Source organism: Candidatus Chryseopegocella kryptomonas, from assembly GCF_001536065.1.
In the GTDB taxonomy this organism is placed as follows: domain Bacteria; phylum Bacteroidota; class Ignavibacteria; order Kryptoniales; family Kryptoniaceae; genus Kryptonium; species Kryptonium kryptomonas.
On the sequence record NZ_CZVW01000002.1, the window covers coordinates 115343 to 168556 of the forward strand.

51 protein-coding genes (1 of these 51 running past the window's edge) are annotated in these 53214 nt (G+C 36.8%); 28 read left to right on the forward strand and 23 right to left on the reverse strand.

Features of this window, described 5'->3' with window-relative positions:
• The 5 genes in view from AWW83_RS01240 to mutL are tightly spaced (at most 57 nt apart) and all read left to right on the forward strand, a layout consistent with a single transcriptional unit that may run on beyond the window.
• On the forward strand, positions 1-1612 hold the 3' portion of the coding sequence (locus AWW83_RS01240; protein ID WP_092347205.1) for a S41 family peptidase. Its footprint begins 44 nt before the window's first position; the window shows 1612 of its 1656 coding nt (coding positions 45-1656); the start codon falls outside the window, past its left edge; its stop codon occupies positions 1610-1612.
• Positions 1609-2430 (forward strand): sulfite exporter TauE/SafE family protein, encoded by an 822-nt coding sequence (locus AWW83_RS01245; protein ID WP_092347208.1) that lies wholly within the window; start codon positions 1609-1611, stop codon positions 2428-2430. Before AWW83_RS01240 ends, AWW83_RS01245 begins: the two co-directional genes overlap by 4 nt.
• Before the next feature lie 14 nt (positions 2431-2444).
• Entirely contained in the window at positions 2445-3461 is a 1017-nt protein-coding gene (locus tag AWW83_RS01250) for a dipeptide epimerase (protein WP_092347211.1), read from the forward strand.
• 4 nt (positions 3462-3465) lie between these two features.
• Positions 3466-3684: a hypothetical protein gene (locus tag AWW83_RS01255; protein ID WP_092347214.1), complete on the forward strand. Its 219-nt coding sequence runs from the start codon at positions 3466-3468 to the stop codon at positions 3682-3684.
• 57 nt (positions 3685-3741) lie between these two features.
• Positions 3742-5565: a DNA mismatch repair endonuclease MutL gene (gene mutL, locus AWW83_RS01260; protein ID WP_092347217.1), complete on the forward strand. Its 1824-nt coding sequence runs from the start codon at positions 3742-3744 to the stop codon at positions 5563-5565.
• A 4-nt stretch (positions 5566-5569) separates the two neighbouring features.
• Here mutL and AWW83_RS01265 read toward each other — a convergent pair whose 3' ends face one another.
• The 12 genes from AWW83_RS01265 to dnaN form a co-directional block, all read right to left on the reverse strand.
• Entirely contained in the window at positions 5570-6382 is an 813-nt protein-coding gene (locus AWW83_RS01265) for a class I SAM-dependent methyltransferase (RefSeq protein ID WP_092347220.1), read from the reverse strand.
• Positions 6379-7557, reverse strand: a complete 1179-nt coding sequence (locus AWW83_RS01270; RefSeq protein WP_092347223.1) for a sensor histidine kinase — start codon at positions 7555-7557, stop codon at positions 6379-6381. The genes AWW83_RS01265 and AWW83_RS01270 overlap by 4 nt, the downstream gene beginning before the upstream one ends.
• 12 nt (positions 7558-7569) lie before the next feature.
• Positions 7570-8859, reverse strand: a complete 1290-nt coding sequence (locus AWW83_RS01275; RefSeq protein ID WP_092347225.1) for an adenylosuccinate synthase — start codon at positions 8857-8859, stop codon at positions 7570-7572.
• Positions 8860-8870: 11 nt separating this feature from the next.
• Positions 8871-9227: an STAS domain-containing protein gene (locus AWW83_RS01280; RefSeq protein WP_092347228.1), complete on the reverse strand. Its 357-nt coding sequence runs from the start codon at positions 9225-9227 to the stop codon at positions 8871-8873.
• A 56-nt stretch (positions 9228-9283) separates the two neighbouring features.
• Positions 9284-10237, reverse strand: a complete 954-nt coding sequence (secF, locus tag AWW83_RS01285) for a protein translocase subunit SecF (RefSeq protein ID WP_092347231.1) — start codon at positions 10235-10237, stop codon at positions 9284-9286.
• A 29-nt stretch (positions 10238-10266) separates the two neighbouring features.
• A complete protein-coding gene (gene secD, locus AWW83_RS01290; protein WP_092347234.1) occupies positions 10267-12132 on the reverse strand; it encodes a protein translocase subunit SecD in 1866 nt (621 codons plus the stop codon).
• Positions 12133-12208: 76 nt separating this feature from the next.
• Positions 12209-14644 carry a DNA gyrase subunit A gene (gene gyrA / locus AWW83_RS01295; RefSeq protein WP_092347237.1) on the reverse strand — a complete coding sequence of 812 codons (2436 nt, stop codon included), beginning with the start codon at positions 14642-14644 and terminating at the stop codon, positions 12209-12211.
• Positions 14645-14676: 32 nt separating this feature from the next.
• Positions 14677-16737 carry a DNA topoisomerase (ATP-hydrolyzing) subunit B gene (gene gyrB / locus AWW83_RS01300; protein ID WP_092347240.1) on the reverse strand — a complete coding sequence of 687 codons (2061 nt, stop codon included), beginning with the start codon at positions 16735-16737 and terminating at the stop codon, positions 14677-14679.
• Between the two features lie 13 nt (positions 16738-16750).
• Positions 16751-17068: a DciA family protein gene (locus tag AWW83_RS01305; RefSeq protein WP_092347243.1), complete on the reverse strand. Its 318-nt coding sequence runs from the start codon at positions 17066-17068 to the stop codon at positions 16751-16753.
• Positions 17061-18191 (reverse strand): DNA replication/repair protein RecF, encoded by a 1131-nt coding sequence (gene recF / locus AWW83_RS01310; RefSeq protein ID WP_092347246.1) that lies wholly within the window; start codon positions 18189-18191, stop codon positions 17061-17063. Before recF ends, AWW83_RS01305 begins: the two co-directional genes overlap by 8 nt.
• 5 nt (positions 18192-18196) lie before the next feature.
• Positions 18197-18613, reverse strand: a complete 417-nt coding sequence (locus tag AWW83_RS01315; protein WP_159421067.1) for a DNA polymerase III subunit beta — start codon at positions 18611-18613, stop codon at positions 18197-18199.
• Positions 18614-18673: 60 nt separating this feature from the next.
• Complete coding sequence (gene dnaN / locus AWW83_RS01320; protein ID WP_092347252.1) at positions 18674-19333, reverse strand: DNA polymerase III subunit beta; 660 nt, start codon at positions 19331-19333, stop codon at positions 18674-18676.
• 443 nt (positions 19334-19776) lie between these two features.
• Here dnaN and AWW83_RS01325 point away from each other — a divergent pair, with 443 nt between their 5' ends.
• Positions 19777-20484 (forward strand): transglycosylase SLT domain-containing protein, encoded by a 708-nt coding sequence (locus AWW83_RS01325; protein WP_159421068.1) that lies wholly within the window; start codon positions 19777-19779, stop codon positions 20482-20484.
• 41 nt (positions 20485-20525) lie between these two features.
• Here AWW83_RS01325 and AWW83_RS01330 read toward each other — a convergent pair whose 3' ends face one another.
• Positions 20526-20783, reverse strand: a complete 258-nt coding sequence (locus tag AWW83_RS01330) for a hypothetical protein (RefSeq protein ID WP_092347258.1) — start codon at positions 20781-20783, stop codon at positions 20526-20528.
• Between the two features lie 171 nt (positions 20784-20954).
• Between AWW83_RS01330 and mtaB the strand changes: the two genes are divergently transcribed.
• From mtaB to AWW83_RS01345, 3 genes are read left to right on the forward strand one after another with little or no spacing between them, the layout of a single operon-like run.
• Positions 20955-22289: a tRNA (N(6)-L-threonylcarbamoyladenosine(37)-C(2))-methylthiotransferase MtaB gene (mtaB, locus tag AWW83_RS01335; protein ID WP_092347261.1), complete on the forward strand. Its 1335-nt coding sequence runs from the start codon at positions 20955-20957 to the stop codon at positions 22287-22289.
• On the forward strand, positions 22286-22642 hold the full coding sequence (locus AWW83_RS01340) for a hypothetical protein (protein ID WP_092347264.1): 357 nt from the start codon (positions 22286-22288) through the stop codon (positions 22640-22642). The genes mtaB and AWW83_RS01340 overlap by 4 nt, the downstream gene beginning before the upstream one ends.
• Positions 22643-22695: 53 nt before the next feature.
• Positions 22696-23073: a Spy/CpxP family protein refolding chaperone gene (locus AWW83_RS01345; protein ID WP_092347267.1), complete on the forward strand. Its 378-nt coding sequence runs from the start codon at positions 22696-22698 to the stop codon at positions 23071-23073.
• Here the strand turns inward: AWW83_RS01345 and AWW83_RS01350 are convergent.
• The 3 genes from AWW83_RS01350 to AWW83_RS01360 form a co-directional block, all read right to left on the reverse strand.
• A complete protein-coding gene (locus AWW83_RS01350; protein WP_092347270.1) occupies positions 23065-23886 on the reverse strand; it encodes a TIGR02757 family protein in 822 nt (273 codons plus the stop codon). The genes AWW83_RS01345 and AWW83_RS01350 overlap by 9 nt on opposite strands.
• Positions 23883-25430 carry an FAD-dependent thymidylate synthase gene (locus AWW83_RS01355; protein WP_092347273.1) on the reverse strand — a complete coding sequence of 516 codons (1548 nt, stop codon included), beginning with the start codon at positions 25428-25430 and terminating at the stop codon, positions 23883-23885. The genes AWW83_RS01350 and AWW83_RS01355 overlap by 4 nt, the downstream gene beginning before the upstream one ends.
• Before the next feature lie 80 nt (positions 25431-25510).
• Positions 25511-26191: a methyltransferase family protein gene (locus AWW83_RS01360; RefSeq protein WP_092347276.1), complete on the reverse strand. Its 681-nt coding sequence runs from the start codon at positions 26189-26191 to the stop codon at positions 25511-25513.
• Positions 26192-26303: 112 nt separating this feature from the next.
• On the opposite strand from AWW83_RS01360, the gene AWW83_RS09850 reads away from it, so the two are divergent.
• From AWW83_RS09850 to AWW83_RS01375, 4 genes are read left to right on the forward strand one after another with little or no spacing between them, the layout of a single operon-like run.
• Complete coding sequence (locus AWW83_RS09850) at positions 26304-26450, forward strand: hypothetical protein (protein ID WP_159421069.1); 147 nt, start codon at positions 26304-26306, stop codon at positions 26448-26450.
• Between the two features lie 13 nt (positions 26451-26463).
• The gene (locus tag AWW83_RS01365; RefSeq protein ID WP_092347279.1) at positions 26464-27216 is read left to right on the forward strand and encodes a type II restriction endonuclease; all 753 of its coding nucleotides are present in this window, start codon (positions 26464-26466) and stop codon (positions 27214-27216) included.
• Positions 27213-28463, forward strand: coding sequence for a DNA methyltransferase (locus AWW83_RS01370; RefSeq protein WP_092347281.1), 1251 nt, complete (start codon positions 27213-27215; stop codon positions 28461-28463). Before AWW83_RS01365 ends, AWW83_RS01370 begins: the two co-directional genes overlap by 4 nt.
• A gap of 14 nt (positions 28464-28477) precedes the next feature.
• Complete coding sequence (locus tag AWW83_RS01375; RefSeq protein WP_092347284.1) at positions 28478-29959, forward strand: pyridoxal phosphate-dependent decarboxylase family protein; 1482 nt, start codon at positions 28478-28480, stop codon at positions 29957-29959.
• A gap of 4 nt (positions 29960-29963) precedes the next feature.
• Here the strand turns inward: AWW83_RS01375 and AWW83_RS01380 are convergent, their stop codons facing one another.
• The 6 genes from AWW83_RS01380 to AWW83_RS01405 are packed head-to-tail and all read right to left on the reverse strand — an operon-like array spanning position 29964 to position 34950.
• The gene (locus AWW83_RS01380; RefSeq protein ID WP_092347287.1) at positions 29964-30749 is read right to left on the reverse strand and encodes a dienelactone hydrolase family protein; all 786 of its coding nucleotides are present in this window, start codon (positions 30747-30749) and stop codon (positions 29964-29966) included.
• Positions 30750-30762: 13 nt separating this feature from the next.
• Complete coding sequence (locus AWW83_RS01385; RefSeq protein ID WP_092347290.1) at positions 30763-32385, reverse strand: cyclic nucleotide-binding domain-containing protein; 1623 nt, start codon at positions 32383-32385, stop codon at positions 30763-30765.
• Between the two features lie 2 nt (positions 32386-32387).
• Positions 32388-32918, reverse strand: coding sequence for a nickel-dependent lactate racemase family protein (locus tag AWW83_RS01390; RefSeq protein ID WP_092347293.1), 531 nt, complete (start codon positions 32916-32918; stop codon positions 32388-32390).
• A complete protein-coding gene (locus tag AWW83_RS01395) occupies positions 32860-33627 on the reverse strand; it encodes a lactate racemase domain-containing protein (protein WP_092347310.1) in 768 nt (255 codons plus the stop codon). Before AWW83_RS01395 ends, AWW83_RS01390 begins: the two co-directional genes overlap by 59 nt.
• Positions 33628-33632: 5 nt before the next feature.
• A complete protein-coding gene (gene larB, locus AWW83_RS01400) occupies positions 33633-34385 on the reverse strand; it encodes a nickel pincer cofactor biosynthesis protein LarB (RefSeq protein WP_092347313.1) in 753 nt (250 codons plus the stop codon).
• Positions 34369-34950, reverse strand: coding sequence for a DUF5683 domain-containing protein (locus tag AWW83_RS01405; RefSeq protein WP_092347316.1), 582 nt, complete (start codon positions 34948-34950; stop codon positions 34369-34371). Before AWW83_RS01405 ends, larB begins: the two co-directional genes overlap by 17 nt.
• Before the next feature lie 154 nt (positions 34951-35104).
• Here AWW83_RS01405 and AWW83_RS01410 point away from each other — a divergent pair, with 154 nt between their 5' ends.
• From AWW83_RS01410 to tadA, 9 genes are all read left to right on the forward strand, one after another.
• Entirely contained in the window at positions 35105-35557 is a 453-nt protein-coding gene (locus AWW83_RS01410) for a hypothetical protein (protein ID WP_092347318.1), read from the forward strand.
• A 151-nt stretch (positions 35558-35708) separates the two neighbouring features.
• Positions 35709-36833: a 4Fe-4S dicluster domain-containing protein gene (locus AWW83_RS01415; RefSeq protein ID WP_092347321.1), complete on the forward strand. Its 1125-nt coding sequence runs from the start codon at positions 35709-35711 to the stop codon at positions 36831-36833.
• A 21-nt stretch (positions 36834-36854) separates the two neighbouring features.
• Complete coding sequence (locus AWW83_RS01420) at positions 36855-37319, forward strand: cyclic nucleotide-binding domain-containing protein (RefSeq protein ID WP_200753982.1); 465 nt, start codon at positions 36855-36857, stop codon at positions 37317-37319.
• Positions 37306-38166 carry an FAD/NAD(P)-binding protein gene (locus AWW83_RS01425; RefSeq protein WP_092347324.1) on the forward strand — a complete coding sequence of 287 codons (861 nt, stop codon included), beginning with the start codon at positions 37306-37308 and terminating at the stop codon, positions 38164-38166. The genes AWW83_RS01420 and AWW83_RS01425 overlap by 14 nt, the downstream gene beginning before the upstream one ends.
• 1 nt (position 38167) lies before the next feature.
• The gene (locus AWW83_RS01430; RefSeq protein ID WP_092347327.1) at positions 38168-38944 is read left to right on the forward strand and encodes an NADH-quinone oxidoreductase subunit B family protein; all 777 of its coding nucleotides are present in this window, start codon (positions 38168-38170) and stop codon (positions 38942-38944) included.
• The gene (locus tag AWW83_RS01435; RefSeq protein ID WP_092347330.1) at positions 38934-40223 is read left to right on the forward strand and encodes a Ni/Fe hydrogenase subunit alpha; all 1290 of its coding nucleotides are present in this window, start codon (positions 38934-38936) and stop codon (positions 40221-40223) included. The genes AWW83_RS01430 and AWW83_RS01435 overlap by 11 nt, the downstream gene beginning before the upstream one ends.
• On the forward strand, positions 40210-40689 hold the full coding sequence (locus AWW83_RS01440) for a hydrogenase maturation protease (RefSeq protein ID WP_092347332.1): 480 nt from the start codon (positions 40210-40212) through the stop codon (positions 40687-40689). Before AWW83_RS01435 ends, AWW83_RS01440 begins: the two co-directional genes overlap by 14 nt.
• A 52-nt stretch (positions 40690-40741) precedes the next feature.
• Positions 40742-41812: a cyclic dehypoxanthinyl futalosine synthase gene (mqnC, locus tag AWW83_RS01445; RefSeq protein WP_092347335.1), complete on the forward strand. Its 1071-nt coding sequence runs from the start codon at positions 40742-40744 to the stop codon at positions 41810-41812.
• A complete protein-coding gene (tadA, locus tag AWW83_RS01450; RefSeq protein WP_092347338.1) occupies positions 41812-42267 on the forward strand; it encodes a tRNA adenosine(34) deaminase TadA in 456 nt (151 codons plus the stop codon). The genes mqnC and tadA overlap by 1 nt, the downstream gene beginning before the upstream one ends.
• A gap of 36 nt (positions 42268-42303) precedes the next feature.
• On the opposite strand, the gene AWW83_RS01455 is transcribed toward tadA, so the two are convergent.
• Complete coding sequence (locus AWW83_RS01455) at positions 42304-43773, reverse strand: T9SS type A sorting domain-containing protein (RefSeq protein ID WP_092347341.1); 1470 nt, start codon at positions 43771-43773, stop codon at positions 42304-42306.
• Between the two features lie 178 nt (positions 43774-43951).
• On the opposite strand from AWW83_RS01455, the gene AWW83_RS01460 reads away from it, so the two are divergent.
• The 6 genes from AWW83_RS01460 to AWW83_RS01485 all read left to right on the forward strand — a co-directional run.
• The gene (locus AWW83_RS01460; protein ID WP_092347344.1) at positions 43952-45865 is read left to right on the forward strand and encodes a tetratricopeptide repeat protein; all 1914 of its coding nucleotides are present in this window, start codon (positions 43952-43954) and stop codon (positions 45863-45865) included.
• A gap of 2 nt (positions 45866-45867) precedes the next feature.
• The gene (surE, locus tag AWW83_RS01465) at positions 45868-46659 is read left to right on the forward strand and encodes a 5'/3'-nucleotidase SurE (protein WP_092347347.1); all 792 of its coding nucleotides are present in this window, start codon (positions 45868-45870) and stop codon (positions 46657-46659) included.
• A gap of 37 nt (positions 46660-46696) precedes the next feature.
• Positions 46697-47890 (forward strand): pyridoxal-phosphate-dependent aminotransferase family protein, encoded by a 1194-nt coding sequence (locus tag AWW83_RS01470; protein ID WP_092347350.1) that lies wholly within the window; start codon positions 46697-46699, stop codon positions 47888-47890.
• A gap of 22 nt (positions 47891-47912) precedes the next feature.
• On the forward strand, positions 47913-49496 hold the full coding sequence (serA, locus tag AWW83_RS01475; RefSeq protein ID WP_092347353.1) for a phosphoglycerate dehydrogenase: 1584 nt from the start codon (positions 47913-47915) through the stop codon (positions 49494-49496).
• 226 nt (positions 49497-49722) lie between these two features.
• Complete coding sequence (locus AWW83_RS01480; protein ID WP_092347356.1) at positions 49723-52578, forward strand: TonB-dependent receptor; 2856 nt, start codon at positions 49723-49725, stop codon at positions 52576-52578.
• A gap of 81 nt (positions 52579-52659) precedes the next feature.
• Positions 52660-53214 (forward strand): hypothetical protein (locus AWW83_RS01485; RefSeq protein ID WP_143713856.1); only part of this gene is annotated, 555 nt, incomplete at its 3' end.

The window sequence follows — 53214 nt, forward strand, 5'->3', positions numbered from 1 at the left end:
TCTTGCGTTTTTTAGAATTGAATTTTTCCAGAGTCGTGGCGATGATCTGTTTTTCAAGATGAACAAAAGTTTTGAGATTCTGGGGAAAATTTATAAAGAGGTGATCTTGAATTATGTTGATGAGGTTGACCCTGAAAAATTTATGAGAGCAGGGATAAAGGGAATGTTAAGCGAGCTTGACCCATACACTGTTTTCATAGATGAAAAGCACAGCGAAGAGGTTGACGCATTAACTACTGGAAAATATGGAGGAATTGGGGTTTCAATCTCAAAATTTGACACAGCGATATTTGTTATTAAAGTTTCAAAGAGTTATCCTGCTGATAAAGCCGGAATAAAAGTCGGAGATGTTATAGTTCAAATTGACAGTGTGCAGGTGAAAGATAAATCACTTGATGAGGTAAGAACTTTGATGGTTGGGAAACCGGGAACGACGATCAAACTTAAAATTTTAAGGGAAGGGGTTGGACATCCACTTGTTTTTGAACTTAACAGGGAAGAAGTTGAAGTCAAAAATATAACTTATTACGATTTCATTGAGGATGGGATTGCTTATGTGAAACTTGAGAGATTTTCAAGAAATGCGGGTGAAGAACTTAGAAAAGCGATAAAAAATCTTCAATCAAAAGGTCAGATAAATGGCTTCATACTTGATTTGCGGGATAATCCGGGTGGATTACTTGATGCAGCTGTTGATGTAGTTGAAAAATTCATTCCCGAGGGAAGTTTGGTTGTTTCAACAAAAGGACGAAAACCGGATGCTGTGAGAAATTATTATTCAACGGAAAAACCATTACTTCCAGATGTTCCACTTTGTGTAATTGTGAATAATTCAAGCGCAAGTGCAAGTGAAATTGTTGCTGGCGCAATTCAAGACCTTGATCGTGGGATTATACTCGGGACGAGAACTTTTGGAAAAGGACTTGTCCAAACGATAAGTTATCTTTCATACAACACTTTTCTTAAAATGACGACTGCAAAGTATTACACACCGAGCGGTCGCTGTATACAGGAGATTGATTATTTCCACAAGCCAGATGGTGTATTTATCTCAAAGCCGGATTCTGAGAAAAAAGTTTTTAAAACAAAACTTGGGCGAACGGTTTATGCGGAAGGTGGAATAACTCCGGACACAGTTGTTGAGAGTGAAAAAAGAAGCGATTTCGTTGAAGCGCTCGTAAGAAACAGAATGTTTTTTAAATTTGCAAATCTTTTCTCTGCGAAAAATCAAACTCTGTCAGATGATTTTAAAATCACGGATCAGATTTTTAGCGAGTTCAAAGAATTTGTTATGAAAAATAATTTTGTTTTCAAGGATAGTTTTGAGATAAATCTTGAAAAAGCAATTGAATACGCAAAGAAGCAAAAGTATAGCAACGGCTTTGTTTATGATGTTGAATTAACACTTAACAGAATCAAAAATCAAAAGATTGACTACTTCAAACTTTATCGTGATGAAATTGAGAAGGAACTTATGCGTGAGATTCTTTCAAGATACAAATATGAGGATGAAGTTATAGCGTGGGCGATAAAATACGATGAACAGGTCAAAAGTGCTGTCTCAATTTTGAAGGAGAAAAAAATTTATAACTCACTTCTTGGATTGAAATGATAATCTGGAAAATTTTACTTTTATTCGTCTCTGGACTTTTTGCTGGTTTTTTAGCAGGTTTTTTTGGAATCGGTGGGGGAATAATCCTTGTGTTAATTTTGATGTATTATTACGATGGAATTGGAATCTCACCAGATTTGATACCAAAAATTGCAGTTGCAACAAGTTTATTCACAATTGTTTTCACATCAATATCAAGCACATTGAAACAGTATGAGAACAAAAATGTTGAATGGAAACTTACAATTACGATGGGAACTGCTTCGGTTATATCGGCTCTTTTCGGGAGCAAAATTGCTTCTTCTGTGTCTGGAAGTTTTATAAAGATATTTATAGTCGTTGTTATAATTCTTGCGGGTTTGAGAATGCTTTTTCTTGGAAATTCGGAAATAGATGTTGATGACTTAACAGATTACAAAAGCAATGTGAATCCAGTTTCTGCATTTTTCTGGGGATTTATCGCTGGGATAATCTCAATTTTTGCAGGCGTTGGCGGTGGAATTTTGCTCGTTCCAGTGATGAATAACTTAATGAAAATTCCGATAAAAAGGGCAATTGGGACATCAAGCTCAATAATTGTCTTGACTTCGTTGTTTGGGACACTTGGCTATATAATCAACGGTCTTGGAAAACCTGAACTTAGCGAGCTTGGAACAATCGGATTTGTTGATTATACCGCTGGAATTCCAATTTTACTTGGTTCAGTGATAACAAGCAGATTTGGTGCACACGCATCTTATAGAACAAAATCCAAAATTTTGAAAAAACTTTTTGCTTTGCTCTTGATAACCGTTGCGATTGTGACATTTTTTAAATAAAATTCCACAAAGTTATGCTACTTAAATACCGCACATTTGAGCTGAAATTGAAACATCCATTTAAAATAACACGTGGAGTTAGAACATCAAATTGGGTTGTTTTGATTGAAATTGAACACGATGGAATCGTTGGCTATGGTGAAGCTTCGCCTTCACCAAGATATGGTGAAAGCATTGAGACGGTGCAAAATTTTTTAAAAAGCGTTGACCTTTCAAAGTTTGATGATCCGTTTCAAATTGAAGATATCTTGAATTATGTTGATTCAATTCAGCCAGGGAATACATCCGCAAAAGCAGGGATTGACATCGCATTGCACGATCTCATTGGAAAAATTTTGAATGTTCCACTTTACAAAATTTTTGGGTTGAATAAAGAGAAAACGCCTGTGACTTCATTTACAATTGGAATTGATGAGCCAGAAGTTATTGAAAGAAAAGTTGAAGAAGCCGAAGAATATCCGATTTTAAAAGTTAAGCTTGGTCTTGAAAATGATGAAGAAATCATTAAAACGATACGAAAGATGACGGATAAAAAAATTCGTGTTGATGCGAACGAAGGGTGGAAGACAAAAGAGATTGCGCTTGAGAAGATAAAGTGGCTTCAAGATCAAGGGGTTGAATTTGTTGAACAGCCGATGCCAGCTGATGACCTTGACTCTGTCGCATGGGTTAGAGATAAAGTTGATATTCCGATAATTGCTGATGAGAACTGTGTTCGTCTTTGGGATGTTCCAAATTTAGGAAAGGCGTATGATGGAATTAACATAAAACTTATGAAATGCACTGGGATAAGAGAGGCGATAAAGATGATAAACACAGCAAGGGCGATGAATATGAAAGTTATGCTTGGCTGTATGATTGAATCGTCAGTTGGAATTACAGCGGGAGCTCAGATTTCACCGCTTGTTGATTACGCTGACCTTGATGGAAATCTTTTGATAACAAATGATCCTTTTGAAGGTGTTAAAGTTAAAAATGGAAAATTAATTCTCCCGGATGAACCGGGGCTTGGAGTAAAAAAATTATTTTAATGCCATGTTTTTCAAAAAATCACAACATCTTCGCTTTGAATACATCCCGCGCTATTATGACCCGAGCAAGGATGAAGAATTGAAAAGAAGAGAAAGGATCAGGCATAGGTTGAAAATTGAAAGAGTCGGGATTTCGGAGAGAAAGAAAAGGTCTTTGATTTTGTGGTTGATTGCTATTGCAATTGTTTTTTATCTTTATCTTGTGCTAGCTGGTGTTTTGTAATTTTGGAGTTTTTAAGGTCGTGATGAAATTTGAGTGAAAAATTTAAAATTTCTGAAAATGGGAAGGATAAAAATTTTACCCGAGGAGATAGCAAGCAAAATTGCAGCTGGGGAAGTAATTCAACGACCTGAATCCGTCGTTAAAGAGTTAGTTGAAAATTCAATTGATGCGGGCGCAAAAAACATAACAGTAATTTTGAAAGATGCTGGGAAAACATTAATTCAGGTGATTGACGATGGATGTGGGATGAGCGAAGATGACGCTGTTATTGCATTTGAAAGACACGCAACGAGCAAAATTCAAACGTATGAAGACCTTGAAAATATAAAGACGCTTGGTTTCAGAGGAGAAGCACTTGCATCAATCGCAGCAGTTTCACAAGTTGAGATGAAGACGAGAACGGCAGATGAAGAACTTGCAACACTTGTTAAGATTGAGGGTGGCAAATTAATTGAAGTTTCAAAAACTTCACATCCGCCCGGGACATCAATTTCTGTCAAAAATCTTTTCTTCAACACTCCAGCAAGGCGAAATTTTCTCAAAAGCAATCACACGGAATTCAAACATGCTTATGAAGCATTTATTAGATTTGCGCTTGCATATCCGGAGATATCGTTTGAATTTATAAGCGATGACGAGCAAATAGCAAAATTTGAAGCTTGTGATTTTGAAACAAGGATAAAACAAGTTTTCGGAGAAAAATTTTTTGAAACTCTCATACCTGTAAAGGAAAAAACTGAATATATAAGCATATACGGATACACAAGCAAGCCAGAATTTTCACGAAAGACAAAATCAGATCAATTTATTTTCCTCAACCGTCGTTATATCGTCAATCGTTCAATAAATCACGCTGTGTATAACGCTTATGAGCATTTGATTGATAAAGGAAGTTTCCCATCATTTATTCTTATGCTTGAAATTGACCCGAGACATGTTGATGTAAATGTTCATCCGTCAAAGCTTGAAGTTAAGTTTGAAGATGAATCCGGAGTTTACAATTTCGTTCGTGCAGTTGTAAAGCATTCGCTTTCGCAATTTAATCTCATCCCTGAACTTACGCTTGAGTCAACGGGAGAGATAAAAATTCAACCGTCAACGAATCTTTCCGAGATAAAGCACAGATTGATTACTCTAACCGAGCCGATGAAAGAAAAAATTCAAAAAGAGCAACAGTATTCGCTTGAACTAATAACTTCATCATTTCCTGAAGCGAAGACAGGGACAGAACTTGATGTGAAGAAAGTTGAAAAAATTTCAAGAGAGATTGAAAGTGCGATCATCACGGCACAGGAGGAGAAATCCGATGAAAGCATCACATTTATGCAGGTTCACAATAAATACATAATAGCGCAGATAAAGACGGGTTTGATGATAATTGATCAACATGTCGCACACGAGCGAATTCTTTACGAGAGAGCGCTTGATAGTTTAAATTCAAACTCTCCATTCACACAGCAATTGTTGTTTCCGCAGACCATTGAGCTTACGCCCGCAGATATGGCTATCGTTAAGGAGTTAAAAGATTATCTTGAAAACCTTGGATTTGATTTAAGGATTTTTGGAAAAAATACAGTTATACTCTACGGAGTTCCACCAGAGGTTAAGCAGGGAGCTGAAAAGAAAATTTTGCAGGAGATAATTGACCTTTACAAAGAAAATTCAAACACTGATCCAGAATTAACACCACGGGAAAATCTCGCAAAGGCGTTTGCCTGTAAAACAGCAATTAAAGCGGGGGATAAATTAACGCCTGAAGAAATTCAAGTTTTGATTGATCAACTCTTCCTCACACGCAATCCTTATGTTTGCCCGCATGGAAGACCGATCATCATAAAAATTTCAATTGAAGAACTTGACAAAAGATTCGGTAGGACTTAATCTTTTACTTTCTTGCGGTTATAATTAAACCAGTTCCGATTTCGTTTCTAACTTTTTTATCAAGCCACATTAGAAAAATTCCGGGGATTGAAACAAGAAGATAGTAAAGTGGAAGAAGCATCGCAAATGCGAAACTTTTGCCAAGCATCATAACTGGAAATTTCATCATCAACTTCCAAGACAATTGCCCCCATCTACCGTAGGTATATCTCACATTTACATTTTTGAAGCCAGAATTTTCAAGTTTTAATTTTATCTCTTCAACGCTGTATCCTGTTCTCACATGTTCTTCAATAAAACTTTCATCTTCATCTGAATGGACATCCGAGCCACCTAAATTTGAAGGCGTGCTTATGATTAAAAAACCACCTCGTTTCAATGCTTTAAAAAAGTTTTCAAAAACTTTCACATCATCTTCAATGTGTTCCATAACATCAATTGCAAGTATGAGATCAAATTTTTCGGTTTGTTCTAATTTTGTTAAGTCAGCAAGTTCAAATTTTAAATTTTCAATTTTCTTTCTTCTCGCAAATTTTTCACAGTCGTTGATTCTTTGCTCGTTTATATCAATTCCGAGAACCTCCGAATTTTTGAATTTTTTTGCGATAAAATATGAGTATTGTCCGAAACCGCAACCAGCGTCAAGAACTTTTATTTTTTCGTTTTCATTTTTTGATTTAAAAAAGTTTTTGACCTCGTCTTTAACATACCATGCTCTCAAAAGAAGCAAGTTCAAACCAGCATATAAAAGTCGCCTCAAAAAATCTCGTTCGGAAATTATCTCATCAATTTTTGATTTTATCTTTTCGTATTTCATACTTTTTTCCTCAAGACGATTCTGAAAGTTGAACCTTTGCCGATTTTACTTTCTTTTAGGAAGAGTTTGCCTTTGTGATAAACCTCAATAATTCTTTTTGACAAACTTAAACCAAGTCCCCAACCTCGTTTTTTCGTCGTGTAGCCAGGTCTAAAAATGTCCTTGCGATATTTCATATTTATTCCTTTGCCTGTGTCAATTACATCAACGATGACTTGATCTTTTTTCTGTTGGATTTTGAATTCAATTTTACCTTCGCTGTTTTCAATCGCATCAAGTGCATTTTTAAGTAGGTTTTCAATCACCCATTCAAAAAGTTCGGGATTTACAAATGCTTTCGCTTCCGTGTCGCCTTTTATTGTTATGGTTATCTTTTTTCCAGTTTGAGGAATTCGTTTTTCAAAATATCTGACGACGGAATTTATGATATTTGCAACTTTTTCTTCAACGAATTCAGGTTTTGAGCCGATCTTTGAAAATCTCTGCGTTATTTTGTTAAGTTTATTCAGGTCGTTCTCAATTTCGTGAATTACATCTGTGATGTCTTCACCGTTGTCAATTCTTGCTCTTAAAATCTCAAGCCATCCGAACATACTTGAAAGCGGTGTCCCGAGCTGATGCGCTGTTTCACGAGCAAGCCCAACCCATATGTTGCTTTGCTCTGTCTTTTTTATGTAGCTAAAACTTAAATAACCAATCAAAATGAAAAGCCCACCTGCAAAGAGAATAACATACGGCAAAATTTTCAACTGCTCAACAAGCTTTGAATTGCCGTAAAAAACATAATTTAAAATCAATGTGTCAGCATAGGTTATCTTTATCGGCTCAAATGTCTTTTCCATCTTCTCTATTTCCTTCCGCAAAATTTTCTCCCTTTGCTTTTGAGGTAATGTCGTGTCAATTTCAATGTTTCTGTAAAATAACGGATTTCTATCTCTGTCCGTTACGACCACTGGGAAATCAATTGCGAGGATGATTTGGTCAAATATAAATGTAAATTCCGAAGTCCCCGGAGAAGTTGCGATGTATTCAATTGATTTAGCATAAAGATTTGCAATTTGCCTTTCTCTTAATTCAAGATTTTTGACTATGACATTTGTGTAATACAAAATTGAAAGGGCGCTTGCAATGGCGATGAGGATCAGAAATCTTTTTATATTCGTTGCTTTAAGCATTTGAGGTGAGCTTCATTTAAAAATAGTTTGTTTTCTATCCGCTCCAACGGAGATGATCGTGATTTTTGTGTTTGTGAATAATTCTATCGCTTCAATGAATTTTTTTGCTTCATCGGGCAAATCGCAGTATGAATTTACATTTGAAGTTTTTTCTTTCCAACCTTTGAAAGTTTCATAAACAGGTTCAACTTTTGAGAGAGTGTCAGGGTCAGTGGGGAATTTTTCAGTTATTTTTCCGTCAATTTTATATGCGGTGCAAATTTTTATCTCGTCAAGTTCATCAAGGACATCAAGTTTTGTTAAGGCAAGTTTTTCAATTCCATTTATCATAATTGAGTATTTTAAACTCACAACATCAAGCCAACCGCATCTTCTTGGTCTTCCTGTTGTCGCGCCGTATTCTCCACCTCTTTCCCGCAGATAATTACCAATTTCGTTTTTTAATTCCGTTGGAAATGGACCTTCCCCAACTCTTGTTGTGTATGCCTTTATAACTCCAATTATCCCGTTTATTTTCGTTGGTGGAATTCCCGAACCAGTTGATGCACCTCCGGCTGTTGGATTTGAAGATGTCACATAAGGATAAGTTCCGTGATCAACATCAAGGAGCGCGCCTTGAGCACCTTCAAGAAGAATTTTCTTCCCCTTTTTTATGGCTTCGTTTAAATAAACGGCGGTGTCGGTTATGTATTCACTTATCTTTTCTGCGAAGTCAAGGTAATCGTTGAGGATTTTTTCAACATCAAGTTTTTCAGTGTGATAAATTTTTTCAAGGATTTCGTTCTTTGATTCTATGTTCTTTTTAATTTTTTTGCAAAGCGTATCCTTGTTAAGAAGGTCAATGACTTTGATTCCAACTCTTGCGTATTTGTCCACATAAGCTGGACCTATACCTTTTCCCGTTGTCCCAATTTTTTCTTCTCTTTGTTCATAAAGTTTATCAAGGAGTTTATGATATGGCATTATCAGATGGGCATTGTGGCTTATCAAAAGGCGTCCGTTTATATTGACACCAGCGTTTTTTATTATGTTAATTTCTTCAATCAATGCTAAAGGGTCAAGGACAACTCCATTGCCGATTACGCAGACGACATTTTCGTGAAAAATTCCAGATGGGAGAAGATGCAACACATAAGTTTTTCCATCAAACGAAACCGTATGCCCGGCGTTTGCACCACCTTGATACCTGACGACTATATCCGCATCCTCGCTCATAAGGTCAACGATTTTACCTTTACCTTCATCACCCCATTGAGCCCCGAGAACAACCCAAACGGAAGCATCCGGAATTTTGAATAACATTTTGAAATGGTTTATTTTTTCTTTGCTGACTTTTTAAAACTTGCGATTGCTTCTTCAACGGAATTATAAGTGTCAAAAACTTTTATAAGGCGGGTTATCATTAAAAGCGATTCAATTTTATCAGTTGGATTTGCTATTTTGAGGTCGCCCCCGGCGTTTCTCATCGTTGTTAAGCCACTTATCAAAGTCCCAAGTCCAGCACTATTTAAAAACTTAACATTTTTCACATCAACGACAACTTTTTTAGTCCCTTGTTTGACAAGTTTATGCAGAAGCTCTCTAAATTTCTGCGAGTCAGGACCTCCCATCATATTACCGCTGATTTCTATTACAACGACATCATCAATTGATTTTGTTTTAAGACGCATTTAAATTTTCTCCTTGATTTAGTTTAAAAAGCCCCGCTTTATTTGCGGGGCAAATTTTATTTAACTGATACGGGTTGCTTCTTCAAAAGTTTCTCTTTCTCGGCTTTTCGCTGTCTTGCAAGCATAAAATCAACAACGATTGAGCTTGCAACATAAATTGATGAGTAAGTTCCGGTTATCATTCCAATTGTTAAAGCAAATGCAAATCCACGGGTTACTTCACTCCCAACAAATAGCAAAATGACAAGAACTGCGATGACCGTCCCGCTTGTGATTATTGTTCTGCTTAATGTTTCGTTTATGCTCTTGTTGACTATTGATATGAAATCCATTGCTTTGTGAAGTTTCAAATTCTCTCTTATTCTGTCAAAGACGACGACCGTATCGTTTACCGAAAGACCGACGAGTGTAAGAAGCGCAGCCAGAAGAGTTTGATTCATTTCAATGTTTAAATAGGGAACCGCACTAAATATAGAGCAGAATCCAAGAGTGACTAAAACATCGTGAAACAGGGCTACAACTGCGCCAACTCCATAAATTGGTTTAAATCTTAAACCAATGTAAGCAAGCATAACTATCAAAGATAAAACAACAGTGTAAAATGCCTTTCTTCTTAATTCAGCGCCGATTCTTGGACCGACTTTTTCTTCGTTTAAAATTGTTATCTTGTTGTCTTTAAACTTCTCCTGTAAAGCTGCAAGTATCATCTCACCCATCTTTGTCCCTTCCATCTGCTCTGATGTTCGGATCAAAATTTCATTGTGCGTTCCATAGGTTTTAATTTCACTTTTAGCAAGACCAATTTGAGCAATTGCGCTTCTTACATCTCCAATTTGAACTGGCTTTTCAAAGCGAACTATAACTTCCGTTCCGCCGAGGAAATCAATCCCAAGCGGAATTCCACGGAAAATTAAAGAAATCAATCCAATAAGTATGATGGTTGCTGAAACAGCATACCAAATTTTCCTTTTCTCAATGAACTTTATATTTGTTTTCCCAATAAATCTCATCTTTAAACCTCGCAAAATTGTTTTTGAAATTAACCAAATTTGACAACAGCTGGATATTTTTCAGCGACGATGTCGTAAACCACTTTCGTGATGAAAACTGCGCTGAAAAGGTTTGCAATTATACCAATCATAAGCGTGAGAGCGAAACCTTGAATCGGACCCGAACCAAAATTGTAAAGTATAAGTCCTGTCAAAAATGTTGTTATATTTGAGTCAAAAATTGCGCTAAACGCCTTTGAATAACCTTCATCAATTGCTGATCTTAAAGTTCTTCCAATCGCAAGTTCCTCACGAATTCTTTCGTAAATAAGAACGTTCGCGTCAACCGCAACGCCGATTGTTAAAATTATTCCAGCTATGCCCGGCAATGTAAGAGTTGCGTTAAATCCCGCAAGCACTGCAAGGATGAAAGCAATGTTAAGTATAAGAGCAAAATCAGCGACGATTCCACCTGTTGAATAATACAGGATCATAAACAAAGTTATAACGAGAAATGAAATCAAGCCAGCTTTAAGACCTTTTTGAATTGAGTCCTCACCAAGCGATGGACCAACGGTTCTTTCTTCAATTATTTCAAGCGGAGCTGGGAGAGCACCTGCTTTTAAAACAACTTCAAGAAGTTTTGCTTCCTCAGGGGAATCAAGCCCCTCAATTTGCGAGCTTCCGCCTATAATTTTCGTCCTTACAACTGGCCACGAATAAGCAGTTCCATCAAGTATAATTGCAATGTGTTTGTTTATATTTGCTCCCGTAATTCTTGCCCATTCACGAGCTCCTTCGCTGTTCATTCGCATTATAACAATTGGAGCGTTGTTGTTTGGATCAATCGTTGCTCTTGCTTCGGTTATAACTTTTCCAGTTATTTCGGGGTCTTTTTTAACCGCAAGAAGATTATAGTATTGATTTCCATCCTGTGCTGTAAATGGCTTTGCAGACCAAACAAATTCAAAATCAGGCGGAATTAAATTTTGTATATCGGGTCGTGAAAGCAAGTATTCAACATATCTTCTATCCCTTGCCATCACAAACCCTATCCCCGTTCTTTCATCAACTCTCACATATGCAAAGAATGGATGTTCTTTTTTAAATTTTTCAAACTCGCTCAAACCTGCGGTTGTATCCGCTCCAAGTTCTTCTGCAATGGTTTTTGTCGTGTCAGTTTTTGAGACAACTTTTGCTGTATCTGTAGTGTCTTTGATCTCTTTTCCGGCAAGATAATTGTCAATTGATTGCATAACTTTTATCGCAATGTCGGCTGGCTTTAAAAGTTTAAATTCAAGAACTGCTGTGCTCTGTAATAATTGCCTTACCTCTTCACGATTTTTAACTCCCGGCAATTCAACTACAATTCTATTTGCACCTTGCTTTTGAATTGATGGCTCGGCAACTCCGTATTTGTCAACTCTGTTTCTTATAACTTCAAGTGCTCTGTCAATTGCATCTTGTGCCTGTTTTTCAAGTTCGGAAATTATCTCAGCATCGCTTTGTCTTATGTCGCCGTAGTATCTGCTTAATCTTATCCCTCTCTCTTGAAATTTTCTCAACAGAATTGATGTCACCGGCTCCTGCGAAGCAACGGCTTCTTTTTTGACCTCAGCAAGTATTTGTCTGAATGTTTCATCTTTGTTCTTCGCAAGATTATCAAGCATCTTCACAATATCAACTTCAAGCGAGACATACATTCCACCCTGAAGGTCAAGTCCGAGTTTTATCCTTTTTTGCTTTACTTTTTGAATATCGTCAATATGCTCCTGAACAAATTTTAAGCTATCTTCTCCACGAAGTTGTGAAAGTTTCTTCTGATAGTTGATGTCTTTGTAAGTCGGATAAAGATACCACAGTGCACCAGCAATTGAGATCAGGATTAAAATTATTTTCCATCTGTTCTTTTTCACTTTCGCATCACCTTAATTAATTTTTGTTTGGAGTTTTAAAAGCACGAGATAAAATTAAAATCTTGCAACTTAAAAATCAATCTTCTTCATCCTCTGCGACAACACTTGCAACAGAAGCAATTGAATCATCGTGATTTAATTTTATAAGTTTTACGCCTTGGGCATGCCTTCCCATAACTCTTATATCCTTGATATGATGCCTTATGAGATAACCTTTCGTTGTCACAATCATTATATCGTCGTTGTCAAGGACTTCTTTAATTGCCACCATATCACCAGTTCTTTCATTCACTTTCACAGTTATTATTCCTTTTCCACCTCTGTGCGTAATTCTGTAATCTGAAAGCTCACTTCGTTTCCCGAAACCTTTTTCAGTGACAACAAGAATTGTTGTTCCGGGTCTTTTAACTGCTATCATTCCGATGACTTCATCACCTTTTTCAAGTTTAATTCCTCTAACACCGGTTGCTTGTCTCCCCATTGGTCTTATGTCTTTTTCGTTAAATCTTATAGCCATTCCTTTCCTTGTTCCGATGATTAAGTCCTGTGTTCCATCTGTCAAGCGTGCGTCAACAAGTCGGTCGCCACGATTTAGGTTAATTGCAATTATTCCAATTCTTCGCGGATTTGAGAACTCTTCAAGTGGAACTTTCTTAACATAGCCCATTTTTGTAACCATCGTGATGAAAAGTTTCTCGTTAAATTCTTTCACCGTTACAAATGCGGTTATCTTCTCATCCGGTTCTTTATTTATAAGATGCGAAATTGATCTTCCTCTTGATGCTCTCCCAGCTTCGGGTATCTCGTGAACCTTTAACCAGTAAGCTCTGCCTTTGTCTGTGAAGAAAATGATGTAATGATGCGTTGATGCAACAAACATATGCTCAACGAAATCATCTTCTTTCGTTGCTGTTGCTGTTATGCCTTTTCCACCGCGATTTTGCCTACGATAACCACTTACAGGATAACGCTTGATGAAACCATTGTGAGTTATCGTTATAACGACATCTTCTTCAGCTATCAAATCTTCAATCGTAAATTCTTCTTCGTCTTCAATTATCTGCGTTCTCCTCTCGTCTCCATATTTTTCTTTGAGTTTGAGAAGTTCTTCTTTTATCAACTCTTTTTGTAATTCTTTGCTTCTTAAAATGCTCTTTAAACGCTCAATTAACTTTATCGTCTCTTTGTATTCCGTTTCAATTTTGCTTCTTTCAAGACCTGTTAATCTTTGCAATCTCATATCAAGTATTGCTTTCGCCTGGATTTCTGAAAGTTTAAATCTTTTCATCAAATTCGTTTTTGCTGTCTCAGGGTCTTTTGATTTTTTTATGAGCTCAACTATCTCATCAATGTTGTCAAGTGCGATTTTATATCCTTCAAGTATGTGGGCTCTTTTCTCGGCATCATCAAGTTCAAATTTGGTTCTTCGGACGATGACATTGAGCCGGAAATTGATAAACTCCATCATCATTTCTTTCAAATTCAAAATCTTCGGCACCCCATTCACAAGCGCAAGCATTATCACCCCAAAAGTTGATTGAAGGTTAGTATGCTTGTAAAGATTGTTTAAAATCACCTCCGGCTGTGCATCCCGCTTCAATTCAATTACAATTCTCATTCCGTCTTTGTCCGATTCGTCCCTTATGTCAGATATGTCTTCAATTTTTTTGTTCTGAACGAGCTCTGCTATTTTTTCAATTAGCGACGCTTTGTTTACTTGATAAGGTATTTCTGTTATGACAATTCTAGAACGACCTTTGTAATTTTCAATGTTAGCTTTTGCCCTGACTATTATCCTGCCTCTTCCAGTTGTGTAAGCTTCTTTAATTCCAGAAAGTCCGACTATAATCCCACCGGTTGGGAAGTCAGGTCCTTTGACATATTTCATAAGTTTTTCAACAGGTAAATCTGGATTTTTCAAAAGTGCGATCAAGCCATCAACAATTTCATTTAAATTATGCGGTGGAATATTCGTTGCCATACCAACCGCGATACCACTTGATCCATTGATGAGTAAATTTGGAAGAATTGTCGGTAGGACTTCCGGTTCTTTTAATGTTTCATCAAAGTTTGGGCGAAAATCAACCGTGTTTTTCTCTATGTCCTGCAACATCTCTTCCGCAATTGCTGATAACCTTGCCTCTGTGTATCTCATCGCTGCTGGTGAATCACCATCGATTGAGCCGAAATTTCCTTGCCCATCAACAAGTGGATATCGCATTGTGAAGTCCTGTGCAAGTCGCACAAGCGTATCATAAACAGCAGCATCACCGTGAGGGTGGTATTTACCCAAAGTTTCACCGACAATTCTTGCGCACTTTTTATATGGTCTATTGTGTAAAAGTCCAAGCTCATACATCGTGTAAAGAACTCGCCTTTGAACTGGCTTCAAACCATCTCTTACATCAGGAAGTGCGCGCGAGACAATTACTGACATCGCATAATCAAGGTAGGAATACTTTATCTCCTCTTCAATTTCAACCGGCTGAATTTTCTCCTGAACTGTCGCCATTTAACATTCCAAAAAATTTGTTTTTAATTCAATCAAATATCAAGATTTCTCACGAATTTAGCATTCTTTTCAATGAATTCTTTTCTCGGTTCAACATCAGAACCCATAAGGATTGAGAAGATACGATCCGCCTCAGCTGCGTTTTCAATTGTAACTTGAAGCAATGTTCTCTTTTCCGGATTCATCGTTGTCTCCCAAAGTTGCTCTGGATTCATTTCACCTAAACCTTTAAATCTTGTGATTGTTATTTCTCCTTGTTCTTTTTCCTGTTTTAATCTCTCAATTATCTCATCCCTTTCTTCGTCGCTGTATGCGTAAAATTCAAGCTTACCCTTTTTTATTTTGTAAAGCGGTGGCTGTGCAATGTAAACTCTACCTGCTTCAATGAGTTCCTTCATATATCTGTAAAAGAAGGTCAAAAGAAGTGTTCTTATATGGCTTCCGTCAACATCAGCATCACACATCAAAATTATCTTTCCGTATCTAACTTTATTCGGGTCAAAGTCCTCGTCACCGATTCCAGTTCCAAGTGCTTGAACAATTGCTCTTATTTCCTGATTTTCAAGTATTTTGTGAAGTCGTGCCTTTTCAACATTTAGAATTTTACCTTTTATCGGCAAAATTGCTTGGAATTGTCTGTCCCTTGCTTGTTTTGCGCTTCCACCCGCGGAATCTCCTTCAACTATGAAAATCTCCGTAAGCTCTGGGTCATTGATTGAACAATCCGCAAGTTTTCCGGGCAAACCCCCAGAGTCAAGAGCGTTTTTCCTTCGGACAAGTTCTCTTGCTTTGCGCGCTGCTTCTCTTGCCTCAGCTGCGCGAATGCACTTTTCAAGAATTTTTCTCGCTGTTGATGGATTTTGTTCAAGATATTCCATCAATTTATCAGCAACAATTGACTCAACTATGCTCTTAACTTCGCTATTGCCAAGTTTTGTCTTGGTTTGACCTTCAAATTGTGGCTCTGGGACTTTGACGCTTATGATCGCAGTAAGACCTTCCCTGAAATCATCACCCGTTAATTCTATTTTTGATTTGAGAAGATTGTTCTTTTGAGCGTATGTGTTAAGCGTCCTCGTAAGAGCTGATTTAAAACCGCTAACATGCGTTCCACCTTCAATCGTGTTTATGTCATTGACATAAGATAAAATCGTATCCGTGTATTCATCTGTGTATTGAATTCCAACATCAACATAAACACCTTCTTTTTCACCAGTTATGTAAATTACATCGTTATGCAATGGCTTCTTTGTTGAATTCACATACTTTACAAATTCAACTATTCCACCTTCGTAGTGATAAACTTCCTTTTGTCCAGTTCTTTTGTCTTCAAGCGTTATCGTCACATCAGGGTTTAAAAACGCAAGCTCTCTCATTCTTTCTGCAAGACGTTCAAAATCAAATTTTATGTTCTTGAAAATGAGCTTATCCGGAAGAAAAGTTATCTTCGTTCCTCGTTTGTCTGTTGTCCCAACCACTTCAACAGGTGTTACAGGAACACCGCGCTCATATTTTTGTCGGTAAATTTTCCCATCTCTATAAACTTCCGCTACAAGCCATTCGGATAGAGCATTTACAACTGAAACACCGACACCGTGCAATCCACCTGAAACCTTATAAACTCTTTTATCAAATTTTCCACCAGCGTGCAAGACGGTCATCACAACTTCAAGCGCAGATTTTTTCTCCTCTGGATGAATATCAACTGGAATTCCTCTCCCATCATCAAGCACACTTATTGAGCCATCTTTATTTATCGTGACTTCAATATTCTTACAAAAACCAGCAAGCGCCTCATCAATGCTATTATCCACAACTTCATAAACAAGGTGATGAAGCCCTCTAACTCCGACATCTCCAATATACATTGCTGGTCTTTTGCGAACCGCTTCAAGACCTTTTAACACATGAATTGCTTCGGCTGTGTAATCGCTACCGTCTCCATTTGATGGTGTGGTTTGAACTTTTTCAATTTTTTCGGCTTCTATCTTTTTGCTCTCTTTTTCAGGTTTTGTCTCTTTTTTGACTTTTGAAGTTGATTTAACCTTTTCTTTTTCCTTGCTTGTTTTTTTAGCTACTTTCGTTTTCCCCATTTTTCAAATTTCGTCATTTGTTTTTAAAATCATAACCTGCATCAATAAAAACAATTTCACGAATTACATCCGCTTTAAGCGAATCATTGAGCTTGTTTATTATCTCTCGCCTCATCATAAAAAGATGATGTTTCCACGATGGATTTGTAACTTTCACATAAAGAACACCATTTTCAACTCTTTCAGCGATTGAAACTTTTGCTATGTATGGACCTACAACTTCAGCCCACCGACTTACAGCCATTCCTTCTTTTACCTTTTTTTCAACGCCGAGATTTTTTAGAAAAGTATCCAGCACCTCTCCAAGCGAAACAGGTTTTCTTCTACGCATCTTTTACAACTCCTGAATTTACAATAAATTTTTTCACTTTGAATTTTTCTTCAAACTTTTTAATTGTCTCCGAATCAGTCGCAGTTATGAAACTTTGTCCGATATTTCCAACAATTGAAAGCAATTTCTCGGTTCTTTCAATGTCAAGTTCCGCAAACACATCGTCAAGCAATATGATCGGTTTTTCAATTTTTTTCTCTTTCAAATAAAAAAATTTCGCAATTGTCAAAGCAACAAGAAATGTTTTAACCTGTCCTTGCGAAGCGAAACGCCTCAACTCACGACCGTTAATTTTGAAAACAAATTCATCTCTATGCGGACCAACGAGCGTAATTCCTCGCTTTATCTCTTCGTTTCTGCTCCTTAGCAAAATTTCTCTAAAATTTCCCTTTAATGTCTCAAAATCCTCACTTTTCTTTATATCAATCTGGGTTACATACTCAATCTCTGGCTCTTCAACCTCATTAAACTTTGAATAAGCATTCTTAAAAAATCCGATAAATTCGCTTATAAATTTTTTCCTTCGCAAGATTATTCTGCTTGCATAATTTACAAATGTCTCGTCCCAAACTTCCAGCAGGTCAATTCCTTGCTCAAATTTTATCTCGTCGTTTGCTATTGCGTTTAAAATTTTATTTCTTTGCTTTAAAATTTTTTTGTAGTCAATAAGTTCATCTGTGTAAACTGAACTTACTTGAGCAATTGTCAGATCAAAAAATTTTCTTCTCTCTTCTGGGGAACCCTGCGCTGTTTCTTTGCTCCGTGGTGAAAGTATGACAATTGGAAATTTGCTTATCAAGATGGAAAATTTTTCAACTGGCTCTTTATTTAAAAAAATTTTTTTGCCTTGACCATTTTCAAAACTAACTCTGACTATCGCTTCATGACCGTTATCAAATTCAAATTTCCCAAGCACTTCAAAAAATTTTGAATTAAAATTTAAAACATACGAATCAGAACTTGCGTTGAAACTTTTTGTCAGGCAAAGATACGAGATCGCTTCAAGTATGCTTGTTTTTCCCTGTGCGTTTCCACCGACAATCAAATTTAAATTTTCAGAGAACTCAATTTGAGTGTGTATATGATTTCTAAAATTTTTTATCTCAATCGTTTTCAAAATCATTTGATTTAAACATTTAATCTCATCGGCATAACAAGCATTAAAATTTCCTTATCTTCTGAGGTCTCATATGGTTGAACAATGGCTGCTCTTGTCGGGCTTCCAAATTTGAACATAACTTTCTCCGAATCAAGATGACCGAGTATATCAATTATAAACTTCGCATTGAAAGCAATTTCCATCGGCTCACCATTGTAAGTGCAGTTCAATTTCTCTTTTGCAGAACCACCAAAATCAATATCTTCTGCGGAGATTTCAACATAACCTGATGGATCAAGTGTGAATTTTATCTGATTCGTTGTTGAATTTGCAAAAATTGAAACTCTCTTAACAGTTGAAAGGAAAAGTTCTCGCTCAACGACGAGCTCCTTATTGTTCTCATACGGGATCACGCTTTCGTAATTTGGATATTTTTCATCAATCAATCTTGAAATGATGGTTAAACTCTCAGTTGAAAATTGAATGTGCTTTTCATTTATTGAGATTTAGCATGTATCTTCATCTTCAATTGATTTTGCTATGATTTGAAGCGTTTTCGCTGGGACTATAACACCATCGCTTGAATTCGTCTTTGCTTTATCAAGACCTTTTCTCGTTATCTTCACGAGGCGATATCCGTCCGTTGCAACCGCAATCAATTCATTTTCTTTAAATTGAAACAAAACCCCTGTTGTTGCTGGGCGAAGTTCTTCCTTTGATGTCGCAAAAACTGTGTCCTCAATTATATCCTTCAAAATTTCACCGTTTATCTCAATGCCTGAATCAGCACCTATCATTTCTGGAATTGACGGAAAAGATTCCGATGGCTCGGCGCTCATTTTATATTCCCCTCCCTTGTTCGTCGTAATCACGACTCTATCAGAGTCAAGCGTTTCAAATCTCAAAAGCAAACCCTCTGGCAATGCCTTTACAACACTTGTGAGTTTATCCTCAGGAATTGCAATCGCTCCATCTTCTTCTCCATCCACTGGATCAAGCGTCATCCTAACGGATATTTCAAGATCGGTTGCGGTAAGTGTCAGCGTATTTCCATTGAGTTCAAACAAAATATCCTGTAATATGGGCAAAGTCGTTTTTGACGGGACAACTGTGCTTACCTTTGCCAATGCTTCTTTTAACCTGTCGCTTGAAATTGAAAATTTCATCTTCCACCTCCAATTTTCGTGGTTTATAAATTTAACTGACCTAATTTACCAAATTATCCGATAAAATTCAAGTGAAGGTTGCTGAAATTGTGAAACTTTTACAAAACTTTTTTATTGAAAATCAATCAAAATTTGCGATTTGATTTGTTATTACAAAATCGTTCCATTGCGTGGTTGTCTTTATCACAGATTTTTGTTGGGATATTTTGCATTTTATAATTGCAAGGGTTAAATTAGTATGCCCCGCTCTGATAGATTCCAGTGTTTAACCCTTGCGTTCTTGATTAATTAAAAACAAAGTGAAGAATTTTTTTATGTTAAAATTTTTATTCCAAAATAAGTCGGTCAAAAAAGCCAGCTCTCGGAGAAGAAACTATAAAAGAGCTGGGCGCAAATCTTTAGAAGCAGGGCATAAAATTATTGTTTTCCTTTTTAGTTTGAGTATGGCGTTGAGCTGTTCTGGGATTCACTCAAAGAATTCATCGCCCAACCTTGGGGGGCAAGCCTTAGTTGTTGAAACATCGGAAAGTAATTCTTCTTCTGAGGAATCAAATTTAGACCCGTCGTTAAGGGCGGAAATCCCTGAGTCAATAAGAGAATATCTCCCATTGATAAAAAAATACTCAAAAATTTACGGATTTGATTGGCGATTGATTATCGCTGTAATTCAGCAGGAGTCAAGTTTCAGGCACGATGCAGTGAGTCCGAAAGGAGCTTACGGATTACTTCAAATTATGCCAGAGACGGGTGAAGAACTTGTTTTAACTGTTTCGCACATTTACGATTTTAGAACCCCCGAGCAAAACATTATAGCAGGCATTCATTATCTCTGGACACAATTCAATAGATTTTATACAAAAGGAATGGATTCGGTTGAATGTTTGAAACTTGCACTTGCTGCTTATAACGCAGGACCTGGGCGTGTTCTTGATGCTCAACAGCTGGCTTTGTATCTTGGTGAGGACCCGAACAAATGGGAGAGTATAAAAATGACTTTGCCTCTTCTTTCGGCTGAATACTATACGCTTCACAAATATATCTGGGACTCCGGAAGACCACGAAGTGGGTATTTTAGAAATTACAGGGAAACTTTGAACTATGTTGAAAAAATAATGCAAAATTACGAAAGGTATAAAAAATCTATCAAATGAGTCAAAGAAAGGGCGGTTTCCTAAAACCGCCCTTTTTATTTTTAAATCCCTTTTTCCTTTAATCTCTGCTTTATAATCTCAATTGCTTCTTCATCTGTTATTTTCAATCTTGACCTTGCCATTTTAACCGCCGTTTCAAGAGAATCAACTTTTCCAGTAAGATACAACCAGATGTGATACCCAAGACGATTTAAATCATTCGGTTCTTCGGCTGGAATACCTTCAACAACTGAATAAGCAATTTTCTCAGGGCTATCGGATGGAAATTCTTTTACAGACGCTGGAGCTTTTGTCGTCATTTGTCTTTTGAAGTTTTTGCATATTTTACAACTTTAAAATTAAAATTTCAAGTTTTATGATGTGCTTGCTTTGAATTTGAACAGAAGATTCAAATTTGATTTTGAGCTCTTAAAATTTTATTTTGAAACTTGATAAAGGAGTATTGAAAACTAACTTTTAAAGTCAGATAGATGGCGAAGAAAGTATCTTTTTACACGATAGGGTGCAAGCTGAATTTTGCCGAGACATCAACAATAGGGGAAGAATTTAGAAAGCGTGGATTTGAAATTGTTGAATTTGGTGAGCCATCTGATGTTTGCGTTATAAATACATGTTCGGTTACGGAGAGCGCAGATAGAGATTGCAGAAGAATTGTTCGCAAGGCGTTGAAAGTTTCACCGAATGCATTTATCATTGTCACTGGTTGTTATGCTCAACTTCGCCCAGATGAAATTGCGCAGATTGAAGGTGTTGATCTTATCCTTGGTTCAAATGAGAAATTTAAAATTTTTGATTATGTGAGCGATTTTCAAAAAAATTATCACGCCCAAATTTTTGTCTCACCTATAAGCGAAGTTGAAGAATTTCATATAGCAAGTTCAACTCCGGCATCCGATCGCACAAGAGCATTTTTAAAAGTTCAAGATGGATGTGATTATAATTGTTCATATTGCACGATTCCGCTTGCACGGGGAGAAAGCAGAAGCCCAGAGATTAGCGTTATAATTGAAAGAGCAAAAACGCTTGCGCAACTTGGATATAAGGAAATTGTGTTAAGTGGTGTAAATGTCGGAGATTATGGAAGGAAAATTGGAACAAGTTTATTTGAACTTGTGAAGGAACTTGAAAAAGTTGAAGGAATTGAGAGGATAAGGATTAGTTCAATTGAGCCAAATTTGTTGAGTGAAGAGATGATAGATTACTTCCTGAATTCTGATAAAATTTGCAATCATTTCCATATCCCATTGCAAAGCGGAAGCGATGAAATTTTGCGTAAGATGAGACGAAGATACAATACAGAACTTTACAGAAGGAGAATTGAATACATAAAGTCAAAAGATCCCGATGCTTGCATCGGTGCTGATGTGATTGTCGGTTTCCCGGGCGAAACAGAAAAACATTTTGAAACCACATACAACTTTATAAATGAACTTCCGATATCATATCTTCATGTTTTCACTTATTCCGAGAGACCGAATACGGATGCTATAAATTTGCCCGGTAAAGTTTCAATGGATGAGCGACATAGAAGAAGCGAGATGCTTAGAAATCTCGGCTTGAAAAAGAAATTTGCTTTTTACAAACAGATGATTGGGAAAACTCTTGATGTTTTGTGGGAAGCTGAGGTTAAGGATGGAAAGATGTTTGGATTTACTAAGAATTATGTTAAGGTGAAAACTCAATACGAGCCATCGCTTGTGAATCAAATTGTTCGGGTTAAAATTGTTGATGTTGAAGATGTCGTCGCTGTTGGTGAGGTTTTAAGCGAAATACAAGCAATAAAAATGGAGGACAATGAGCGATGATTAAAAATTTTTTCAAGCGAATTATCACAGAAGTTATTAAAGAGTTAATTTCTCCACAGCTTGAGGAATTCAGAAAGTTTATTTTGCTTCAGCAGGAATCATTCCAAGGAGAAATAAGGACGAGGCTTGAGGGCTTTGAGAAGAATATAGAAGCGAGGTTTGATGATTTTAAATCTTTTATGGTTCGTGAAGTTGAGGACATAAAGCAGGATATTCGTGCGATAAACCGTCGGCTTGATGACCTGTATCAAGTCGTCGTGAGAAGAGAGGAACATTATTCCCTTGTTGATGAAGTTAGAAGATTGCGTGATGATGTTGAAATGTTGAAAAGAAAAGTTTTTCAACAGCAATGAAATACAACCATTTTTAAAATTCAAGCGTCAAAAAAGAAAAAAGTGAAATTAAAATGACAAGAAAACTTTTAACTCTGGCTTTCGCAATTGCGTTTATCTCTTTCATTTTAAATTTTGTTTCCGCACAGGATAGAGGAAGGGGCTTTGGGATGTATCTTGAAAGATTAAAACGGGAACTCAATTTGACACCTGAACAGGTCACCAAAATTCAAAAAATTCTTGATTCTGCTCAAAAACAGGCAGAAATAGACCGAGAAAAATATCAAGGTGATAGAGAAGCAATGATGAAAGCAACTCGTGAGAGATGGGAAAAAATTGACAAGGAAATTGAAGCGGTTTTGACGAAAGAGCAAAAGAAAAAGTATGAGCAGATAAAAAAGGAAAGACAGGAGAGAATGAGAGAATGGCGTGGGAGACCGAATTCACGATAAATTTTTCATTTCAATACCAAGCCCGAAAATAGCAAAGTCATATTTTACAGGGTCTTGTGGATCAAATTTTTTGAGATTAAATGTGATCTCTTCCGCTGTCTTCCACGAATCAGTTTTTCTTTGAGTTAGACCAAGTGCTCTGGAAATTTTTGAAACATGTGTATCAAGCGGGATAATTAATTTTGCTTTGTCAATTTCGCTCCAAAGTCCAACATCAACGGAATCTTTACGCACCATCCATCTTAAAAACATGTTTAATCTTTTACACGGGCTATTTTTTTCGGGGTCAGGCAAAAGCCCGTTTACACTTTTTGGAATCCCGTTTAATTTTGGTGGGGGGTTAAAGGATAAAATTTCTTTCACAAATCCAGAAAGTGCTTGCTTTATCGTTGGGTGTTTTTCATCGTAATGTTTCAAAAAAAGATTTTTTAAACTTCCATATTTTTCAAGCGTCTGCTTCAAAAGATAAAAAATCACAAGCAAATCTTTTCCTTCAATGTTTCTATATGCAAAGTGAACAAAATTGCTCAAACTTTTTTCATACCAAAAAGGATCAAAGTTTAAAATAAAATCATATGGCTTGTTTTCCATCAAGTCAAATAACTTTTCATTGCTTAACAAAATTATTTTCCTGTTTCCCATCGCAAGAAGTGATGCGATAAAGCCAGCAACTTCCATATCCTGTGGATTTGAAAAACGATGCACAAATTTTATCGGGTCGGAGTTGATGAAATCAGGCGTGTTATATTTTTTAAAAAGCCAGTCAAGATAATCTTTCAATGTCGGAAATTCAGATGGAATATCAATTTTCATATCACCCTTGAATATTCATTTAGTTTTAATTTCCAGACCTTAACACCGCAAAATCTTTCGCCTTCTGGACAGATTGGTTTAATTCCAGCAAGATCACGAATTGAGCACGGCGGAAGGAGAAATTTCCCAATTCTTGGATGAACTTCTGAAATTTGTTTAACTTCTTCAACCGAAGCACGCCATATCTCTTCCTGTGCGTTGTAGCAAAGTCGCATTGCGTATTTGTGATGAAGGTTTAAAAGGTCGCCAGATTCAGTAAATCTTATGCTCACTGCGTTGGGGAGAAGATAAAAAGCAAATTCATCGCTGACACCGAGTTTCTTCAACTTATAGATGTTTTCCCATATTTTCTGCATAGTTTCAGTGTAAAGTTTTAAAGCGATGTCGCTTTGATAAATTAAATTCGGAATTATAAAATCTGGCTCGTCATAAACTTGACAGATTAAAACTGGTCTTGATGCTGGCGTCATACGATGTCTTTGATCTTGTGAATCCGCTGTATGGCTTAACTTTTTTCTAAATGTATAAGAAATGTGAAACATTGCTCTTGAGATTTTGCTGTGCGTTGTTAAAACAAGTGATTCTGCAAGAATCTTGTTTAGATGTGGATTTAAAACAAGGTTTATCGCTTCGTCATCACTTAACATATTTGATGGCAGACCGAAAATTTCTCTTACAGAGTCAGCGAGAATTTTTTCCGCATTTGGTTTATAATCAACGAGACGAGAGATGTTTCCGTTTAATGATTCATCAAATTCTTTGGCGAATTCTTTTGCAAATTTATTTTCCGTGAAATTTTTTATGAAATTAAATTCCGTTAACTCTTCCTGTTCAATTGGTTTTTCAAGGACGATTTCATAATCTGGTTCAACTTTTAATATCTCATTTATCATTTTCTCAACAACGAGTTTTTGCTCAAGCGGGACATCAAAGAGTTTGCAAATTTTGTAATATCTCAAAACTGTAATCGCACTTACGGTGTGATATAAATAAGCAAATGTTGCAACAGGTAAAACATAGCGAGCGACTTCCTGTGCTTTTCTTTTTACATCTTTTTTATATTTTTCGCTGTTGAATTTTCTCGCTGGAAATCTTTTGAAGTATTCTTCTTCTGCTACTGGCGTGAGAAGTTCGGTTAGTTTTTTATAAATTTCATTTTGATATTCAACCGTTGAAATGTAAATCTCAAGTGCTTCTCTTTTTATCGGCGGGATGAAATAATTTCCTGATTTTACTTCAACATATCTTTGAGAAACCTGCTCTGAATTATAAAACGGATGGCTGTGAAGAAATGACCAGATAAATTGTCGTGATACATTTTCAATCGCAAATTGAAAATGAGCGTGTTGAAAAGTTGTGTGATGTCCTGCTTGATATATGCTTTTTGCAAGGTCTATGTATTTATTGAGGTCAATTTCATCATCTTTGATTATGCCTTTTGATGAATAACAGGTTCTCGCAGTTGCAATTACATTTCTAAATGAGTTGGGGAAGTATTTTACAAGTTTTACGACTGGTTCTGGTGAAAGTGGTTTATCTGTCATATTTGATGTCTTGCTTTGTTAATTTACGCTAAAACAGCTCTTGATAATTTTTTTTAATTTATCATCGCTTGAGCAAAAATTCAAACAAGATATGGAATGAATCTTTTGGTTTTTCGTGCGTATTCAAGATATGCTTCGCCGTAAGATGCTGTTAAGTCCTTTTCTTCCTGTAAAGCAAGCCATATGTAAGATAAAGTTAGAATAGGCCATAAAATCAAAGTTATAACTGAAGGCCAGTGTATCAGCCATCCAAGTGTAAAGAGAAAAATTCCTGTGTATTGGGGGTGGCGTATGAATTTATAAATCCCATCTGTCACAAGTCCATCCGCTTTGTGGATTTTTGCCCATCCAATTGAAATGAGCACAACTCCAAAGATGCTAATTAATGTCCCAACTCTTGCAGGAAAATGACCGAATGTTTCAAAGTATTTTCTCGCTATAACGGGAACATCAAAAATTGGAGAAAGTATAAAAAGAACAAGAGGCCAGCCAAACATTTCCGTCATCAATGCGATAACAAAAGCGATAAAAGCAGTTTTTGATTTCCAAGTATCTTTCGTGGGTTTTCTATATGTCAATAATCCAAGAAAAGTTAAAACAATTGCGATGTTTATAATGATTAATCCAGCAGTTCCAAAGTTTTCTCTTATCCATTTAACAGTAGCAGGCGGTCCATCGTGGTGTGGTGTAAGTTCAAAACCATAAATTAGAAGAAAACCGATAACCCCGATGACTCCGATATAGTTAAAAACTTTTCGCATATCCAGCACCTCCGTTGTTTTTGTTGAATTTACGAACAAAAGAACAAACAAAGCAAAATAAGTTGATAAGCAATTTCAATTTGTGTATATTTAACAAAAATAAGAATCAATTATGCGAGCGATTTTCACATACTTTCTCGGACCAAAGGGAGAAAATTTTGAAATTTTCAAGAGATTGATAAACGAAGCAATTGATTGGAACAAAAGATGGCGGGAGAAATTTTTTGAGCTCAAAACTTTTGTCTGTTTGAAAACTTAATTTTATTTTGCAAATGGACATTTCATTAAATTTAAAAAAAGAAATACCCACAGTTGATAAGATAATAGATGAAACCTGGAAATCTGTAAATCCGAGCTTGCAAGATGTTGAAGAGAATTTTGGCAATTTTTTGCTCAAATTTGATTTAGAGGCAACAAATATATTCAAAAGATATGAGAGAAAAATTCTTCGCAGATTAGCGGAAAAATGGATTGAAAACCAGAAAGAAGAGATAAAAGAAAAGTTTAGAAAAATTTTGCGTCAGCCAGATTGGAAGAGCTTTATTGAAGAGGCGAGCAAACTCTTTGAAGAATTTGGCATATTGGTTCAAAATTTGGAGAAAATTCTCGGAAATATGAGAAAAGCAAGGGGCGGAAAAACATTTGAAAAAGTTGTTGCAAAAGCTCTAAATTTTATTGGAGTGAGTTGTGAGATCCCAAAAGGTAAAGCAAGCAAGAAGTTAAGGAGGATAGATATAGTTATACCATCTGTCGGTGTTGCTTTGAGAACACCAGATAAAGCGATATTTCTCACTTGTAAAAGAACTCTGCGAGAAAGATGGAAACAGGAAGTACCATCAGCTGGACCCAACAGAAGAGTTTATCTTATTACCATTGATGAAGAGCTTTCGGAAAACAAGGCAAGAGAAATAAACGAAAAGGGACTTATTGCTTTTGTCAGAGATGAATTAAAAGAAAGTAAGTTCAAAAATTTTCATTGTATAAGAAAACTTTCCGATTTACCAAGGGAGGTAGGAAAATTATGAGAGCAGAATTTTTATCTGATATAGAGCAAGAGAGGAGTAAATTTGATGAGTTTGGCAGGGTAAGAGATGAAAGATTTGATTTCAAAAATGTTCCTGCCAGCTCGGGAATATACGCTATACATCCATATCCCGCAATGTTTCATTTTCTCGTTGTAAGACATCTTATAAGTGAGTTTTCAAAGGAAGGCGATCTGGTTTTTGACCCTTTTGTTGGTTCAGGCGTTTCAGCTGGTGAATCCCTTATAAGCGGAAGAAATTTCTGGGGATGTGATATAAATCCTCTTTCCATTCTTATATCAAAAGTTAGGACAACACCTTTAAGTTATGATTCACTTCTTTCAGCACTCCAAAAGATCATTAATACCAGAATCAAAAATTTTGACTTTGTGAATTTCAAGAACATAGATTATTGGTTTGATGATTATGTAATATATGAGCTTTCAAAATTGAGGAAGATTATTTTTGATATTGAAGATGAAAAATTGCGGAGGTTTTTTCTCGTTTCTTTTTCAGAAACTGTCCGTAAGGTTTCAAAAGCCGATCCAAGTGAGTTCAAACTTTTGAGGAGAAAAAAGCGGGTTAGTAAAAATGTTTTTTCTGTTTTTAAAGAAATCTCATTAAAAAACATCTGGAATTTGACAGAATTTTACAGAAGAAATCCACCTAAAAACTCAAAAATAGTTTTGGAGGAAGCGAATGTGTTAGATGAATTACCTGTTGAAGATGTTGATTTGGTTATAACTTCTCCACCGTATGGTGATTCAAGAACTACGGTGGCTTATGGACAGTTTTCACGGCTTTCTTTACAATGGTTGGGAATTGATGAAAAAGTTGATAAAACATCTCTTGGAGCGAAACCAAGAGAAATATCTTGCGATTTACCTTCCGAAATCCTTTACACATACCTTGAAAAGTTGAGGAGTGAAGACAGAAAGAGAGCCGAAGAAGTTTTTTCTTTTTACTTTGATTTGTTTTCAGCTGTAAGAAACATATCTGGCAAAGTAAGATTTGGAGGAATTGTTTGTTTTGTTGTAGGGAATAGACGAGTTAAAGGTGTGGAGTTACCAACAGATAAAATTGCAACAGATTTTTTTAAATTTTTTGGTTTCAAACATATAAAAACAGTTGTGAGAGAAATTTCCAATAAAAGAATGCCGTCTCAGAATTCACCGAAAAACATAAGAGGTCAAAAGGACTTTACGATGAAATACGAGTATATAGTCATTTTACGGAAAGATTTAAAATAAAAAATTTTGGTTTTATGCGAGCGATTTTCACATACTTTCTCGGACCAAAGGGAGAAAATTTTGAAATTTTCAAGAGATTGATAAACAAAGCAATTGATTGGAACAAAGGATGGCGGGAGAAATTTTTTGATGATGAGACAATCTATCCAAAAGATTTTTTTGAATCCGAAATTTTTAAATCTGAAGCAGAAACACTTGAAAAAGTTTTTGATGAGTTTTTGAAACGGCTTGAGAAAAATTTGCCATATTTTCATCCGAGATATTCAGCACAGATGCTCAAAGACCCTTCAATTCCTGCGTTGCTTGGTTATTTTGCAGTTATGATGACAAATCCAAACAATCACGCTTATGAAGGTGGACCTGTGACGACAGAGATAGAAATGGAAGTTGTTGATGATCTTTTGAAACTTGTTGGGTTTAAAGATGGATGGGGACATCTGACAAGTGGTGGCTCACTTGCAAATCTTGAAGCACTTTGGGCTGTGAGAGATTTTAGAAAAGATGGCATCGCAGTATTTTCAAAAGGTTCGCATTATTCTTGGAAAAGAATTTGCTCAATTTTGAAAGTTGATTTCGTTGAAATTGATGTTGATGAAAATTATAGAATTGACATAAATCAACTTGAAGATGTTTTGAAAAATAACAATGTTATGTTTGTGATGGCAAATTTTGGGACAACGGGCGTTGGGGCAGTTGACCCAATTGTTGAAATTTTGAAATTAAAAGAAAAATATGGCTTTCATCTTCACATTGATGCAGCGTATGGCGGGTATATGAGAAGTTTGATAATTGATGAAAATGGCAATTTGATTGATTTTTCAAATGTTGATGCTCCATTAAAAAAGTTTGTCTACGATAATTTAATTGCAATGTCTGAAGCGGATTCAATCACGATTGATCCACATAAACACGGGCTTGTGATGTATGGTGCTGGTGGGGTTTTGTATAAAGATGAGAACTTAAGACAGGTTATACTTAACACTTCACCTTATACTTATCATAAAACGGACAAGCCAAACATTGGAATGTTTCAACTTGAAGGTTCAAGACCAGGTGCATCTGCGGGAGCGGTTTGGCTTACTCATAGAGTCATACCACTTAACAGAAATGGCTTTGGAAAAATTTTATCGCAAACGCTTAAAACCGCAAATTATTTCCACCGAAAAATTGAAAATCTCCCTGGCTTTTCATCTTTGACAGAACCTGATCTTGATATATATTGCTTTTACAGGCATGATGGAAGTTTAAAGTTGAGCGAAATAAACAAAAAGACGCTGAAAATTTACAACGGAATGTCCGTTGAAAATCCGAATGCGAAATTTATACTTTCAAAATTTGTGATTGACCCAGCAACAGCGAAAAGAATTAACCCAAAATTTGAGATAGACGATAATTCACTTAACACATTAAGAAGTGTCTTCATAAAGCACTGGAACACATTAAGCGAGAAAGTAAATTATGTTGATTTGCTGATAGAGGAGATGGTTCGGGATTAAAAAATTATTTCTTCGGCTTTAAATTTGCTTTGAAGAATTTATCAATCAAGTCCCAAGCGTTTTTTGTGGATATTTCATCGTAGTTTGATTTGTTGTTCGGGTTCATAAATGCGTGATTTACATCTGGATAAATTTTTACTTCAATCTTTTTTCCGAGTTTTTTCATTCTCTCTTCAAAATTTTTCACTGCTTCTGGCGGTATTCCTCTATCTTTTTCTGCGAAAATTCCAAGTATTGGGGCGTTAATTTTTTCAAGTTGCTTTTCATCTTCAACAAGTCGTCCATAGCAAATTACACCTGCTGTGAAGTCGGGTATTTCAATTAAACTTCTTAGGGCAAATCCACCGCCCATGCACCATCCAATTATTCCAATTTTATCTGGCAAAACATCTTCTCTTGATTTTAGGTATTCAACTGCTGATTTTACATCTCTTACGACTTCATCTGTTGATAGAGATTGCATATAACTTCTTGCTTCTTCCGGAGTTTTTGCGATTTTGCCACGGTATAGATCAACTGCGATTGAGACATAACCTTTGCTTGCAAATCTTATTGCGTTTTCTTTTTCCCAGTCCGTAAGTCCCCACCATTCGTGAATTAACACAATTGCTGGAAACTTACCTTCAACCTTCGGAATAGCAAGAAACGCAGGAATTTCTTTATCCCCACTTTTTAATTTTATCATTTGAATTCCAACATTTAACTTTTTCTCCTGCGTGAATGCTAAAATTGTGAAGATGATTGACAGAATCATTGCGATGACAAGTAGAAAGAAAATTTTATCAAACATAAATTTTGTCTCCTTATGTTTGTGTTAGAGGAAGTTTAATTGTGATGGTTGTTCCTTTTCCGAGTTCGCTTTCAACGAAGATATCGCCTTTGTGTTCGGTTACGATTTTCTTTGTTATAGCCATTCCGAGCCCTGTTCCATGCTTTTTGCCGTATGTAACAAATGGCTCAAAAATTTTCTTCTTAACTTCTTCAGGCATTCCTTTTCCAGTGTCCGTGAATTGCATAAAGAAGAAATTATCTTCACGCCAAGTTTTAATTATGAATTTTCCTCCTTCGGGCATCGCATCTCTTGAGTTGTGTGCGATGTTGAAGACGACACGAGTCATTTTATCAACATCCATTTCAACTTCATCATCAAATTCAAGATTTTTTTCAATTTCAATTTTATTTCTCTCAAAGTCCCTTGCAAGAAATGCGATGACACCATCAAGAAAATCGCCAAGTTTAATTTTTGAAAAGTTCAAACTTGTAACTCCTCTTGAAAAGTCAAGTATTTCCTGTGCCATATTCACAAGTCGGTCAATTTGCCTTATCACTTCATCAACGAGTTGAATCGCTTCGCCTTCACCTATCTTTTTCCTTAAAACCTGTGCGTATGCTTTAATAGTTGTCATTGGATTTTTAATATCGTGGATTATTGAACTTGCCATTCGTCCGATCACTGCAAGTCGTTCGTTATTTACGAGTTCTTGAGCCATTTTTGCGTTTTGGATAGCAATTGAAGCGTGGATTGAAAGTGCATCAAGCATTTCTTCATCTTTTTTCGTGAAGATGCCATCTTTTTTATTTATGAGCTGAAAGACGCCAACAACTTTATTATTTTTATCTTTTATCGGATGACAAAGCATTGTTTTGGTTCTGTAACCAGTTTTTCTGTCAACTTCTGGATTAAATCTCGGATCTTGATAAGCATCAATAAGGTTTATCGTCTCACCAGTTTGAGCAACATATCCAGCGATTCCTTTCCCGAGAGGAAGTCGTATTTCTGTGAGTTCATCTCCCTGTAAAACTTTTGACCATATTTCACCTGTTAATTCATCAACTAAATAAACCGTCCCTCTATCTGCGTTTGTGATTTCAAGTGCGATTTCAAGTATGATTTTTAAAAGTTCATCAAGCTGTATAGTTGAATTGACTCGCTTTGTTATCTCAATTAGATAGTTCAATTTATTGACTTGTTCGGTCATTTCCTTTTCGTAGTTCAGAAAATCATTCAAAAGTTTTTCATTTGAAACTCTAATCCTTTCGCTTAATTCCTTTGCTATGTTTATCAAAATCTGTGGATATTGATGCAAAAGTTTATCAAAGTAGTTTGCTGGGATTGAAAGAACTTCGCAGTCGGTTAGTGCGACAACACTTGCGGACCTTGGATGAAGGTCAATAAGTGCCATTTCCCCGAAGAAATCACCCTCACTCATCTCAAATAAAATTCTTCCGGTTGAATCCGCAAGTTTTAAAATTTTAACATTTCCCTTTAAAAGTAGACAAACTTTATCTCCCTTTTCCCCCTCACGCAAAATTGTATCTCCGGGTTTAAATTTTTCAACAAATGAATTTTGAACGAGTTCATTGATTAAATTTTCAGGTAAGTTTGCGAGAAGTTTATTCTTTTTAACATCGCTCAGGATTTCCATTTTTAATCTCCTTGATAAATTGTTAAGTAAAGCGAGGCGTTTGGTATAACTGCAATTGAGCCGTCAAGATTTTTTATCTGGTCAAATGTTTCAATTCTTTTCAAGCCAAGCATGTTCAAAATTTCTACCTCAAGCTCCGTCTTCACAATTATATTAGCAAATTTTAACTTATTTCGCAAGGATAGTGCGGTGTGACCGTTCATTGTGTAATTTTCAAGCAAGTGTTTTTTCATTTCATCAATTGTTTTAAATTTGAACCAATCAAGAAATGTTTTTGAGCCAATTCCATCACGACATTCAATGAATGAGAACATCGTCCCACCATCTTTGAGAATATAATGCGAGTGATGGATTGATTTATGGGCTTGAATAAAGTTAACATCTTTTGGGAAACCGCCAGCGCTTGAAATTACGAAGTCAAATTTTTCTTTCGTTTTTATCGCGAAAAATTTTTTAAGAAACTCAACCCCTTCTTTATGCGAAGAGACAACATCTCCGAAAAAAAGAGGCGCAAATTTTATCGTTTTCGTCAAGTATGACGCCAAGATGTAAAGTTTTAAGCCCCGTTATTTTGAACGCCTCAATTATATCTTCATAAACGGGATTTCCTTCAAATTTTAAATTTGTCGCATCGGGATTTATATCACCATCGGGAGTCAGTGTAAGTTTGTGATTTTGTATTGCAGTTTTATATGAAGCAACTCCCGGGATTAGCATTTTTGCTCCACCGCCTGCGCCAGCAAAATAATGATGAGTGATTGAACCAACGAGAATAATTTTATCCGCCTCTGAGACAAGTTTATTCAAAAAAATTTCTGTTCCTCTTTTTGTTTTTCCAAAGTAAATAAAATCTCCATTATACGCATCGTGTTCAAAAATTTCAAAGCTGTTATAAATTTCATCTCCGAGGATTTCTATCTTTTCAAACTCGTTTTGCTTTGCGTGCGTTCCATTTGCAAATAAAATTTTAATTTTTGATCGTCTGATTCGTTCAAGTAGAATTTTCAAAACGAAATCAATTCTTGCTTTGCGAGTTTTATCTGGGACGATGATTAAAACCTTGTCGTTCGGATTAATGAAGTTTTCAAGTTTTGGGGAGTCAATTGGATTGTCAAGTGAAAGTGTTAAGAGTTCAAGTTCATCGTTTTGCGGTGGATTAGTTTCGGGTGTTAAAATTTTTGCGTGGTTTGGGATTTCAATTTCAAGTTCTTTTCTTCCGTATTTAAGTTTAATCTTTTTCATTCGTTTTAAAATTTTCTGTTCATAAGTGTTGCTGCGAAAGCAGCACCAAATCCATTATCAATGTTTACAACAACAACACCTGGAGCGCAGGTGTTAAGCATTGTCAGAAGAGGTGCAAGTCCATTAAAGTGTGCTCCATATCCAACGGATGTTGGAACTGCTATAACTGGAACAGACACAAGCCCACCGACGACGCTTGGCAAAGCTCCTTCCATTCCTGCGACAACTATTATCACGCTTGCGTTTTTCAATTTCTCAAAATTTAAAAATAACCTGTGTATCCCCGCAACTCCAACATCATATAAAACTTCAACATCATTTCCAAGAATTTCGGCTGTGACCTTTGCTTCTTCTGCAACTGGAATATCAGCAGTTCCAGCGGTGATGATTAAAATTTTTCCCTTTTTGTCTTCTTTGTTTGGCTTTTCACGAATTACGGTTATGGTTCTTGCAAGTTCATTGTATTCTGCATCTTTTGCAATTTTTTTAACAGCTTTGAAATGTTCAATGTTTGCTCTCGTTGCAAGAAGAAGTTTGGATCTTTCAAGAATTCTTTTCGCAATTTCTCGCACCTGTTCTGGTGTTTTCCACTGGCAAAGTATAACTTCGGGGAAGCCGTGTTTTAGCGTTCTGTGATGATCTATTTTTGCGAAATCTATATTTTCAAACGGGAACCAGCGAATTTGATTTAAGAATTCATCAACTCCGATTTTGCCTTCTTTATAATCATTTAGAAGTTGTTCAATTTTTTCTCGCATAAAGATTCTGAATTTTTTTGAGATCTATTTTTGTTGAAATGAGAAAAGTTCCATTTTTATTTTCTATCCACAGAGTTGAATCACCGAAGATATCCCCGGCTCCTTTGTCTGGTGTAAAAAACAAAACATCAATTATATTTGCAATCCAAATCCCCACGGTTATCCCGAGAAAAAGATTTCTTCGCTTGTAATCTCTGTCAATGTCAGCTTTAACCTGCAACATTTCCTGCCATATTTGTTCTGCTTTTTCCCAGTTCATTGTGCTTTGATATTGAATTTCAAGATTTTCAAGTCGTTCATTCCCACCGATGAGATTGTTTTCGGATACAATTGTCGTCACAAGCGAGCCAAAAGCAGTCAATGTGAAAATTGCTCCTTTCAGCTTATGTCCGAGGTAAAATTGACCCGCTCCGGGGATAAAAGTTGAATAAATCAAAGCTGTTATTTTTCTTTTTGATGTGAAGTCATTTTTTTGCTGGAAAAAGTTTTCACTTTGAAAATTTTCTGACTGGGCATAAAGCAGGGAATTTACGAGAAGTAAGAGAAACAAAAATCGCTTTGGCATATGCAGACGAAGTTTATTTTTATTTCTTGTGCAAGTTAAATTTAAAAAGTTCACTTAAAAATTAAAACCTGCGGATTTGGAAATTTCTGGAACTTGAAAATTGATTTGTGGTTTTTTATATTAAAAGCAGAAAAACAAAATTTCGGAGATTGAAATGAGACGATTAATCCTTGCTTTAACTTTCGCTGTTGGTTTGATTTCGTTATCCTTCTCTCAATTTAAAGAGCAGGTTGAAAACAAGCCAGATATTTATCAATCCATCATACAAGGCGGGCAAAGAAGTTATCTTGGATTTTTCAATCCTGCTAATTTGTTTATGCGTCATACTTTCTCGGTTTCATATTTGAGCATAGGCGGAAAAGGTATGATGATAAACTCATACACGAATTCAATTCTTTACAGATTTTCTGACAATTTAAATTTGCAGGCGGATATAAGTTTAGTTCATTCTCCGTTCAATTCATTTGGCAACAGTTTTCAGAAGGGGATAAATGGAATTTACATCAATCGCATTGAGTTGAATTATCGTCCACTTGAGAATATGTTTATAAACATTCAATATCGTCAAGTCCCGTTTTATTACTATCCGTATTATTACCGCTGGTGATTTGTGGAATTTTTGAGTGTGCAGTGTTGTCTATATTTTTCTCATTTTGTGTTTTTTGACTGTGAAAAGTTCTTGAATTTCATTTAGGTGGGGAATGGCACGGGATTTGATTAAATTTTTGTTTGAAAGTTAACATAACAATAGATGTGAAATGAAGCAAGAAAAAAGTTTTTATTTAGCACCTTATGATTTAAACAAGGTTTTTGAATACTTCAAGTCAAGGGGGTATAAAGTTTTTGGTCCAACCATAAGGGATGAAGCCATTGTTTATGATGAAATTGCAAGTGTTGATGATCTTCCCGTTGGCTGGATGGATGAGCAAGCGCCGGGATTTTACAGGTTGAAAAAAAGAAATGATAAAGCATTTTTTGGTTATGTCGTTGGACCGCATTCGTGGAAAAAGTTTCTTTTTCCGCCCGTTTTGACTTTATTTGAGGCAAAGCGTGAAAATGGCAAATTTAAAGTTTATGATGTTAATACAGCAAATGAAAAATATGTTTTCGTTGGCGTAAGAGCATGTGAGATTTCAGCAATTTTAATTCAGGATAAAATTTTCGGTGGGGGGCAATATACTGATCCGAATTACATCAAAAGAAGAGGGAATGTATTTTTAATCGCTGTGAATTGCACAGAGCCGGGAAACAATTGTTTTTGTGCTTCAACTGGGACAGGACCTCGGGTTGTGGCTGGATTTGATGTCCTTTTGACGGAAGTTATTCGTGATGATTTGCATTATTTTATCGGTGTCCCGGGTTCTGAAAAAGGCGAAGAGATGTTTGTGACGCTTGGCTTTAGGGAAGCAGAAGAATTTGAAATTAAAGAAGCGGAGAAAGATGTAAATGAAGCAATTAACAAGTTTAAGAGAAGCGTTGATCTAACGGATGCTGTTGAAGTTTTGCAAGAAAATTATGAAAATCCGCTTTGGGAGAAAGTTTCTGAAAAGTGTCTAACCTGTGGGAATTGCACGATGGTTTGTCCGACTTGCTTCTGCAATACGATTGAAGATGTAACTGATTTAGCGGGTCAAGTTGCAAAGCGAATAAGACGATGGGATTCTTGCTTTACAATGGATTTTTCCTACATTCACGGAGGAAGTGTGAGATATTCTGTTATGTCAAGATATAGACAGTGGATGGTTCATAAACTTTCAACATGGAAGAATCAGTTTGGAATGCTTGGATGTGTTGGATGCGGTAGATGTATAACATGGTGTCCGGTTGGGATTGATATAGTTGAAAATTTAAAATTGTTCAAAGAAAGCACGGTAAAACTTTAAAATTTAAAATAAGCCAAAGCCATGGCAATTGAAACATTGGAGAAGTTGCTTGCGGAACATCCGTTTTTTAAGGGTTTAAAAAAAGAATATCTTGAATTGATAATTGGATGTGCGAGAAATGTTTTTTACAAGCCAGGGGAATTTATATTTCGTGAAGGTGAAGAGGCGAATGAGTTTTATGTAATTCGCGATGGCAAAGTTTCGCTTGAATTTTCTTCTCCTGGAAAAGAGCCAATAGTTATTCAAACTCTTGAAGATGGAGAAGTTCTTGGATGGTCCTGGCTTGTTCCACCGTATTATTGGCACTTTAGTGCTCGCGCAGTTGAACCAACAAGAGCGATTGCGCTTGATGGCAAGTGTTTAAGGACAAAGTGCGAGGAGGATCATAACCTTGGGTATGAGCTTTTGAAAAGGTTTGTGACAATAGTTGAACAACGTTTACAAGCAACAAGAATACAATTGCTGGATTTATATGGAAGTCAGTGAAAGAGAAATTCTCGTAGTTGAAAAAAATCCGATGCTTCCGCAAATTTTTCAAATTCGTTCAAGGAAGCAAGAAACATCTGATACTTTTACGCTTGAACTTGAACCTGTTGAAGCAGGCGTTGAATTTATTTTTAAACCGGGGCAATTTAACATGCTTTATGTTTTTGGCGTTGGAGAAGTTCCTATATCAATTAGCGGTGATCCGGAAAAAGTTTCACGCGTAACCCATACGACGCGAATGGTTGGAACCGTGACAAAAGCGATGGGGAAATTAAAGAAAGGCGACCTCATCGGTGTAAGAGGTCCTTTTGGTTCAAGCTGGCCTGTTGATAAATGTTCTGGGTGTGATGTTGTGATTGTTGCAGGTGGTATCGGGCTTGCACCATTAAGACCAGCAATTTATTACATTCTAAGGCGTCGCGAAAATTACAACAAAGCGATTTTGCTCTACGGTGCAAGGACCCCAGATGATATACTTTACAAGCACGAGATTGAAAAGTGGAAATCAAGATTTGATTTTGAAGTTTATGTCACTGTTGACAGAGGTACAAGTGGATGGAAGGGGAATGTTGGAGTTGTGACGACTTTGATCCCGCGTGCTCCGTTTGATCCTCAAAACACAATTGCCTTCGTTTGTGGTCCAGAGATAATGATGCGTTTTACAGCGCTTGAACTTATTAAAAGAGGAGTGAGCGAGAACAACATATTTATTTCAATGGAAAGAAATATGAAATGCGGGATTGGTTTATGCGGGCATTGTCAATTTGGACCTGTGTTTGTGTGTAAAGATGGACCTGTTTTCAGCTATAGTCAAGTTAAAAATTTGATATTTAAGCGGGAGATATAAAATGAAGGTGAAGAAACCGAAAATTGCTGTTTGGAAATTTGCTTCTTGCGATGGATGTCAATTAAGCTTGCTTGATTGTGAAGATGAATTGCTTGATGTCGTTGGGGCTGTTGAAATAGCATATTTCCTTGAAGCATCAAGGGCAACGGTTTCAGGACCTTATGACATTTCGCTTGTTGAAGGTTCAATCACAACTCCGCACGATGCGGAGAGAATTCACAAGATAAGGAAAGTTTCAAAGTATCTCATAACAATTGGTGCGTGCGCAACAGCAGGTGGAATTCAAGCGTTGAGGAATTTTAAAGATGTTAAAGAGTTTATCTCAATTGTTTATGCAAATCCATCATACATTGAGACATTAAACAAATCCACGCCGATTGCTGATCATGTTTTTGTTGATTTTGAACTCCGCGGATGTCCAATTAACAAATATCATTTGATTGAAGTTATAAACGCATTCTTAAATGGACGAAAGCCGAATATCCCAACTTACAGCGTTTGTATGGAGTGCAAGAGAAATGGTAATGTTTGTGTTATGGTTTCAAAAGGGACTCCGTGCCTTGGTCCGGTGGTTCAAGCTGGATGCGGTGCTATATGTCCTTCTTACAATAGAGGTTGCTACGGTTGTTTTGGACCGAAAGAAACACCGAATGTTTTCGCTCTGTCGGAGCATTTTGTGAAACTTGGGCTTAAATCAGCTGATATAATTAGAGTGTTAAGAAATTTCAACTCATACGCTGAACCATTCAGAAAAGGGAGTGAAGCATATGAAAGATAAAGTAATCAAAGTTGATTATTTAGCAAGAGTTGAAGGGGAAGGAGCACTTTATGTAAAAGTTAAAAACGGTTATGTAGTTGATGTTAAGTTGAGAATTTTTGAACCGCCGAGATTTTTTGAGGCATTTCTTCGTGGTAGAAGTTTTATGGAAGTTCCTGATATAACTGCAAGAATCTGCGGAATCTGTCCAATTGCGTATCAAATGAGTTCTGTTCATGCGATTGAAAGTATTTTCGGCGTCAAACCAACAAGACAAATTCGTGAGTTAAGAAGATTAATTTATTGTGGTGAATGGATTGAAAGCCACGCTTTGCACATTTTTATGCTTCACCTTCCGGATTTCTTCGGTTATGACGATGTAATTCAAATGTCAAAGCAATATCCGGATCTTGTTAAGAAAGCATTGCGACTTAAAAAAATCGGAAATGAAATTGTAAGAATAATCGGTGGGAGAGAAATTCACCCGATAAATGTCAGGGTTGGTGGATTTTATAAAGTTCCGAAGAAAAACGATTTAAAAAAGATTGAAGATGATTTAAAATGGGCGAGAGATTTTTGCGTTGAAGCTGTTAAGTTCCTTGCTGGGCTTGATTTTCCGGATTTTGAGCAAGATTATGAATTTGTCGCTTTAAGTCATCCAGATGAATATCCATTTAACGAGGGAAGAATTGTATCAAGTAAAGGGCTTAACATTTCGGTTAATGAGTATGACAGTTATTTCATTGAGGAGCATGTGCCTCACTCAAATGCGCTTCATTCAAGCATCATAGGAAGAGGTGCTTACTTCGTTGGACCGCTTGCGAGATTTAACTTGAATTTTGATAAACTTTCTCCGCTTGTGAAGGAAGTTTCTCTTGAAATTGATTTCAAACCAGTTTGTAAAAATCCGTTTAAGAGTATAATCGCAAGAGCTGTTGAGACGCTTTATGCGTGTGATGAAGCATTGAGGATAATTTCAGAGTATGAAGAACCGGAGAATCCATTTGTTAGTTTTGAGATCAAACCTGGCATTGGATACGGTTGCACCGAAGCGCCTCGTGGAATTTTATATCACAGATATAAAGTTGATGAGAAAGGGATAATTCTTGATGCGAAGATTGTTCCGCCGACATCACAAAATTTGAAGATGATGGAAAGCGATTTGTGGAAATTTACAGCAACTTATCTGAATTTACCGGAAGATGAATTGACTTGGAAATGTGAGCAGGCGATAAGAAATTACGATCCGTGCATCTCGTGTGCAACTCATTTTTTGAAACTTTACATTGAAAGGGAATAAAGAGAAAAAAATTTTAATTGTTGGAGTTGGCAATTTATATCGTGGTGATGATGCGATTGGAATTTTGATGGCAAGGTATTTTAGAAAATTTTTTAAAGACAGTGTTAAGATAATCGGCGTTGATGCAACTTTTGAAGATTTGATCTGTGATTGGAAAAACTTTGATGTCGTCATCTTGATTGATGCAATTATGGGAGATGATGCTGGGAAAATTTATCGGTTTGAGTATGGAATTGATAAAATTCCAGCTGTTTTAAAATTTTACTCAACTCATTCGTTTGGGGTTGCAGAGTATATTGAGCTTGCAGAAGCACTTGGAACTTTGCCAAAGAAATTGATTATTTATGGAATTGTCGGAAATAAATTTGACATCGGGGATTCAATCTCACATCGGGTTAAACTTTCCTGCAAGAATCTCGTTGGGCTTGTGCTTGAAGATTTAAATAGCGGGAAATTTTTATTTTAAGGTGCGAATTTTTAAATTTTTCAAAAATTTTTCAAACAAAATTTATCGGCAAATGGACAGAAATTTGCTTGACATATACAAGAAAGTTGAAAATGGGGAAAGATTAGATTTTGAAGATGGTGTAAAACTTTTCAAATCGGATGATCTTATCACGATTGGAATGATGGCAGATATGGTCAGGTGGAGATTGCACCCGGAGCCGGTTGTAACTTATATAATTGACCGAAATATAAACTATACAAACATTTGCACCACGGAATGCACTTTTTGCGCTTTTTATGCAAAGGTTGGAGACAATGTTAAAGGTTATACTCTTGATTATGAAACGATAGGTAAAAAGATAGAAGAAACGATTCAGCTTGGCGGGACGAGGATTTTGTTGCAGGGTGGTTTAAATCCCGAGCTTGGGATAGAATTTTATGAAGATTTATTCCGTTGGATAAAGGAGAATTATCCGCAGATATGGCTACATGCCCTTTCGCCCGAGGAGATTTTGCACATTGCAGAGGTTTCAAAAATGAGGGTAAGGGATGTTTTAAAGAGATTGATTGATGCAGGATTGCAATCAATTCCCGGCGGTGGTGCGGAAATTTTAGTTGACAGAGTTAGAGAAAAAATTTCTCCAAAAAAATGCACAGCTGATGAATGGCTTGGTGTTATGTATGAGGCGCATCAACTCGGTTTAAAGACAACTGCGACGATGATGTTTGGACATGTTGAAACTTATGAAGATAGGGTTCAACATATGTTGTTAATTCGTGAGCTTCAAGATATAACAGGTGGCTTTACATCGTTCATACCTTGGACATTTCAGCCGAGAAATACTCAACTTGCAGAGAATATGGACAATTTGAAAGAGCGATCAACTGGATTTGATTATTTGAAGACGCTTGCAATTTCAAGGTTAATGCTTGACAACATACCAACGATACAAGTTTCTTGGGTGACGCAGGGATTAAAGATGGCTCAAATTGGTTTAAAATTTGGTGCGGATGATTTTGGAAGTTTGTTGATAGAAGAAAATGTTGTAAGTGCAGCTGGGACAAAGCATCTTGTCACGCTTGAACAAATGTTAAAGGCGATAAAGGATGCAGGTTATGAGCCAAGAAAGAGGTTTAATTGATGCGTGAGCATAGACATTGGATGGAGTATGCGTTGAAAGAGGCGCAAAGGGCATTTGAACTTGGGGAAGTTCCAGTTGGAGCTGTGATAGTTTATAAAGATACGATCATTGCGAAGGGTTATAATCAGGTTGAGATGTTAAAGGATGCGACTGCGCACGCAGAGATGATAGCATTGTCTGCTGCGTATAATTATTTTAAGAGTTGGCGACTTGAAGGTTGCACGATTTATGTGACGCTTGAGCCGTGTCCAATGTGCGCTGGTGCAATTGTGCTTTCAAGGATTGATAAAATTGTCTTTGGAGCTTATGATTTTAAAGCGGGGGCTTGCGGAAGCGTTTATAACATAGCTGAAGATGGAAATTTAAATCACAAGGTTGAAGTCGTAGGTGGAATAATGGCTGATGAAGCGCAGAGTTTGTTAAAGGCATTTTTTAATGGTTTAAGGGAAAAATGAAATGGGGCAGTTTTTACAACTGCCCCGTCAATTTTATTATTTGACAAAAATAAGTTTCTTGCTTTCAACAAATTTACCTGCCTTCAAAGTGTAAATGTATGAACCACTTGAAAGTTTGCTTGCGTCAAAAATAACTCTGTATGTTCCAGCGTCAAGAACATCGTCAACAAGTGTTGCGATTTCCTGTCCAAGTATAGTGTAAATTTTTAAGCTAACTTGTTCTTTTTTCGGAATTGAAAATTCAATCGTTGTCGTTGGGTTAAATGGATTTGGGTAGTTTTGTTTAAGTTCATAACCCTGTGGGATTTGATCATTCAATTTTTCAACCTTCAACGGTATCACAGGCAAAGTCCCTTGATAGACCCACTTATCAACAGTCCATCCGTAGTAAGATTGTGTGTAAAGATTTTTATTTTCATCAAATTTGACATCATAAACTGAAGTATAACCAGATGCATTTCCTGGTGTTGTTCCATTTTCTCTGAGATTATATCCGCCTGTCATTATGAAATTCCATTTTGCTATGTCAATTGTATCAATTGGTTCTCCCGTTGTTCCGCTTAACACATAAATTCTCCCATATGGATAACCTTGTGAAAGTGGTGAGGGTCTCCAGACAGCGCAAGCAACAAATAAAAGATTATTCTCATCAAGATATTCAAGCCCAATTGGGGATGCTTTCCAAGCGGGTGTTGCACCTGTGTCTGCTTTGCCGAGTTGAAAATTAAATTTAGTGTCAATCTGATATCCACTTTGAATTGAGCCAACATACTTGACAACTTTCCTCTGTGTTGTATCGGAGAAAGATACAAATAACCAAGTTCCATCGTTGTTAACTTCAATTCCTTTATAAACTCCATCTGGTAAATCAATTGTTAAAATTGGTGTGGCGGTGTGTGTTTCCCACGCAGTTGTGTTATCTTTAAGCGATGGGAAAATCTTAATGTCATCAGTTTTATTGAATGAACTATCATTGATAACAAAAACATTTCCGTTTCTGTCAAGGTCAAGTGAAAAAATTATATTGTCGCCCGTTTCAAGCCTGTATGGAGTAGATAGTATAGTGTCCCCTGTAAATTTGAAGACAAGGATATTGTGTTTTTCATCGTTGTTTGCAACATAAATTAAACTATCTTGTGGAGTGGCAAGAATAAACCATGCATTTCTCATTAAAACCTCATCAAATACATCATTTGGATTTGTCCATGGAAGGTAGAAGTTACCAATCCCAGATGAGCCATAACCATAGGAGTATAATCTACCGTTTGCGGAATCGGCGTTTACATAGGGGATAAGGAAACTTCGTGCGTTGTAGGTTGTCACACAAGCAATGAATGTATTTTCCTTAATCACAGCAACGCTTGGAGTATTGTGACCAGTTCCATTTGTCTCGTCATCGTAAGTTGCGTAAACACAATACCATCTTGAGGTCCATTGTGGTTGTTCTTGTGAAAATGCTAATGTAAGAAGGAAAACTGCAAAAAGTGAAATTGTAATAATTCGCATAGCAAGCCTCCTGATTTATGTTTTTGTTCATTTTGAATATATCAGGCCAATTGCAAATAGTCAATAGTTCTATCGGAAAAATTTAATGCATTTAAAAATAGATTTAAAACTGTGGTTGATTTTCAAATGCTATTTTCATAATTTCAATCAGAAGCAAAAATAAAAAATTTTGGCAAAGATGAAAAAAATTATCTCAATAGCAACATTACTGCTTTTATTTGTTGCCCAAATTTTTTCTCAAAGTGTGACCTTGAAGGTGCGTGAGAAAACAATTTTAAGGGGTGAAAGATTTTTAACTGTTCAATTTTCCGTCAGAGATGCCAAAGAAAATTTCACAGATGTTGATGTTGCAAAAGATGCATATTATTTCTTTCTATGTTTGCCGGAGGGTGATTGGAAAATTGATGAAGAATTTGCAAAGGAATTTACAAGCAAGGTTTTAATCCAACAGGATGGGAATGTGTTTTATCCAGAGATTTATGATCTGATAACCGTTGGCGGGAAGATCGCTATAATAATTGGATTTGAGAAAAAGTTTCAGATTGAAAAACCATTTAAGATCAATTATCCAATTTCTGAAAAAGTTGTAAGTTCAGGGGAGATGAAAATTCCCGAAAATCTGTGGGAGGGTTATTCAGAGGCGTTTAAAACATATCAGGAAGGTGTAAAATTTTACAACGAGAAAAATTATCAAACTTCCGCCGATGTTCTTTTCAAAGTTGTTGCAAATGATAAAGCAAAAAAATTTTCGTTCTACAAAGACGCACGGGAGAAATGTATAAAATCACTTGACAATATCCTCGTTGAACTCGTTGATAAGTTTAATTCTGTTGTCTCTGCGGTGATGGAGCCGGAAGAAAAACTTAAGGAGTACGATAGTTTAAAAGTTCAATTTCAAAACTATGTCAACAATATGTTAACTCCTAAACTAAATGTCCTTGCGGATACGCTTGTTTTCGCAATGGTTTCGCGCGCAAATGGATATTTTGAAAAACTTGAAAATGAAATTCAAGCAGAAAAATACCGTCTTGATGTAAAGAGCATTTCTTGGCTTAACACTGAAAAAGCAATTAATTTCAAATATCGCCTCGTAATTGATGCTCTTGCTTATTCTTTCACTTCGGAATCTTTCTGGAACAATCCTGATACAACGAAATTTGAGTTTATTTTGCCTGATACGGTTTATGCCAATTTGAAAATTTTTGGAGTTGAAAAAGATTACAACATATTTCAGCGTGTTTGTATCTCAAATTTGAGAACGCGAGGGACATTATTTAATGAGAATTTTCTCGTCAATTTGTTGAATAATTCAAACGAACTTCCACAACCTTATTATGAAATTTTTCTTGCAGTTGATAACTATGTGAGAAAAAATTATTCAGAGAGCAGAAACTATATCTTAAAGGCATTAAAGAAGTTAACAGATTATGAACTTTTGAGAAGATTGGAAATTTTAAAGGGCATGATTTTCGTGAAACAGCAGGGGCTCTCCGAAGAGGCGGTTTCACTTTATAATGAGGGTATAAGAAAATTATCAACTGGTGATAAAACCTCTGGACTTGATGCGATTAGGCGTGCGGTTCTGGTTGAGCCAAGATTTCCACTTGCAAATTACGCAATTGGCGAGATATACTTCAAAGACAATGATTTTTATCCAGCTATAATTTATTTTTCAAAGGCAATTTCACTTGATTCAAATTTTGTTCTTGCTTACGAGCGACTTTTTGAAATTTACAAAATTCAGGGAAATTGGAACGACGCTAAGACACTTCTTGAGTCAGCTCTTTCAAATGGAAATGATTTCTGGGTTATAAGGGTTATGCTTGGGCAGGTTTATAATGAGTTGAAACTTTATGATAAGGCGATTGAATCTTTCACGAAAGCGATAAGTTATAATCCGTTAAATTATGAACAGTATATTTATCTTGGGATCGTTTATTCCAATGTCGGAAAATTTTCAGATGCTGAAAATATCTTGAAGAAAGCAGCGGAATTAAATCCAGATAGAAAAGAAGCGTATGAGGAGCTTAAGAAAATTGAAGGGTTGAAGAAATCTGAAATGAAGGAAAAAGAAAAGGGGCAAAAGAAGTGAAAATGCATATACTTGTTTCAAATGATGATGGCATAAATTCAGAAGGCATTTGGGCACTTGTAAATGAGTTAAAGAAAGTTGCTGATGTAACTGTAGTTGCACCTGAGAAACAGATGAGCGCAGTTGGGCATGCTATAACTGTTCAGTATCCGTTGAGAGTTAATCCTTTTTACAAAAATGGTGAATTTTTCGGATATGCTGTTGATGGAACTCCTGCTGATGCGGTTAAGCTTGCGGTTAAAGCGATTTTAAAAGATAAAAAAATTGATCTGTTAATTTCTGGAATAAACCATGGGACGAACACATCAATTAACATAATTTATTCTGGCACTGTATCAGCAGCAACGGAGGGGACAATTCTTGGTATACCATCAATTGCAATTTCACTTGCAACATATGCGCCAAATCCTGACTTTACATTTTCGGCAAAATTTGCTGTTAAACTTGCCGAATTTGTTTTTAAGAATGGTTTGCCAAGGGGGACGCTTTTAAATGTAAATGTTCCGCCTGTTCCTGAAAACGAGATAAAGGGAGTTCGTGTCACAAGGCAGGGCAATGCTTTCTGGGATGACTGGTTTGAGTTGCGTAAAGATCCAAACGGTAGAGATTATTACTGGCTTACGGGTAAATTTGTAAATTATGATCAAGAAGATTTGGATGCTGACCACACTGCGGTGCAGAACAACTTTATTTCAATTACGCCAATTCACTTTGATTTGACAAATTACAAGATGATTGAGGTTTTAAAAAATTCTGGACTTGAAAATCTTTTACAAGGACTTGACAAAGATTGAAAAATTTTTATATTTAATCAAAAAGCAGGTTTGAGGGATGAAGAAACGACTTTTTACACCGGGACCGACGCCAGTGCCCGAGAATGTGGCACTTGCAATGGCACAACCAATAATTCATCACAGGAATCCGGAGTTTATTGAAATTTTTTCTCGTGTGAATGAAAATTTGAAGTATCTTTTTCAAACGAAAAGAGATGTTTTTACCTTGACAAGTAGTGGCACTGGGGCGATGGAAGCAGCGGTTGTTAATTTGTTGTCTCCTGGTGATAAAGCAATTTTTGTGAACGGAGGTAAATTTGGGGAAAGGTGGGGTGAGATTTGCAAAGCGTATGGAGTTAATGCAGTTGAAATTAAAATTGAATGGGGAAGAGCTGTGGCGCCGGAAGAGATTGAAAGCGAACTCAAAAAAAATCCGGACACAAAAGCTGTTTTTTTAACGCATAGCGAAACATCAACGGGAGTTTTTACAGATGTCAAAGAAATTGCGAAAGTTGTGCGTGAGAGTTCTGATGCGGTTGTAGTTGTTGATGGTATAACCTCTGTTGGGGCGCATGAGATGTATATGGATGATTGGGGGCTTGATGTGGTTATAACAGGTTCGCAAAAAGGTTTGATGATTCCACCGGGGTTGTCGTTTATCGCAGTTAGCGAGAAGGCATGGAAGATGGTTGAGGAGTCAAAGCTTCCGAAATTTTATTTCAGCTTGAAAAAGGCAAAGAAGGCGCTTGAAAGTGGAGACACGCCTTGGACCCCAGCTATTGCTCTTATTGTTGCTCTTGATGTGGCTTTGAAGATGATAAGGGAAGAAGGGCTTGAGAATATATGGAAAAGACATGAAAAACTTTCGCTTGCGGTTCGTGAAGGTTGCAAAGCGCTCGGTCTGAAATTGTTCGGTTATCCACCATCTCATGCTGTCACGGCAGTTTATTTTCCGGATGGAATTGATAAAAAAGAGTTTCAAAAAGTTTTGAAATACAAATATGGTATAACTGTTGCCGGGGGGCAAGAGCATTTGAAGGATAAAATTTTTAGAATTTCGCATCTTGGTTATTATGATGAAATTGATATTGTTGGGGTAATTTCGGCGCTTGAGATGGCGTTGATGGATTCCGGATTTGATAAGTTTAATCAGGGCGATGGTGTTAAGGCAGTTCAAAAAGTTTTTGCGGGGTTTGAAGAGAAATTAGTTCAAAAAGATAACAACGATGAGATGTTAAGTTGCTGTCATTGAAAATAAATTTTTTTGAGGTAAGATGAAAATTTTAATCACAGATCCAATTGAAGAAAGTTGTGTTAACATCTTAAAAAGCGAGGGTTTTGAGGTTGATTTAAAGCCGGGGATTCCGAAAGAAGAAATTAAAAGCATAATTAATGACTATGTTGCATTGATAGTCAGAAGCGGGACAAAGGTGACAGCGGATATAATCAACGAGGCGAGGAATTTAAAGATAATCGGCAGAGCTGGGGCTGGGGTTGATAACATTGATGTTGAAAGCGCAACGAGGCGTGGAATTATCGTTATGAATACGCCGGGTGGAAACACGATTTCAACAGCAGAGCATACGATGAGTTTGATTCTGGCTCTTGCAAGAAATATACCGCAGGCGTGTAATGATTTGAAAGCGGGAAATTGGAACAGAAAAAAGTTTATGGGTGTAGAACTTTACGGTAAGACGATTGGAATAATTGGTCTTGGAAGGATTGGTCGTGAAGTTGCGATAAGGTGTAAAGCTTTTGGGATGAATGTCATTGGTTATGATCCTGTGCTTTCTTATGAGGTGGCGTCAAAATTGGGGGTTGAGCTTGTTTCAAATCTTGATGAAATTTACAGAAGGAGTGATTTTATAACTGTTCATGTTCCTTTGAATGAGGAAACACGGGGGATGATAGGCAGAGATGAACTTGCGAAGTGCAAGCGCGGAGTTAGGATTATAAATTGTGCAAGGGGTGGGATAATTGATGAGATGGCTTTGCTTGAAGCGATTGAGTCGGGACATGTAGCTGGAGCTGCTCTTGATGTTTTCAGCGAAGAACCGCCACCAAAAGATCATCCTCTGATAAAACATCCAAAAGTTATAGTCACGCCTCATCTTGGTGCAGCTACTGAGGAGGCACAGGAAAAGGTAGCAATTCAAATTGCGCATCAAATAGCAGATGCACTTAAAGGGCGTGCGATAGTTGGTGCGGTGAATGCGGAGATTTTACAGCTTGCAATGAATGAAGAAATAAAACCATATCTTTTGCTTGCTGAGAAAATTGGGCTATTGCAGGCGCAAATTTTAAAAGGGAAGATACTTGGAATAACGGGAACATTTGTAGGAGAACTATTGAAAAATTCTTCACAGATTTTAATGTCAGCGTTTTTAAAAGGTATGTTGAATTATTTGATGAGTGAACCGGTTAATTACATAAATGCGCCAATTATAGCAAAGGAAATGGGTTTAAGCATAAGTGAGCGTTCAAGCGAGGACAGAGGCAATTATACTCAACTTGTGAAATTTGAGGTTAAAACAGATAAGGAGTTAAGAAGTGTATCTGGAACAGTATTTGGAAATAACGATTTAAGAATTGTCGGGATGGATGATTTTCACTTTGAATTTAAGCCTGAAGGGATTTTGCTTGTTTATTCAAACATTGACAGACCTGGAATGCTTGCCTCTGTAAGTTCAATTCTTGCTCGTTCAAATATCAATATTGCAGGACTTTCGCTTGGAAGATACGGCATAGGTCAAAAAGCTTTGACGGTTATGAGCGTTGACAATGAGATACCGCCTGATGTTTTGCGTGAGATTTCCTCAATTGATGGAGTTTATGATGTAAAGGTTGTTAAGTTTTAATTTTGGCATAGTTTTTGATAAATGTTAAGTTTTTTTCTGCAAAAAAAATCTTGACAAAGTCGTTTTTAGATATTATATTATTTAGCGACGAATGATAGAAAAACAAAATGCAGGAGGTGTTAAATTGAAAAGTTTGCTACTTGTTGTTTATGTTGAGCCCGCAGAATTATCCACATCAAAAATGACTCTTCAAATTTAAAACAAACATATCAGGAGGAATAAAGATATGTACCGCAAACTATTAATTTTATCGTTGTTGTTGCTCCTACCCGGATTAATTTTAGCACAGGTTGGTAAAATAGCGGGTAAAGTTGTTGACAGAGAAACGAAAGAGCCGTTGATCGGCGCAAATGTCATAATTGAAGGAACGACGCTTGGTGCATCAACGGATTTAAACGGTAACTATGTTATCTTGAATGTCCCACCTGGAATTTACACTGTTAAGGCAAGTTATGTTGGGTATCAAACCATAACAGTTAGAAATGTTAGAGTAACAGTTGGTTTGACAACGGAGGTTAATTTTGAACTTCCAAGCGAAGCAATTCAAGTTCCAACAGTTGAAGTTGTCGCTGAAAGACCTCTTGTTCAGAAAAACGCTACCAATGAAATAAGGGTTGTTCGCTCTGAGGATGTTCAAAATATGCCATTGCGTGGTTATACAAGTGTTGTTGCAATTCAAACTGGTGTAGTTCAAGTTGGTGGGACGATATATGTAAGGGGTGGAAGAAGCGAAGAAGTTGCGTATTATGTTGATGGCGTTTATTTTAACAACCCGTATAACTATGCAAGAACTGGTGAAGTCGTTACAACGGCGATTGAAGAGGTTTCATATCAAGCTGGTGGATTCAATGCTGAGTATGGTTATGCTATGTCGGGTGTTGTTGTGACGACAACAAAGACAGGTGGAACAAGATATTCAGCCACGCTTGAATTGATCACAGATGAATACGGAGGTTTCTTCAGAAGCAGGGAAACAGGGAATCCGAATTTCTTCAAGAAGAATGCTTTAACTGGGGCTTATTCGCAAGGTTACAGTTTGTATTCATTGAGCTTGGGTGGTCCGCTAATTCCGGGATATGATAAAATAAGATTTTTCGCTGCACTTGAAAGGACATTTATGAGAAATAGAAGACCAGCTTTCAACGATGGTGTGCAAGCGGTTGCAATTGAGGGTCAGGATACATTCAATATCAATATCCCAGCTGGTGTTTTGAGGGGCAATTCAACTTCAAGATGGTTATTTAATGGAAATGTTGTTTTTGATTTCAAGCCGTTTAATTTGAGAATCGGTGGAACTTCATTCTTTAGGACGGATAGAGTATATGTACATTCATACTCTGCGTTTAACTACAATAGAATGCCAAGGGAAGAAGAGACAACGCATGGATATTATGCGAAGTTAACACATACGGTTTCGCCATCAACATTTTATACATTGATGTTTAGCTGGTATAGGACATTTATTGAATCGGGAGATCATTTCTGGTGGGATGATATTGAGTCATACGGCGATAAAGATAAAAACCCACAATTGAGAGATTGGGGAAGGAATCAGCCATTTAGACCATATTCACTTTTTGCGCAGGAAAACACTGTTTATCCGAACTACAATAAGAACTTGTCAAGTTATTGGGGGTTGAAGTTTGATATCTTGCATCAGATTGGTAGAGTTCATGAAATAAAGGCAGGGTTTGATTTCAGATATAATACGATAAGAGTTTATGGTTTGAGAGCACTTGATATAGCAAACAACAGGAGAACAAATCCGGGCGCTTCAAACGAGAGCATTTATCAAACAGCTTTTGTCAATGCGCTTGGTTATGATGTGACTGGCAAGAGTGAAGTTAACACTGGTAGAAATGGGGCGAAGCATCCGATTGTTGGTGCAGCATATATTCAGGATAAAATTGAGTTGCCTGAGTTGATCCTTAACCTTGGTTTGCGTGTTGATTACATAAATCCAAACACTGATCAATTTGTCAGGTTGGATTCAATTATAATTGAGTCAAAAGGTGATTGGTATGACTTGTCAGATAAGAACTTTACAGCGGCAAAGCCGTATTACATCTTTGCACCGAGATTGGGTATTTCATTCCCAGTTACAGATAGAACTGTATTCCATGCACAGTATGGTGTATTTAGCCAGCCACCGCAGTTGAACTTGTTCTATTCAAGCACGATATTACTGGCTCAATTCCTTAGATCTGGTAACTATACTCGCTCAGGTAATCCGAACCTCAGACCGCCGAAGACAATCGCTTATGAGGTTGGATTTGCACAGCAAATTACAAGAAATGCAAGCTTTGATATTACTGCATATTACAAAGAGACGAGAGATTTGATCCAGATTCAGAACATATATGCTCATCCGGTCTCTTATGCGTTATATGTCAATGGTGACTATGGAACGATCAAAGGTTTGTCATTTAGCTTCACTTTGAGAAGGACGAACAGAGTAGCGGCGTTTGTCAATTACACATTGCAATATGCAGCTGGAACTGGTTCAGCAGCGACGACGAACTTCAACATTGCATGGCTTGGTGGAAACTTCCCAACATTTGTAGCTCCGCTTGACTTTGACCAGCGTCATACTGGAAGCATCAATGTTGATTTCAGAACCGAAAAGGGTGATGGTCCAACCGTGTTTGGAATCAAGCCGTTTGAGTATTTTGGAATTAACCTTCTTTTCAGATTTGGAAGTGGCTTGCCATATACGCCAGTTGAGTACAGAAGCTATATCTACGGACCTGGTTGGCAGATACCGAAAGCAGCTGTTAACTCTGGCTATGGACCATGGACAAGCCAGCTTGATCTCAAGATTGACAGAGCGATAAGATTTGGAAGAGTTAACTTTGACATCTACTTGTGGGTGATTAATCTCTTCAACAGCAGGAATGTGTTGAGCGTTTATAATTCAACTGGTTTGCCCGATGCTGATGGATGGTTCAGAACACCTGAAGGTGCAGCATGGGCGGAGAGCAATGGTCCAGAAGCTGTTAAGTTGTATAACTATATGTTAACGCATCCATATAACTTCGGAGAGCCAAGGCAGGTAAGATTTGGAATTCGCATTGACTTATAATTTGGATTTTTGGGTGTGTGCTCTTCTTGGGCACACGCCCTTTGTTTGAATTTTAAAAAATAAAATTTCGGAGGAACAAGCATGCGGAAATTACTTACAATACTAACTCTGTTCACGCTTGTATTTACATTGACCTTAACTGCAAAAGAAAAGAATTCAGACAGAAGCAAAATCGCATCTCTTTTGAAATCAAATGTTCTTGAATTGAAGCAATTTGATGGGAATAGGATTGCGGCTTGGGTTGAGAATACGGGTCAATATGTTAGCTATCATAAGACGGGAGATGCTGGGCTTGAATGGCCAAAGGGGTCGCATAAAACGGCTGACTTTGCAGCGGGAATTTGGGTTGCTGGTAAAGTTAGAGGAACTGGTGAATTAAGGACGGCAGCTGCTGAGTATCAATCTGAATTTCAACCTGGAAAGATTAAACCTGATGGGACACCTGATAATGCTGAGGACCCGAGATATAAGATTTGGAAGATAAACAAGACAGATCTTTTCAATCCGAGCGATGATTATTTGAACTGGCCGGTTGAGGATGGTGCACCTTGGGAGGATGTTGATGGTGATGGTGTATTTACGAGGGGAGTTGATAGACCTTTGCTTATGGGAGACCAGACATTGTGGATGGTGTTT

Bases quoted from the DNA above. Each gene is read 5' to 3' on its own strand.
- AWW83_RS01265 (WP_092347220.1), bottom strand. From the start codon at position 6,382: ATGAAATACGAAAAGATAAAATCAAAAATTGATGAGATAATTTCCGAA.
- recF (WP_092347246.1), bottom strand. From the start codon at position 18,191: ATGATTTTGAAAACGATTGAGATAAAAAATTTTAGAAATCATATACAC.
- AWW83_RS01355 (WP_092347273.1), bottom strand. From the start codon at position 25,430: ATGACAGATAAACCACTTTCACCAGAACCAGTCGTAAAACTTGTAAAA.
- AWW83_RS01410 (WP_092347318.1), top strand. From the start codon at position 35,105: ATGAGACGATTAATCCTTGCTTTAACTTTCGCTGTTGGTTTGATTTCG.
- mutL (WP_092347217.1), top strand. From the start codon at position 3,742: ATGGGAAGGATAAAAATTTTACCCGAGGAGATAGCAAGCAAAATTGCA.
- AWW83_RS01385 (WP_092347290.1), bottom strand. From the start codon at position 32,385: ATGGAAATCCTGAGCGATGTTAAAAAGAATAAACTTCTCGCAAACTTA.
- AWW83_RS01425 (WP_092347324.1), top strand. From the start codon at position 37,306: ATGGAAGTCAGTGAAAGAGAAATTCTCGTAGTTGAAAAAAATCCGATG.
- AWW83_RS01250 (WP_092347211.1), top strand. From the start codon at position 2,445: ATGCTACTTAAATACCGCACATTTGAGCTGAAATTGAAACATCCATTT.
- AWW83_RS01470 (WP_092347350.1), top strand. From the start codon at position 46,697: ATGAAGAAACGACTTTTTACACCGGGACCGACGCCAGTGCCCGAGAAT.
- AWW83_RS01430 (WP_092347327.1), top strand. From the start codon at position 38,168: ATGAAGGTGAAGAAACCGAAAATTGCTGTTTGGAAATTTGCTTCTTGC.
- AWW83_RS01360 (WP_092347276.1), bottom strand. From the start codon at position 26,191: ATGCGAAAAGTTTTTAACTATATCGGAGTCATCGGGGTTATCGGTTTT.
- AWW83_RS01350 (WP_092347270.1), bottom strand. From the start codon at position 23,886: ATGAAAATTGATATTCCATCTGAATTTCCGACATTGAAAGATTATCTT.
- AWW83_RS01395 (WP_092347310.1), bottom strand. From the start codon at position 33,627: ATGAAAAAGATTAAACTTAAATACGGAAGAAAAGAACTTGAAATTGAA.
- mtaB (WP_092347261.1), top strand. From the start codon at position 20,955: ATGGCGAAGAAAGTATCTTTTTACACGATAGGGTGCAAGCTGAATTTT.
- AWW83_RS01455 (WP_092347341.1), bottom strand. From the start codon at position 43,773: ATGCGAATTATTACAATTTCACTTTTTGCAGTTTTCCTTCTTACATTA.
- secF (WP_092347231.1), bottom strand. From the start codon at position 10,237: ATGAGATTTATTGGGAAAACAAATATAAAGTTCATTGAGAAAAGGAAA.
- AWW83_RS01340 (WP_092347264.1), top strand. From the start codon at position 22,286: ATGATTAAAAATTTTTTCAAGCGAATTATCACAGAAGTTATTAAAGAG.
- AWW83_RS01275 (WP_092347225.1), bottom strand. From the start codon at position 8,859: ATGTTATTCAAAATTCCGGATGCTTCCGTTTGGGTTGTTCTCGGGGCT.
- AWW83_RS01280 (WP_092347228.1), bottom strand. From the start codon at position 9,227: ATGCGTCTTAAAACAAAATCAATTGATGATGTCGTTGTAATAGAAATC.
- AWW83_RS01245 (WP_092347208.1), top strand. From the start codon at position 1,609: ATGATAATCTGGAAAATTTTACTTTTATTCGTCTCTGGACTTTTTGCT.
- AWW83_RS01305 (WP_092347243.1), bottom strand. From the start codon at position 17,068: ATGCGTAGAAGAAAACCTGTTTCGCTTGGAGAGGTGCTGGATACTTTT.
- AWW83_RS09850 (WP_159421069.1), top strand. From the start codon at position 26,304: ATGCGAGCGATTTTCACATACTTTCTCGGACCAAAGGGAGAAAATTTT.
- AWW83_RS01435 (WP_092347330.1), top strand. From the start codon at position 38,934: ATGAAAGATAAAGTAATCAAAGTTGATTATTTAGCAAGAGTTGAAGGG.
- AWW83_RS01375 (WP_092347284.1), top strand. From the start codon at position 28,478: ATGCGAGCGATTTTCACATACTTTCTCGGACCAAAGGGAGAAAATTTT.
- AWW83_RS01405 (WP_092347316.1), bottom strand. From the start codon at position 34,950: ATGCCAAAGCGATTTTTGTTTCTCTTACTTCTCGTAAATTCCCTGCTT.
- AWW83_RS01415 (WP_092347321.1), top strand. From the start codon at position 35,709: ATGAAGCAAGAAAAAAGTTTTTATTTAGCACCTTATGATTTAAACAAG.
- AWW83_RS01420 (WP_200753982.1), top strand. From the start codon at position 36,855: ATGGCAATTGAAACATTGGAGAAGTTGCTTGCGGAACATCCGTTTTTT.
- larB (WP_092347313.1), bottom strand. From the start codon at position 34,385: ATGCGAGAAAAAATTGAACAACTTCTAAATGATTATAAAGAAGGCAAA.
- AWW83_RS01325 (WP_159421068.1), top strand. From the start codon at position 19,777: ATGGCGTTGAGCTGTTCTGGGATTCACTCAAAGAATTCATCGCCCAAC.
- gyrB (WP_092347240.1), bottom strand. From the start codon at position 16,737: ATGGGGAAAACGAAAGTAGCTAAAAAAACAAGCAAGGAAAAAGAAAAG.
- AWW83_RS01365 (WP_092347279.1), top strand. From the start codon at position 26,464: ATGGACATTTCATTAAATTTAAAAAAAGAAATACCCACAGTTGATAAG.
- serA (WP_092347353.1), top strand. From the start codon at position 47,913: ATGAAAATTTTAATCACAGATCCAATTGAAGAAAGTTGTGTTAACATC.
- tadA (WP_092347338.1), top strand. From the start codon at position 41,812: ATGCGTGAGCATAGACATTGGATGGAGTATGCGTTGAAAGAGGCGCAA.
- AWW83_RS01345 (WP_092347267.1), top strand. From the start codon at position 22,696: ATGACAAGAAAACTTTTAACTCTGGCTTTCGCAATTGCGTTTATCTCT.
- mqnC (WP_092347335.1), top strand. From the start codon at position 40,742: ATGGACAGAAATTTGCTTGACATATACAAGAAAGTTGAAAATGGGGAA.
- AWW83_RS01370 (WP_092347281.1), top strand. From the start codon at position 27,213: ATGAGAGCAGAATTTTTATCTGATATAGAGCAAGAGAGGAGTAAATTT.
- gyrA (WP_092347237.1), bottom strand. From the start codon at position 14,644: ATGGCGACAGTTCAGGAGAAAATTCAGCCGGTTGAAATTGAAGAGGAG.
- AWW83_RS01255 (WP_092347214.1), top strand. From the start codon at position 3,466: ATGTTTTTCAAAAAATCACAACATCTTCGCTTTGAATACATCCCGCGC.
- AWW83_RS01380 (WP_092347287.1), bottom strand. From the start codon at position 30,749: ATGTTTGATAAAATTTTCTTTCTACTTGTCATCGCAATGATTCTGTCA.
- surE (WP_092347347.1), top strand. From the start codon at position 45,868: ATGCATATACTTGTTTCAAATGATGATGGCATAAATTCAGAAGGCATT.
- AWW83_RS01330 (WP_092347258.1), bottom strand. From the start codon at position 20,783: ATGACGACAAAAGCTCCAGCGTCTGTAAAAGAATTTCCATCCGATAGC.
- AWW83_RS01480 (WP_092347356.1), top strand. From the start codon at position 49,723: ATGTACCGCAAACTATTAATTTTATCGTTGTTGTTGCTCCTACCCGGA.
- AWW83_RS01460 (WP_092347344.1), top strand. From the start codon at position 43,952: ATGAAAAAAATTATCTCAATAGCAACATTACTGCTTTTATTTGTTGCC.
- dnaN (WP_092347252.1), bottom strand. From the start codon at position 19,333: ATGAAATTTTCAATTTCAAGCGACAGGTTAAAAGAAGCATTGGCAAAG.
- AWW83_RS01270 (WP_092347223.1), bottom strand. From the start codon at position 7,557: ATGCTTAAAGCAACGAATATAAAAAGATTTCTGATCCTCATCGCCATT.